General features: G+C 40.8%; 48 protein-coding genes and 1 other RNA gene. 23 read left to right on the top strand and 26 right to left on the bottom strand.

Translation table 11 applies throughout. The features are described 5' to 3' along the window. Window positions 1–185: 185 nt before the first annotated feature. The 5 genes from MB09_RS14045 to MB09_RS14025 form a co-directional block, all read right to left on the bottom strand. Window positions 186–368: a hypothetical protein gene (locus MB09_RS14045; protein WP_045081559.1), complete on the bottom strand. Its 183-nt coding sequence runs from the start codon at window positions 366–368 to the stop codon at window positions 186–188. A gap of 112 nt (window positions 369–480) precedes the next feature. Next, window positions 481–906, bottom strand: a complete 426-nt coding sequence (locus MB09_RS14040) for a putative toxin-antitoxin system toxin component, PIN family (protein WP_045081558.1) — start codon at window positions 904–906, stop codon at window positions 481–483. Then, window positions 887–1,117 carry a type II toxin-antitoxin system VapB15 family antitoxin gene (gene vap15 / locus MB09_RS14035; RefSeq protein ID WP_045081557.1) on the bottom strand — a complete coding sequence of 77 codons (231 nt, stop codon included), beginning with the start codon at window positions 1,115–1,117 and terminating at the stop codon, window positions 887–889. Before vap15 ends, MB09_RS14040 begins: the two co-directional genes overlap by 20 nt. A gap of 42 nt (window positions 1,118–1,159) precedes the next feature. After that, window positions 1,160–2,896 carry a TonB-dependent receptor gene (locus tag MB09_RS14030; protein ID WP_045081556.1) on the bottom strand — a complete coding sequence of 579 codons (1,737 nt, stop codon included), beginning with the start codon at window positions 2,894–2,896 and terminating at the stop codon, window positions 1,160–1,162. Between the two features lie 31 nt (window positions 2,897–2,927). Then, the gene (locus MB09_RS14025; RefSeq protein WP_045081555.1) at window positions 2,928–5,945 is read right to left on the bottom strand and encodes a tetratricopeptide repeat protein; all 3,018 of its coding nucleotides are present in this window, start codon (window positions 5,943–5,945) and stop codon (window positions 2,928–2,930) included. A gap of 219 nt (window positions 5,946–6,164) precedes the next feature. Here MB09_RS14025 and MB09_RS14020 point away from each other — a divergent pair, with 219 nt between their 5' ends. From MB09_RS14020 to MB09_RS14010, 3 genes are all read left to right on the top strand, one after another. Next, window positions 6,165–6,695: a transposase gene (locus MB09_RS14020; RefSeq protein WP_045081554.1), complete on the top strand. Its 531-nt coding sequence runs from the start codon at window positions 6,165–6,167 to the stop codon at window positions 6,693–6,695. 144 nt (window positions 6,696–6,839) lie between these two features. Further along, complete coding sequence (locus MB09_RS14015) at window positions 6,840–7,310, top strand: tail fiber protein (RefSeq protein ID WP_052671410.1); 471 nt, start codon at window positions 6,840–6,842, stop codon at window positions 7,308–7,310. 78 nt (window positions 7,311–7,388) lie between these two features. Then, window positions 7,389–8,072 carry a cell division ATP-binding protein FtsE gene (locus tag MB09_RS14010; RefSeq protein WP_045081553.1) on the top strand — a complete coding sequence of 228 codons (684 nt, stop codon included), beginning with the start codon at window positions 7,389–7,391 and terminating at the stop codon, window positions 8,070–8,072. A 100-nt stretch (window positions 8,073–8,172) separates the two neighbouring features. On the opposite strand, the gene MB09_RS14005 is transcribed toward MB09_RS14010, so the two are convergent. Then, window positions 8,173–9,576 carry a S8 family peptidase gene (locus MB09_RS14005; RefSeq protein WP_165586716.1) on the bottom strand — a complete coding sequence of 468 codons (1,404 nt, stop codon included), beginning with the start codon at window positions 9,574–9,576 and terminating at the stop codon, window positions 8,173–8,175. A gap of 471 nt (window positions 9,577–10,047) precedes the next feature. On the opposite strand from MB09_RS14005, the gene MB09_RS14000 reads away from it, so the two are divergent. From MB09_RS14000 to MB09_RS13990, 3 genes are read left to right on the top strand one after another with little or no spacing between them, the layout of a single operon-like run. Next, the gene (locus MB09_RS14000) at window positions 10,048–10,653 is read left to right on the top strand and encodes a class I SAM-dependent methyltransferase (RefSeq protein ID WP_240484846.1); all 606 of its coding nucleotides are present in this window, start codon (window positions 10,048–10,050) and stop codon (window positions 10,651–10,653) included. Further along, window positions 10,650–11,528: a glycosyltransferase family 2 protein gene (locus MB09_RS13995; RefSeq protein ID WP_045081551.1), complete on the top strand. Its 879-nt coding sequence runs from the start codon at window positions 10,650–10,652 to the stop codon at window positions 11,526–11,528. The genes MB09_RS14000 and MB09_RS13995 overlap by 4 nt, the downstream gene beginning before the upstream one ends. A 12-nt stretch (window positions 11,529–11,540) precedes the next feature. After that, window positions 11,541–12,467 carry a glycosyltransferase family 2 protein gene (locus MB09_RS13990; protein ID WP_045081550.1) on the top strand — a complete coding sequence of 309 codons (927 nt, stop codon included), beginning with the start codon at window positions 11,541–11,543 and terminating at the stop codon, window positions 12,465–12,467. Here MB09_RS13990 and MB09_RS13985 read toward each other — a convergent pair. Together MB09_RS13985 and MB09_RS13980 are read right to left on the bottom strand one after the other, a co-directional pair. Next, on the bottom strand, window positions 12,450–12,863 hold the full coding sequence (locus tag MB09_RS13985) for a sugar 3,4-ketoisomerase (RefSeq protein WP_045081549.1): 414 nt from the start codon (window positions 12,861–12,863) through the stop codon (window positions 12,450–12,452). The genes MB09_RS13990 and MB09_RS13985 overlap by 18 nt on opposite strands. Next, window positions 12,850–13,959: a glycosyltransferase gene (locus tag MB09_RS13980; protein ID WP_045081548.1), complete on the bottom strand. Its 1,110-nt coding sequence runs from the start codon at window positions 13,957–13,959 to the stop codon at window positions 12,850–12,852. Before MB09_RS13980 ends, MB09_RS13985 begins: the two co-directional genes overlap by 14 nt. Before the next feature lie 178 nt (window positions 13,960–14,137). Between MB09_RS13980 and MB09_RS13975 the strand changes: the two genes are divergently transcribed. After that, window positions 14,138–15,277, top strand: coding sequence for a glycosyltransferase (locus tag MB09_RS13975; protein WP_045081592.1), 1,140 nt, complete (start codon window positions 14,138–14,140; stop codon window positions 15,275–15,277). Here MB09_RS13975 and MB09_RS13970 read toward each other — a convergent pair. After that, window positions 15,274–16,257 (bottom strand): hypothetical protein, encoded by a 984-nt coding sequence (locus MB09_RS13970; protein ID WP_045081547.1) that lies wholly within the window; start codon window positions 16,255–16,257, stop codon window positions 15,274–15,276. The genes MB09_RS13975 and MB09_RS13970 overlap by 4 nt on opposite strands. Window positions 16,258–16,509: 252 nt before the next feature. On the opposite strand from MB09_RS13970, the gene MB09_RS15640 reads away from it, so the two are divergent. Next, window positions 16,510–17,016 carry a DapH/DapD/GlmU-related protein gene (locus MB09_RS15640; RefSeq protein WP_052671409.1) on the top strand — a complete coding sequence of 169 codons (507 nt, stop codon included), beginning with the start codon at window positions 16,510–16,512 and terminating at the stop codon, window positions 17,014–17,016. Here MB09_RS15640 and MB09_RS13960 read toward each other — a convergent pair. The 5 genes from MB09_RS13960 to MB09_RS13940 all read right to left on the bottom strand — a co-directional run bounded on the left by MB09_RS13960 (window position 17,009) and on the right by MB09_RS13940 (window position 22,657). Beyond that, the gene (locus tag MB09_RS13960) at window positions 17,009–17,659 is read right to left on the bottom strand and encodes an acyltransferase (RefSeq protein ID WP_045081590.1); all 651 of its coding nucleotides are present in this window, start codon (window positions 17,657–17,659) and stop codon (window positions 17,009–17,011) included. The two genes, MB09_RS15640 and MB09_RS13960, sit on opposite strands and share 8 nt — an antisense overlap. A gap of 98 nt (window positions 17,660–17,757) precedes the next feature. Next, window positions 17,758–19,239, bottom strand: a complete 1,482-nt coding sequence (locus tag MB09_RS13955) for an oligosaccharide flippase family protein (RefSeq protein ID WP_045081546.1) — start codon at window positions 19,237–19,239, stop codon at window positions 17,758–17,760. Window positions 19,240–19,295: 56 nt separating this feature from the next. Beyond that, a complete protein-coding gene (locus MB09_RS13950) occupies window positions 19,296–20,576 on the bottom strand; it encodes an O-antigen translocase (protein ID WP_045081545.1) in 1,281 nt (426 codons plus the stop codon). After that, window positions 20,577–21,677, bottom strand: a complete 1,101-nt coding sequence (locus tag MB09_RS13945) for a DegT/DnrJ/EryC1/StrS family aminotransferase (protein WP_045081544.1) — start codon at window positions 21,675–21,677, stop codon at window positions 20,577–20,579. Further along, window positions 21,674–22,657 (bottom strand): GNAT family N-acetyltransferase, encoded by a 984-nt coding sequence (locus tag MB09_RS13940; protein WP_240484845.1) that lies wholly within the window; start codon window positions 22,655–22,657, stop codon window positions 21,674–21,676. Before MB09_RS13940 ends, MB09_RS13945 begins: the two co-directional genes overlap by 4 nt. Window positions 22,658–22,757: 100 nt before the next feature. Between MB09_RS13940 and MB09_RS13935 the strand changes: the two genes are divergently transcribed. The 3 genes from MB09_RS13935 to MB09_RS13925 are packed head-to-tail and all read left to right on the top strand — an operon-like array spanning window position 22,758 to window position 26,502. Continuing rightward, window positions 22,758–24,047, top strand: coding sequence for a hypothetical protein (locus MB09_RS13935; RefSeq protein ID WP_045081543.1), 1,290 nt, complete (start codon window positions 22,758–22,760; stop codon window positions 24,045–24,047). Continuing rightward, entirely contained in the window at window positions 24,044–25,189 is a 1,146-nt protein-coding gene (locus MB09_RS13930) for a glycosyltransferase family 2 protein (protein ID WP_045081542.1), read from the top strand. The genes MB09_RS13935 and MB09_RS13930 overlap by 4 nt, the downstream gene beginning before the upstream one ends. A gap of 2 nt (window positions 25,190–25,191) precedes the next feature. Beyond that, window positions 25,192–26,502, top strand: a complete 1,311-nt coding sequence (locus MB09_RS13925) for a hypothetical protein (protein ID WP_045081541.1) — start codon at window positions 25,192–25,194, stop codon at window positions 26,500–26,502. A gap of 698 nt (window positions 26,503–27,200) precedes the next feature. On the opposite strand, the gene typA is transcribed toward MB09_RS13925, so the two are convergent. Next, the gene (typA, locus tag MB09_RS13920) at window positions 27,201–28,994 is read right to left on the bottom strand and encodes a translational GTPase TypA (protein WP_045081540.1); all 1,794 of its coding nucleotides are present in this window, start codon (window positions 28,992–28,994) and stop codon (window positions 27,201–27,203) included. Window positions 28,995–29,172: 178 nt separating this feature from the next. Here typA and kdsA point away from each other — a divergent pair, with 178 nt between their 5' ends. From kdsA to MB09_RS13880, 8 genes are all read left to right on the top strand, one after another. Further along, window positions 29,173–29,991: a 3-deoxy-8-phosphooctulonate synthase gene (gene kdsA / locus MB09_RS13915; RefSeq protein WP_045081539.1), complete on the top strand. Its 819-nt coding sequence runs from the start codon at window positions 29,173–29,175 to the stop codon at window positions 29,989–29,991. 538 nt (window positions 29,992–30,529) lie between these two features. Further along, a complete protein-coding gene (locus tag MB09_RS13910; protein ID WP_045081538.1) occupies window positions 30,530–31,138 on the top strand; it encodes a hypothetical protein in 609 nt (202 codons plus the stop codon). A 2-nt stretch (window positions 31,139–31,140) separates the two neighbouring features. Then, window positions 31,141–31,440 carry a winged helix-turn-helix domain-containing protein gene (locus MB09_RS13905; RefSeq protein ID WP_045081537.1) on the top strand — a complete coding sequence of 100 codons (300 nt, stop codon included), beginning with the start codon at window positions 31,141–31,143 and terminating at the stop codon, window positions 31,438–31,440. A gap of 76 nt (window positions 31,441–31,516) precedes the next feature. After that, the gene (locus MB09_RS13900; RefSeq protein ID WP_045081536.1) at window positions 31,517–31,831 is read left to right on the top strand and encodes a hypothetical protein; all 315 of its coding nucleotides are present in this window, start codon (window positions 31,517–31,519) and stop codon (window positions 31,829–31,831) included. Window positions 31,832–31,865: 34 nt separating this feature from the next. Then, window positions 31,866–33,215 carry a cell envelope integrity protein CreD gene (gene creD / locus MB09_RS13895; protein ID WP_045081535.1) on the top strand — a complete coding sequence of 450 codons (1,350 nt, stop codon included), beginning with the start codon at window positions 31,866–31,868 and terminating at the stop codon, window positions 33,213–33,215. A 58-nt stretch (window positions 33,216–33,273) separates the two neighbouring features. Further along, window positions 33,274–33,666, top strand: a complete 393-nt coding sequence (locus MB09_RS13890) for a DUF2809 domain-containing protein (protein WP_045081534.1) — start codon at window positions 33,274–33,276, stop codon at window positions 33,664–33,666. Window positions 33,667–33,709: 43 nt separating this feature from the next. After that, on the top strand, window positions 33,710–35,683 hold the full coding sequence (locus tag MB09_RS13885) for a DUF3857 domain-containing protein (RefSeq protein ID WP_131459932.1): 1,974 nt from the start codon (window positions 33,710–33,712) through the stop codon (window positions 35,681–35,683). A 112-nt stretch (window positions 35,684–35,795) separates the two neighbouring features. Further along, on the top strand, window positions 35,796–37,652 hold the full coding sequence (locus MB09_RS13880) for a DUF3857 domain-containing protein (RefSeq protein WP_165586715.1): 1,857 nt from the start codon (window positions 35,796–35,798) through the stop codon (window positions 37,650–37,652). 4 nt (window positions 37,653–37,656) lie between these two features. On the opposite strand, the gene MB09_RS13875 is transcribed toward MB09_RS13880, so the two are convergent. Both MB09_RS13875 and MB09_RS13870 read right to left on the bottom strand, forming a co-directional pair. Further along, a complete protein-coding gene (locus MB09_RS13875) occupies window positions 37,657–38,463 on the bottom strand; it encodes an SDR family NAD(P)-dependent oxidoreductase (protein ID WP_045081531.1) in 807 nt (268 codons plus the stop codon). A 30-nt stretch (window positions 38,464–38,493) separates the two neighbouring features. Then, window positions 38,494–39,702: an NAD(P)-dependent oxidoreductase gene (locus MB09_RS13870; protein WP_045081588.1), complete on the bottom strand. Its 1,209-nt coding sequence runs from the start codon at window positions 39,700–39,702 to the stop codon at window positions 38,494–38,496. Window positions 39,703–39,849: 147 nt separating this feature from the next. Between MB09_RS13870 and ssrA the strand changes: the two genes are divergently transcribed. Continuing rightward, window positions 39,850–40,263: a transfer-messenger RNA gene (gene ssrA, locus MB09_RS15835) on the top strand. 85 nt (window positions 40,264–40,348) lie between these two features. Here the strand turns inward: ssrA and MB09_RS13865 are convergent. The 7 genes from MB09_RS13865 to MB09_RS13835 form a co-directional block, all read right to left on the bottom strand. Next, complete coding sequence (locus MB09_RS13865; RefSeq protein ID WP_045081530.1) at window positions 40,349–41,077, bottom strand: hypothetical protein; 729 nt, start codon at window positions 41,075–41,077, stop codon at window positions 40,349–40,351. A gap of 156 nt (window positions 41,078–41,233) precedes the next feature. Further along, window positions 41,234–41,695 (bottom strand): hypothetical protein, encoded by a 462-nt coding sequence (locus MB09_RS13860; protein ID WP_045081529.1) that lies wholly within the window; start codon window positions 41,693–41,695, stop codon window positions 41,234–41,236. 245 nt (window positions 41,696–41,940) lie between these two features. Beyond that, the gene (locus tag MB09_RS13855) at window positions 41,941–43,734 is read right to left on the bottom strand and encodes an efflux RND transporter periplasmic adaptor subunit (RefSeq protein ID WP_045081528.1); all 1,794 of its coding nucleotides are present in this window, start codon (window positions 43,732–43,734) and stop codon (window positions 41,941–41,943) included. 75 nt (window positions 43,735–43,809) lie between these two features. Continuing rightward, a complete protein-coding gene (locus MB09_RS13850; protein WP_045081527.1) occupies window positions 43,810–44,292 on the bottom strand; it encodes a DUF305 domain-containing protein in 483 nt (160 codons plus the stop codon). A 34-nt stretch (window positions 44,293–44,326) separates the two neighbouring features. Further along, window positions 44,327–45,562, bottom strand: a complete 1,236-nt coding sequence (locus MB09_RS13845; protein WP_045081526.1) for a TolC family protein — start codon at window positions 45,560–45,562, stop codon at window positions 44,327–44,329. Window positions 45,563–45,581: 19 nt separating this feature from the next. Next, window positions 45,582–49,403 (bottom strand): efflux RND transporter permease subunit, encoded by a 3,822-nt coding sequence (locus tag MB09_RS13840; RefSeq protein WP_045081525.1) that lies wholly within the window; start codon window positions 49,401–49,403, stop codon window positions 45,582–45,584. A 145-nt stretch (window positions 49,404–49,548) separates the two neighbouring features. Next, a complete protein-coding gene (locus MB09_RS13835; RefSeq protein WP_045081524.1) occupies window positions 49,549–49,968 on the bottom strand; it encodes an HYC_CC_PP family protein in 420 nt (139 codons plus the stop codon). Between the two features lie 254 nt (window positions 49,969–50,222). Between MB09_RS13835 and MB09_RS16065 the strand changes: the two genes are divergently transcribed. The 3 genes from MB09_RS16065 to MB09_RS13825 all read left to right on the top strand — a co-directional run bounded on the left by MB09_RS16065 (window position 50,223) and on the right by MB09_RS13825 (window position 53,362). Next, complete coding sequence (locus tag MB09_RS16065) at window positions 50,223–50,414, top strand: hypothetical protein (protein WP_131459930.1); 192 nt, start codon at window positions 50,223–50,225, stop codon at window positions 50,412–50,414. A gap of 75 nt (window positions 50,415–50,489) precedes the next feature. Continuing rightward, a complete protein-coding gene (locus MB09_RS13830; protein ID WP_045081523.1) occupies window positions 50,490–50,990 on the top strand; it encodes a GreA/GreB family elongation factor in 501 nt (166 codons plus the stop codon). Window positions 50,991–51,193: 203 nt separating this feature from the next. Next, entirely contained in the window at window positions 51,194–53,362 is a 2,169-nt protein-coding gene (locus MB09_RS13825; protein ID WP_045081522.1) for a S46 family peptidase, read from the top strand. Window positions 53,363–53,437: 75 nt separating this feature from the next. Here MB09_RS13825 and MB09_RS13820 read toward each other — a convergent pair whose 3' ends face one another. Both MB09_RS13820 and MB09_RS13815 read right to left on the bottom strand, forming a co-directional pair. After that, window positions 53,438–55,564: a M3 family metallopeptidase gene (locus tag MB09_RS13820; protein WP_045081521.1), complete on the bottom strand. Its 2,127-nt coding sequence runs from the start codon at window positions 55,562–55,564 to the stop codon at window positions 53,438–53,440. Between the two features lie 10 nt (window positions 55,565–55,574). Further along, window positions 55,575–57,671 (bottom strand): T9SS type A sorting domain-containing protein (locus MB09_RS13815; RefSeq protein WP_045081520.1); only part of this gene is annotated, 2,097 nt, incomplete at its 5' end.

The raw sequence follows: 57,671 nt of genomic DNA, 5'->3' as shown, positions 1-57,671 counted from the left end.
CCAAAGACGGATGTTTTAATATATTTTTCGCTTTGATAGATTGCGGGAAGAATGATGGACCGTCAGAATATCGATACGTTTTTTGGAAACTATCCTGTAAATAATTCTATAATTTCCTTTTACTGAATCCTTGGAAATATAATCAAGAATGTCCTTTAAATCATCCTTGGATTGTTTTGTCTAATTTATTTGAACCATTTTTCCAGTTCGATATCCAATTGCGCGTCCGAAATTACTTCGTCATTATTAGACTGTGAAATTCCTTTTTCAATTTTCTCAATAAGAATAAGTCTTTCCACTAAATCATCAATGGAAAATTCGTCAGGTAATTTAGATAAATGTGATTGTACTATCTTTTTGGTCAACATATTGCAAATATTTAAAACGAAGATACAACTGAAAAACTTACCGGTCAAACTTATAGGTAACCTCGCCAATCCTTGAATTCCCTGAATCGAATATTGCAGCCATTTTTAATAATTAATCAATTTCCGCAATTACTTTTTCAAATTCAGCTGGGGATAAAATTTTTGCAGTTTCGAACGGGTTATGTAGTATCAAATCCTTATCTCCCGTTACTAAATAATCCGCTTTGGAAAAGTTTATCAAATCCAGTAAAAAATTATCCTTTGGGTCGCGATTTATGAAATGGATAGGCCTTATTTGAACGTTTGTTCCAATTGCTTCAAGAAATTCAATTAATTCAGACACCTTCTCTTCGGGAAAATATTTTTGAAGTGCTGGCCTTTTGGTTACTCGTTCTATTTCTTCAATTAATTGTGCAGTATAAACAATCCGGATGTTGCCATTTACAATGAGACTCTTTATATTTCCAAGTCTTTTTCCTATTAAAAAACTTATCCAAACATTGGTGTCGAAAATAACCTTAACGTTTTTGTTCGTCATAGATATCTTGTCTAACTTTTTCCACCTCGGCATCTATAGTTTCAAGTGAAAGCTCATCGGTTTTAAAGGTTTCAAGCAATTTTGACAATTTTGAATCTATAATCTCCCTTTCCAATTCCTTTGAAAGTTTAATTCTTTCCTTTTTTGGCAAACTTTTTATCAAAGCAAGAATTTGCTCGAAGGTTATTTCTATTTGAAGTGCGGCTTTCATTTTCTGCTTTTTTTCAAAGTTACTGAAAATTTTGACAACTAATTACCAGTCAAACTTATAAGTAACTCCCGCCAATCCTTGGATTCCCTGCACGGGATAGTTAAGCCACTTTTCGTAATTATCGCCAAAAAGGTTGCTGCCCTTTACAAATGCTGAAAGCCTATCCGTGAATCTATACCCAAAGTGAAGATTGGCATCAACGTAGCCATCCAAAGTTACCTCTTGATTTATGGAATTCCCGAAAGGATCATTATTATAAACCAAATCCTTACGCTCGCCCACGTAAAACAAGGAAGCGCCACCGTATAATTTTTCGGTTATGTTGAAATCTGAAAACACCGAAGCCTTTAAATCGGTTAGATTCCACGCTTCACTTTGTAAATCTGTGCTGTAACTATTATAGGTTCCGTTAATTCCCAATGTGAATGTATTCGAAACCTCCACTTTTAGCTCCGCGAAAAAAGCAAGCGTATTCACGTCGTCATAAACTACATTGAAAGAGTTTCCAAATTCATAACCTTCAAAATTCGCGTTGTAAATCTTTAAAGGATTCATTTGAAAAAGCGCGCGATTTTCATCTTTTCCATAAGAAGCCCGAACATTATAAGCCACGGAATTAGAGATTTTCCCTTTAATTCCGCCGAAACCTTCGTAGAGTTTTTTAGTTGGAGCAATATTTAAGGTAGGCGAAACAAATGGGTTTTCTTCCTTAAAATTATAGTAGGAATTTTGCTGAAGCCCGCCTTCTGCCCCTCCGTAAACAATCACGGTTTCGTCCAATAAACGATACGAGGCATTCAATCTTGGGTATAACGAAAAGTCCGTGTCGCTGTTTTCGGAATCCAAACTCACATATGCTGCAACACCCAGCGAAACCGAAAGATCATCATTTACAAAAGTGATGGACGGTGCCAAGCCCGCGTTTAAATAACTGTATTTAATGACTGAAGTGTTTGTGTAATTTCTGTCGAAACTTCCACTTAAATAATCGATATCGCCGTCAATATTAAAAGTCAAATTTTCCAACGGAAATGAAAACTCAGGCTTCAAAGTAGCATTAAATTCCGAAGAAGAAAACGCATCGCCCAAATAGCGGATATTCAATGCCGCCTTTTCAAAAAACGAATCGTCCAACGCAATACTTCCGCCTGCGTAACCGCTGAAATACATTTGCAACGGATCAATATCAGCAATCACATTATCGGGATACGTTACGTAATCTTCGGGCAAACCGTACCAGTTGTATATTTGATGCTCCACGCCAGCATCGAGCCTATAGGTTGCATCTTTTTGTCTGCTTGTATAATTCGCATCAAGGCTGGTATCGTAATATTTATTGTCCAATTTCACATCCTTTATATCGCCCTGCGAAGAATTGTGCCGAAAGAAAAATCCAGCGTTATCGGTTCGGCTGATTTCAAAATTGCTGTAAAACTCACCCAAAATGGAAGTGTAATTTCCAAAGCCCAGCGTTGCGTAATTATCGTATAATTTTATGGGTTTTGCCTTTTCAACTGTAGTAGCCTTGCCTTTCGCAGGTGTAAAAGTGGAAGCCACCGGAACCGAGAAAATGCTGTATTTCACCTCCTTTTTTGTGGTTGAAATGGAATCGTTCAATTCAGGGGTTTCCTTTACTTTAAAGGCATCCGAAATTGTGGGTGTATATGGCTTTACAATATTTACAACCTCAGGATCGAGTTCTTTTTCCTGCGAAAACATCGAAAGATTGAACAATAATATTGTTGCGATTGAAAATAATACTATGCGTTTCTTTGACATATTTATAGTAATATCGTTTTAAAATAATTGCTTAGTTTCCGCCGGTTTCAACGGAAGAATTGGTTTTTGCCTCCGCATTTTTAATTACTGCGAGTTCTGTTTTTGCTTCTTCAACTACCTCTGGGAAATCTGTGAAATTTTTGGTCACACTTTCCAAAATATAGGTCGCTTGGTACGCATCCTTCAAAGCGTAAAAATTCTTCGCCATCAGCACCAAACCTTTAGCGCCGTAGAGTTTATAGCCCGAATAATCCTTCGCCAATTTCTGCACGGAAGCATTTGAGCCTTCAAAATTTCCTTCCTTATTTTTGAAATAAGCATCGAAATAAAGTGCTTCGGCAGCTAGCTGTCCGGTAGCGATTTTTTGGGCTTCTGCGTAAGCGGTTTTTGCTTTTGCTTCATTGTTGGTTTTCATCGCCGAACGAGCAATAATCACTTGCGCATCACTTTTTATGGAGTTGTCAATTTTTGAATTCTGAAGTACTTTTTCGGCATAATTTACTGCTTCGGAATATTGTTTCAATTCATACGAAGCCTTCATACTGTTGGTCTGCGCGAAAATGATGTTCTGCGGAAAATCGGCTTCGGTTTCCAAACGGGTTAAATATGTTAAAGCGTTTTGGTAATCCTTTTTACCCAAATACAATTCTGAAACCCGCGCCAAAGCCTGTTCGGTAAATTCGCTTCGCTCGCGGTTCACAACATATTCAAAATGCGGAATGGCTTGATCGCTTCTTCCGTCAGCGAAATAAATCTGTCCCAAATAGAAATGCGCATTTCGGGCGTGCAGACCATTGGGAAATTGCTGCAAATAATCCTCAAAACGGCTCTGCGCCTGACTCTGTTTGTTTTCCAAATATGGCTGTTCTGCCGCTGCATAAGCCGCGTCGTCAAGTTCGGTGTCGCCCACTTGTACGTAATCCAAGGTTTTTACCCAGCGGGCGTATTCGTCAACATTGCCCTGATCTATATAAATGAGTTTTGCCGAAGAAACCGCTTGCAACGCTTCGGGCGTGCTTGGGAAATCCTTTGTTACCCGTTTAAATATAGTCAGCGCTTCGTTGCTTTTTCCGGCATTTTCATAAATCAACGCCTTTTTCAACAGTGCTTTTGAAACAAAACCGCTGTTCGGAATATCGCGGACCAATTGGTCGTAAGCCGAAATCGCTTCGTTGGTCCTGTTTTGCGCCACGTAGGTATTTCCCAATTCATACAAGGCATCGTCGCGGTAAACGGATTTATGATATTTTTTTATGAAGGCAATCAGTTCCTCGATTTTCTTTTCGCTTCGGTCCACAAAACCATAGCTGATGGCTTTTTGAAACTGCGCATAATCGTTATCGCCGCCCAAATCGATTGCGGCGTTGTAATTTTCCATTGCGGGCCAATATTGGCTTGTCACGAAATAGCTATCGCCCAATCGCAGTAATGCATCCTTTTTTCGGACGGTTTCAGCGGAAGAAGAACTGACGTAACTTTTGAAGTTTGAAATGGCTTCAGTATAATTTTTAAGTTTGAACTGGTTGTACGCCAAATTGTATTTCAAATTTTTATATTCCGAAGTGTTCTGTGCGCCCGGCATTTGCGCAAACTTTTTATAGCCCGCCAACGATTTTTCAAAATTTGAGAGCTGGTAATCGCTCTCAGCTTTCCAATAGGTCGCGCGCGCATTAAAATCCTGGTTTTTGGGATATTTCAGGCTTTTGTCAAAAAACGAAATCGCTTCATAGTAATCGGCTTCATTGTACAATTCAATTCCACGGTAAAAAGCAACTTTTTGATAGGCCGCTTCATCAGCAAAGTTTTTGTTGTTTTCCAGCAAATCCAACGCCTCTTTGTAATTTTTTGAAGTGATGTAACTGTCGATCAACAATCGTTTCAACTCATCATTATTGACGTTGTTTGGGTATTTTTCAATAAAGGAAAGCAAAACCTGCGGCGTGCTTTTGTAGCTGTTCCCAATTTCGTAGCTCAGTTTTGCGTAATTCAAATAAGCATCTTCCTGAATTTCGGCACTGAAATCCATTTCCGAAGCATTTTTAAAAGCGTTCAGCGCTTCCTGCTTTTTGTCGAGTTCCAGATAACTTTCCGCCAAATGGTAATAGGCGTTTTGGGCCACGGCGTTTCTTCCGTCCACAATTTTGTTGAACTCGCCAATGGCACTTTCGTAATCGCCCTGTTTGTAATAGGCATAGCCCAATTGGTAGTAATCGGTATTGTTCCATTTGCCGCGAAAACCCTTGTATTCCTTTAAATAAGGTATGGCTTCGGCATATTGGCCAAGGTTAAAATAGCTCTCACCAATAATTTTTGAAAGTTGGCTTTTTTCCTGCGGGCTGGATTTATCAAATTGCTCCTTCCCCATTTCGATGGCCTTTTCGAAATTGCCGAGTTTGAAATTCATATCGGCTTGGTAATAACTAAGGTCTTCGGAATAGCGCTCCTCGCCTTTTACTTCCTCAAAATTTTTGTTGGCTTCCTCATAATCGTCGCCTTCGTAAGCGATAAAACCCAGATAATACTTCGCCTGCGAGCCATATTTCTGCGAAGTGGAAACCTTGTTGAAATAGTTTTTCGCCTCGTCATATCGCTTCGCCTTAAAATAGACGTATCCGTTATTGAAATTGAAACTTTCCTGCTCACTTCGACTTAAATTTGAAGTATCAACCTTATCGTACCACTTTTGGGCATGTGAATATTTTCCGTTTTCGAAATAATAGTTTGCGACATCTATAAATGCAGAATTTCGCTTCAAACTCGTGGGATATTTCTCCACAAATTCCTCCATCAACTGGTCGGCGTTTTGCTGGTTCAATCTCACCGCCGCATTGGCAATATAATAGGCACAATCGCTCTGCACGGTTTCGTCTTCGCTGCTGTTTTTTATTTTGTCAAAAAGACTTTGCGCGGCTAAAAACTGCCCGTTGTTATATAATTCCAGCGCTTGGTTGAAATCGGCAAGGTCATTTGTAAAGACCGCTGTTTGCTGTGAAAAGGACGAAAATGAAAGGAATAGGATAAGTGAAAAAACAAGAAAATTCTTTATCATTATTTACAGTTTTTGTGGCGTAAAGATATTTAACTTTAAATGTAGCTTTCGGCGATACTGTAAATTTTTAAGGTTTAATTAACGAATGGTTTTTTGGTGGATTTTCTTAGGAATATAACGCTACAAATGGCAATAAATTACATTTCAGATTTTTATGCAAATATTCTTTATTTTTAAGAATTAGAATTTCATTTCAAAGATTTGAATGTCAATTGAAAAGTGGCGAAATTTAGGGGAAAATATAGAATTGAATCCATCCGCGCCCAATGGTGGGACTACGGCTGGAACGGCGCCTATTTTATAACCATTTGCACCAAAAACAGGAATCATTATTTTGGGGAAATAACGAATGGGAAAATGGTTTTTTCATCGTTGGGGGTTATTGTTGATATTTTGTGGCATGAAATTCCAAATCATTCAAAATTCGTTTCGTTGGGCGAATTTGTGGTTATGCCCAATCATATTCACGGGATTTTATTGATTGATAAACCGGATAACCCGGTTAATACGGGGCAACCAATATCCCCGGGGAAAACACGGTTCCAAAATATCGGAAAAAACACCATTTCGTCCATCGTGGGTTCGTATAAATCGGCGGTTACGCGCCACGCCAACCGATTGGAAATAGAAAATGGTTGGCAGGCGGGGTTTCACGACCATATTATTCGCAACCACGCGGAATATAACCGAATTGAAAATTATATTATCAAAAATCCGCAGAATTGGCGGGGCGATAAATTCAATAATTAACGCATGGATTAATTGATTGATTGATAGAGACAAGGCATGCCTTGTCTCTATCTATTGTTATTGTTTGCGTTTGCGTTTGCGATGGTAAAAATCAAAAATGTTTGATTCAAAAAATAACCCCTATTTTTATAAAAATTATTCGTCATGAAAAAATTGTTACCCAAAATCGTAATTGCAATTGTTCTGCTGTTTTGTTTTTCAGCCACCGCCCAGCGCAACCCATTCAAAAACCTTTCGGAGAAAGATGGAAAGATTGGAATTGGCACCACAAATCCCGACGAACTGTTGACCGTAAAAGGAAAAATCCACACTCAGGAAGTTTTGGTAGATCTCGACGGTGCCGTTGCTCCGGATTATGTTTTTGAAAACTATTTCAACGGTATTTCAGAAATGATGCCGGAATACAGTTTGATTTCTTTGGAAGAATTGGAAGCATTTTTAAAAGAAAACAATCATCTGCCAAATGTGCCTTCTGCCGAAACGATGCGGACGGAGGGAATTTCACTAAAAGAAATGAACTTGATTTTGCTTCAAAAAATTGAGGAATTGACGCTTTACACCCTTCAGCAGCAAAAGGAGATTGATGCATTGAAAGAAAAAAATTCAGAAAAGTAAATATGTTGGCAGTAATCAGTTGCAGTTTGAAGTAATTCAAATTACTTTTGAAATCGAAATCGTAAATCTATAATTCCAATGGCCGATACCGTACTATTTTTAAAAGATGCTTCCATTTATCAAGGCGACAACCTAGTTCTTTCGGATGTTTCCGTTTCAGTGGAAAAAGGCGAATTTGTCTATTTAATCGGAAAAACGGGAACGGGAAAAAGTAGTTTTATGAAAACGCTTTACGGCGATCTTCCACTGCAGGAAGGCGAAGGCACTATTGTTGGATATGATTTGGCTACCTTAAAAGAAAAGGATATTCCTTTTTTACGCAGGAAATTGGGCGTGGTTTTTCAGGATTTTAAACTTTTGAACGATCGCACGGTGCGCGACAATCTAAATTTTGTTTTGACGGCCACCGGTTGGAAGGACAAAGCTGCGATGGAAAGCAAGATAAACGAGGTATTGGACAAGGTAGATATGAAAACCAAAGCCTTTAAATACCCTTACCAACTTTCGGGCGGGGAGCAGCAACGTGTTGCCATTGCACGTGCTCTTTTGAACGATCCTGAACTTATTCTCGCAGATGAGCCTACGGGAAACCTAGACCCACAAACGAGCGTGGAAGTAATGGAAGTTTTACGTGAGATAAATAAAAACGGCAACACCATCTTAATGGCAACACACGATTATGCCCTGTTGCTGAAGTATCCTTCCAAAACCTTAAAATGTGATGAAAACCAGATTTTTGAAGTAGTTCAGAAAACGGTTTGAAAATAAGTAGTTCAGTTTTCAGTCGCAGTTTTCAGTCGCAGTCGCAGTTTACAGAAACTCTGGTTCCAAAAGTCATTGTCCAAAACCTTCCAATTAACTTTCAATCATTCAAAATGCTCGGGTCGCGCAGCTGCAATTCGCATTCCTTTTTGAGCGTTGGGTCAATTTTAAGATGAATTTTCCCTTTCGCGTTCGGTCTTAGGTCGGTATTTTCAGAAATTACAATTCGCTTTTTTGAGGTAAGATTTAAAGTTGCTTCTTCAGTAAATTTCTGATTTTGCATAACTACTTCAGAAATAGAAGTCAGTTTAAAATCCCAGCGACTGAACCGCTGGTTTTCAATTTTCACGGGTTCCTTTTCAGCAAACATATCGAAAACCATTTTTACCGCCCGGCCTGTATTCAGCATTCCCGCACCGTACATTCCCGCATAGGGTTTGTTGGGCTCCACGTCGTCTATATTGGTAGAAGTGAATTTTAGGATGGTTTCAACCTCTTCCGCGGGAAGACAGGGATAAAGTGAAAACATGAGGCCGATAGTGCCGGATACCAAAGGTGCAACTATAGAGGTTTGATTAAATTCTGTCATCTCTAACTTGCCTTCCATTTTAAACTTTGAATATCGAAATATACCTGTGCCTGGCCCCACTATATCGATTGTTTTATTTAAATTGCTGATGCTTATAGGATAAAGTTTGGGAATTTGAGTCGTATCATTATCCTTAAATCCCCCAGTCTGGCCTACATAATAGCGAATATCCCTTATATAATATATTTTCTTCTCCTCTAAATACAGAATATTTTCAGTAAAATGCTCATATCTATGCGATGCGGAAGAAACTGCTATAACCTTGTCATATCCGGCAGGATAATAAACCCGTTTTCCGTGGGATGTAGAAAAAGGCTCATTGTGCCCAACGGCTACTACTACTGTTCCATTCTCCAGCATCTCATAAATAGCCTGTTGGGCAGTCTCATAATAACGGGTTAAGCCCCAGCTACAATTTATTACCTGAACACCCAACTGCGAAAGTTCAACCAATTGCTCTAATGTACTGAAGTGATTATAACTGGTACCGTAAATACTGCAATCGTAACATACCCCTGGTACGCCATAAGCATTATCTCCCTGGCCTGCGGCAATTTCCGCAACTCCCATTCCATGACCGTTTGATAAGCTCGATTTTCTGATAGACTTACTTTTTCCGGCAAATTCCTTGTCTTCCAAATCCAGTGACCCGTCAGATATTCCAATAATAACATCTCGCGAGCCAGTGGTGTAATACCACGCTTTAGGCACCTCCAAAAAATCTAAATAATCCAAATTTACCTGAGCGCCCAAATTTTCTCCAATCGTGCTGGTGAGCCCATAGTCATTGGGCTCAAATATCTTTTTATCCTCTTCGGCAATCAATTCACCAAATTCAAAAAGATGGGAAGCGTTCTGCAATAAATCGGTCATCAAAGCTGGATTATCTGCAACGACAAAAAAAGTTTTTTTCAAATTTTGTTTTTTAGCGTTTTTCCAGGTCTTTTTGAAAATTTTAATGTTATAATTTTTTAAAGCGGCTTTCAATAATTTATCATTTCCAGAGTAATATAAAAAATCTCCAGTTTTCTCAAAAGTGGGTACAAAGGCAGTATCGCGTGCACGCAGGTAAAACCAGGAGTCATTCTGGCAATAACCCGAAAATGAGAATAAAATACTTAGCATGATTATATAAAGGGAGCGCACTATTTGATAACTTTTTTCACAAGATACATCTTTTTGAAATTATTGAACAAGGAAGATTTTTACCTTAATGGAATTACAAATTTCCTTCTTCCCAAAAGATTGCTGTATTTTAGCAGCATGTACCAAACACTTAAAAAAGTAGCACTGTCCATAGTCCCAAAAAGAATACTTTTTGAACACGAGATTTTTTTCCGCTCTATTTTTGCATATCACTTACGGGGAAAAAATCATGAGTGTACTGTGTGTTCAAGGGGTATAAAAAAGTTCATAAAAATTCCCGATGGCGATCTGCTCTGCCCTTTTTGTGGAAGCCGCCCTCGCACACGAAGGCTCTATCATCTCTTAAATTCTGACAATTTACTCCAAGGCAAAGTGCTTCATTTTTCCCCTTCGCGAAGCATTTACAGATTGCTGAATAAAAATCAAAATATAGATTATTTCAGCACCGATTATGAAGATGAATTTATTGCTGAGTACCATTATGACATTACCCAAATTCCCTTGGAAGAAGATTTTTTCGATTTGATAATCTGTTACCATATTTTAGAACACATTGAAGACGATAAAAAAGCAATGGCCGAATTGCACCGCGTTTTAAAAAACAATGGAACTTGCCTTATCCAAACTCCTTTTAAGACGGGCCACATTTATGAAGATTTTTCAAAAAAGACCCCAAAAGAGCGTTTGGAAGCTTTTGGGCAGGAAGACCATGTGCGCACGTATTCAGTAGCTGGCTTGCAGCAGAGATTGTGCGAAAGCGGATTTCAAAAGGTTGAAGTCAGAACTTTTCAAGAAAACGAACGTTACGGATTTATGGCAGAAACCGTGTTAATTGCAAACAAATGATTTCAATCCTTATTCCCACTTATAATTACAATGTGTTTCCGCTAGTGGCATCCTTGCATAAACAGGCCGAAAAATTAGCCCTAACTTATGAAATAAATGTGTACGACGATTGTTCCCCAAATCCCGTAACTGCCAATGAGGCTATTAATGACTTAACAAATGCCTCCTATTCTATTTTAAAGAAAAACATAGGCAGAAGTGCCATCCGAAATCTCTTGGCTAAAAATGCCAGGTTTGACAATCTGCTTTTTCTGGATGCAGACACAAAAGTTATTAGGAATGATTTTTTGGAAAAGTACATAGCTTCCATAACAATTGATACTGAAATTATTTATGGCGGAATCATCTACCAAACAGACCCACCTCCGAAAGAAGAAATATTGCGGTGGCAATATGGCAAAAAGCGGGAGGCCCTTTCCGTTTCCGAAAGACAGAAACAGCCTCATCTACGCTTTTTAACATTAAACTTTTTGATAAAAAAAGCGGTATTTTCAAGATTGAGTTTTAACGAAGAAATACCAAATTTACGCCATGAGGACACACTTTTTGCCTTAGAAGCCAAGGCAAAAAATGTAGGGGTTATTCACATAGACAATCCAGTAGTCCACCTAGGTTTGGAGAATAGTAAAATATTTCTTCGCAAATCATTAGAATCTGTAGAAAGCCTACATAATTTTGTTAATCAAGGCTTAATAAAACCTGAAGAAACAGCATTGTCAAAAAAGGCCGAAAGCCTGAGAAAATACCATTTAAAACCAGCCGCGGCCAAATTTTATAAGATTTTCCGTCGGACGATGGAAAAAAACCTCTTGTCATCCCGCCCTTCCTTGGTTATCTTCGATCTCTATAGATTGGCATATTATCTCAGTTTATAAAACTTATAAAGAATGAAGTTTTCAATTGTAATAGCAGTCTTCAACAAAGAAAAATACATTGCCGAAACTTTAAAAAGCGTTTTGTCGCAGACCTTTACGGATTTTGAAGTAGTAATTCTGAATGATGGTTCTACGGACAATAGCGAGGCTGAAATCTTAAAATTCAAAGATCCACGAATACGTTATTTTTCAAAGGAAAATAGCGGTGCATCGGCTGCAAGGAATTTTACGATACGGCAAGCCACATCGGAATATATCGCGCTGATGGATGCTGACGACTACTGGTATCCCTTTTATTTGGAAGAGCAAAACCGATTGCTTTCAGAATTTCCTTCCGAATCGGTTTTTGCCACTGCCACCGAAATTAAGCGAAACGGCAAAGTCTTTAAAAACAGTTATTCCCTCCAAACCATTGGAACAGATGCCGTGGTGGTCGATTATTTTGAGGCCAGCCAACTGGATTCGGTTTTGTTGAGTATTTCCACCGTACTTAAAAAAAATGTTTTTGAAAAGGTAGGCTGGTATGACACGACAATTAAAAGCGGAGAGGATACGGATCTTTATGTTCGGATTGGCTTAAAATACAAGATAGTTTTCAGCCCCAAAGTATGCGCAACCTATATAGTTAGGCAAAACAGTTTATTTCAACGGGTGAAAAACTTAGATGAAAAAGCCAATTTTGAAGCTTACGAACCTTTCGAAAAAAACAATCCCGCGCTCAAGAAATTTCTGGATCTAAACCGATATTCACTATGTATCCTGGCCAAAATGGAGGGCAATAAAGCAGCTTTTCAAAAATATTATCAAAAAATAAACCCCGAAAACCTGAGCAAAAAGCAACAGTTTCTACTACGGCAAAATAAGACCATTTTAAAATATATGCTAAAAACAAAAAATGGACTGGAAAAGCTCGGCCTGCGGTTAGGCACCTTTAAATAGCTTAAAATCATCGTACTCGCGGATGTAATCGCTCTCCAGAAACCTGCCCGAGGAAAGCACCAAACAGACCGATCCGGAAGAAAAATTTTCAAGTTCACGCCAAATTCCCGTGGGTATCAGCAAACCTTGGTTGGGCTTATTCAAAATAACCGACTTTTTATTTTCGCCATCGTCCAAAAGTACCTCAAAACTACCACTGAGGGCTATTAAAAACTCCAATTGCTCCTTGTGCGCATGCCCGCCCCGATAGGCGCCGCTGGGCACATCGTATAAATAATACACGCGTTTTACCTCATAGGGCAAGAACCCCTCTTCCACAACTGACAAATTGCCGCGTGGATCCGTGATTTTCGGGATTTCAAATACATGTATGTCTTCAATTTTATTGTAAGGCATGGTTTAAAATTTGGTTCCATTTTTCAGAAATGGTCTGCATTGAAAATTTTTCAACGGAAGCTTTTGTGTTTGCTTTTAAGTTTTGATAGCCCGTTTCATCAAAACATACGCTTTGCAACGCTTCCGCAAATAAAGGTAAACTTCTTTCGGCAATCAGCAAACCATTTTTTTGGTGCTGTACGATTTCCGAAGGGCCCGAAACTATGTCCAATGAAACTACGGGCGTTCCCAAGGAGAGCGATTCCACAAGCACCATCGGGAAGCCTTCGTATTTGCTGGTGAGCGTCACGCAACGGGCATTTTTAATAATTTCAAAAGGATTATTGGTGAAGGGAAGAAATAGTATTTGCCGCGCCCCCTCCTTGGAAGCAGCCCGTTTTTGAAGCATTTCCCTATCCATGCCGTCACCCAAAATGACGAGATGCACATCTTTTTCCCAAACTTTGGATCGCGAAAAAGCTTCCATCAAAAACGAAAAATCCTTTATGGAATCGTCCAGCCTGCCGTAGGAAAGTATGTACTTTTTGTTTTGAAGTATTTGGGGAAACTCGCCATTTTGTTCAGCCCAAGCAGGATCAAAAGCGTTGTGGATGGTCACTGAATTAAAAATGCCTTCTTTCCTTAAAATTTCAGCTTCAATATATTCGGAAACCGCCACGTTCAACAGGTTTTTTTGACAGACTTTTGAAAATGCCGATGGATTTTCCGTGAGATACTCCGTCTTTTTGGAACTGTGCACTACATAAATTTTATTCAGCTCGCGATATATAAATTTGGAATAGAACAGCTCGCGCTCAAAATTGTTTTTTGGACGATGGTCGATAACTACATCAAAATTTTCCTTTTTTAAATAATTTCGAAATTTTCGAAAGCGCAGCAATCGCCTCACCATCGAATCATTTTCGGTTTTCAATTTTCCCAAATTCAGCATTTTACCGCTAAAAGGGTAATCCACATCATCATTCAAAATTACCAAATGCACCTCGTGACCCTGCGCCTCCAACATCTGCGAAAGCATAGCGCACGACCGCTCCAGGCCCCCTTTTGCAAGCGAAATGGAAACCAGGCATACTTTGAATTTCTTTTGGGAAGTCATCGGTTTTTATTGTGTATTTTTGAACGATCTTGGCAAAGATAACTTTATAAGAATACTATTATTTGCTGGATGTGTAAAATTTAACCACAACATTCACAAAGATTTTTCACAAAGTTACGGAGCATCCTTTGTGAACTTTTTGCCTTTGCTTGGTGTACTTTGTGGCAAAAAAGGAAATATGAAAATACTTTTGGTGGGCGAATACAGCAGGTTGCACAATTCCTTAAAAGAAGGATTGCAAGCACTTGGCCACGAGGTTACGCTGGTTTCTACGGGCGATGAATTTAAAAACTACCCGTCGGATATGCTGTTAAAACGGAAATACGATTCGGGAATTTCAAAAAAGGTGAAAGTGGGCCTTTTTAAAATTTTCGGTAAGGATATTTCTTCCATTTCCCTAAAAAGGCAGTTTTTTCAACAGAAAGAAAAATTTAAGAATTTTGACGTTGTGCAGTTGATAAACGAAAGCCCGCTGGGAATCCAACCGAAACACGAAAAGGAAATCATTTCATTTTTAAGCCATAACAACGCAAAACTCTTCCTGCTTTCCTGCGGCACGGATTATACGAGCGTGAAATACGCTTTTGAAAAAAAGTTCCGGTACTCCATTTTCACTCCGTTTTTTGAGGGGAAAATTTCAGAAAAAGAATATTTCCCGGCATTGAAATATTTAATGCCCGAATACAAAGAACTGCACGATTTTGTTTTTGAAAAAGTGGATGGTGTAATTGCTTCCGATTTGGATTATCACATTCCGCTCCTCGGAAATAAGAAATATTTGGGACTGATCGCAAACCCAATAAATACTGAAAAATTAAATTTTAATCCGTTTGCTTCCGAAGAAAAGGTGATTATTTTTCACGGTATAAATCGGGCGAATTATTTCAAAAAGGGAAATGATTATTTTGAAACTGCGCTAAAAAAACTTCAGCAGCAATATTCTTCAAAAATGGAAGTGATTACCGTGGAAAATGTGCCCTATTCCGAATATATTGAAAAGTACAATTCGGCACATATTCTTTTGGATCAAGTGTTTGCTTATGACCAAGGTTACAACGCCTTGGAAGCAATGGCAAAAGGAAAGGTAGTTTTTACCGGCGCCGAGAAAGAGTTTTTGGAACACTATAATTTAAAGGAAGATGAAGTGTGCATCAACGCCCTTCCCGATGTAGATTATTTAGTCCAAAAAATGGAAGACCTAATTTTGAATCCCGAAAAATTACAAACCATTTCAAAAAATGCACGGGCGTTTATTGAGCGGGAACACCATTATATTTCAATTGCCAAGAAATATTCGGAAGTTTGGAACTCTAATTAAAATGGCAAATCGATTGCTTCCGGCTTTATAAAATCCTTCGAATACGGATTTTCCAAAAAACTGAGCGGCGGCTTTTGAAATTGCAGGATATCCTCCCGCTCAATGCCGTAAACACTCCAATAGTTGGCGAGCAACTGGGCAAAAATATCCTCGTCCCAAAACCCGAAAATAGGTTTGCTTCCCTTTTTTTCAATAGGAATCGCTTCTATGGTAATTGCATTATCCTTCCTTTCAATTTTGTATTCCGGGTTATACTGTAGGATATAATCGGAGTAATGAAACCGGGCGTACAATTCCTCAAACTGGATAGGGTGCAAAACGGGGCCTTTCATTTTTTCGAGTAACTCTTTTTGCTTTTCGGCAATTATACCATTGTCCTGCAAGCAAGCAATAAAGCCAAAACCGTTCACCCCAAACGAAAACAGCAGGTTGATAGCATCATCGCGATAGCTGAAAATATCGGCCGAATATTTCAGGGGAAACACCACTATGCTCCACGGCTTTTTTCCAACGAAAGAAATCGGCTCAACAATAGATTGGAGCATCAAATGGAAATTCCCGAACCGCTGTTTCAACTGTGTGGAAAGGGCAAACTCCTCCCCTTGCCGCAGCAATCGGTCGCGTTCGTACCGCATTTCATAATAAAGCAGGCCGTACAGCATTCTGCCAGTCCATTGAAAGATGAGCAGTTCGTCCAGCGCGGCCATTCCCTCGTAGCCTTCTTTGTAGGCGGCCTGAATTTTTTCATCCAGTGCGTCAAAGGCATTTTTCACCTCTGGGGAACAGGGCAATTCCAAATCGGCATATACGTAGGTTTTCTGCTTGTCCATCATTTCGATGCGCTCGTCGCCAAACTTAAATTTGTCCATCAACCATTGTGGAAACACTGGCATTTTTTCGGTAGTGAGCGCTCCGGAAAGAAAGCAGAAATGTTCGTCAAAAATTAAATCGTCAAAGGGATTGTATAGGGAAAGTGGCATAGATATTCAGAAATGGGACGCTACGGATTTTTTGCAAAGATAGCCATAAACTTTCTTTAGGTATTTCAAAATTATAATTAGAAAGTATTCTATATAGAAAATGATACAGACCAAGATTAAACTTTACGTATTTCAACCTTATATCTTGGGTAATTACAGAAAACTACTCTCTCGGTTTAATATTTTAGTATTATGAGATATCTTATTTTTTTCCTATATCGCTTATTCCTAAATTTACATCAAAAATAACTTATGCCACTACAAAATATAATTTCGGAAAAGGCCAAGATTGGAAAAAATGTCCAAATTGGTTCTTTCTGTATAATAGATGACGATGTTGAGATTGGGGACAATACAATAATCAAGAATTATGTTGAATTGCGCAAAGCCACGATAATTGGAGAGAATTGTTACATAGATTCCAGAGTTTCCTCCTCGGGCAATTGTGTGATAGGAAATAATGTTACCATACGCTATGATAGCATTATAGCTCGCGGAATTAAAATTGGCGACAATTCCTATATATGTCCCAAGGTTATGACCAACAACCTAAATACAGACCACCAACAAATTGGAGGCGCACAAATCGGAAAAAATGTTTTTATCGGTACGGGCTGCGTCATCCAACACGGGATAACCATTGGCGATAACACTATTCTCGGTTCCATGTCATTTATAAACAAAGATATTCCCAGTGACGAGACTTGGTTCGGTAATCCTGCAAAATTTCAGAAAAGCAATTCCAAAAAGACTAAATAACCCTTTTATTTTTCTTGAGCATCTCTTTTTCACTTTCCCAATCACGAGCAAAATTATTTTTAATCAACTTGGCGGGTATGCCTCCAATTAAAATATTTTCGCCCAAAGATCGATAGTCTTTATTGCAAAGTGAATGTGAGGTTATAACGCAATTGTCGGGCGTTTTAGTCCCCGCCATTATTGACACTGTATTTGAAATTGCATTATAAGCTCCCAATTCTATGGGAGCAGACATTGGGTAAACCTCCCCTGTGATTGTATTTTTCATCGGATGGGAGTTTGTGTCAATCACTTGTGAATTATAACCTATTCCGCACCAATCTCCTATAATTATTTTTTTAGAACAAATAAGCTTGACATTCGATCCAAGACACCCCATGAATCCAAATTCACAATAGGCATCCCTAGCTATAAGAATTGTACAGTCCAGCCCGATATGGGCATTACTTTTAAACCGAAGCGTGCCCATTAAGGCGAGCTCTGCGGTTCCCTTGGAAGTAGTTGGAAACTCAAATTTTTGACCAAACCCTATCATCGCCCTTTTTACTGAACCATCGATAATTACTTTACCGCTTAAATTTGAAAATTTAATCTTTCCATAGAAAAAAACAGGCAGCTTCAGGGCTGTTTTTACGGGAAACATCCTGAAATTGAAATAAATGGTTTTTATCCAATTCACCGAGAAGTAAAACCTAAAACTCTCGCGGGTATTTCGATATGTTCTTTTTAACGAGCCGACCATTATTTTCTTCTAAAAATCTTTCGGAATAATTCCTTTATGTCCATTTTTCTATCCAATTGGATGTATGAAAATACAAAAGAAAAACCAGCCATAATTATTAACAAACCGTATTTAAGATAGGAATATTCTATATAGGTCAACAAAAATGAAATTCCACATATTAAAACACAAATGCCGAAGATGCCGTAAAAGCTTTTATTAAAATAGAAATCATATCGTGTTTTTGTAATCATCCGCAAGCCTATGAAATGAATGATATAATATAGTAAAAAACTAATCCCCAAGCCTTTCAAGCCGCCAAAATAATAGCCAGAAAGATTCATTATTAAGAGTAAAGCATTGAACCCAATGGCCGTTTTCATAAAAAGCCTTGAGTCACCTTTCGCTATTAAAATATATCCCATGGAAAAGGAAACGGCTTTGAATACCATTCCCAAAATACCCCAACGAACCATATCTATTATCGGCACAAATTCATTGGAATATAAAAGCACAATAATGAATGGCGCGGCCGCCAAAAAGATTACTATAATTGGCAGAATGAGAAGAATGGCGATAAAAGCTTGTTCAAGAACGGTTTGGCGTATGGCTTCGATCCTATCGGAAATTGCAGATAATCTCGGAAAATAATCCGTTTCCATAGCCGTAAAGACCAGCCCCACATATGCATTCAGAATAACAAACCCGGCGTTGTATAGACCCACTTCCGACAGTCCCCCCGTTTGGCTAATAAAGATTTGAATAATATACGCTACCAAAAGACCGATCATACTGCTAATGCTCAGCGTAAGACCCAATTGCACCATTGTTTTTCCTTCAACAAAAGCTTCCCTGTTGGTAAGTTTAACGGTAGCAACCTTTTCACTACGGGCGAAATAATAGGTAAAAATAAAAACGATAAAAGAAGAAATTATTATTGCAGGTACAATGGCGTCAATTCGGTAAAAATAATACAGGGGAAGCGTAATGAGCAGTGCCAAAAGATTTCCATACAGATTCGCCTTTGCAAGTTTTTTTAATTTTCGAAGGCCCTGCAATATTGCCAACTGACCATTGGAAAGCTGTTTAAACAACAGTGCCAAAGAAATCCAGACAAAGGATAAGGTATATTCCTTTGAGTCAAAGGCAATCTCACTCCACCACGGAGCGCCCGCAAGCATAATTACACTGCCCAAAATAGCGGTAAACCACACTAATCTCTTCACAATTTGTATGGTGCGTGCGGTACCTTCAGGTTGTGCGTTTGCATGACTGAAGGAAATATCCTTTACGGCACTTCTGTCCAACCCCAAATTGGTCATTCCGTTGATGAGGCCTATGGTCGTGTTCAAAAGCGTGGCGATACCAAAACCCGCAGGGCCTATCCACAAGGCGATAAATTTTGAGCGAACTATGGAAATCAAGATATTGAATACCTGGACCCCTCCAAAAAGCGAAGTGGCCTTAATTACCTGTCTGTAAGAGTTTTTAGAATCAAGCATGCAACAAAATTGGTTTCAAAGCTATCTAAACTTTACCTGATTTTTTCCTTTAAAATTTACTTTCTTTGTTTTTTAAAATATCTGAACACTAAAAATGAAACAACAAAAAAATAAAGCACATACCTGATAAAATGTGCGATTACAATTCCCTCAACCCCATACGGAGCAACAAGCAATTGGGCCAGCACATAAAAAAGCGCCAATGAAAAAAGTTCCGAAAATATAAAACTGCGCACCAATTTTTTAGCCAAAAACTGGTTCAAAAGTACTAGGGAAGCCAGCCTAATAAAATCGCCCACCAATTGCCATTTAAAAAGTGGCGCCATTTCGGTCAATCCTGGATATAACAATTCAATTATAAGGTGTCTAAATAGATAAACCAGAATCATACCTGCGGCAAATAGCGGCAAAATGGTTTTATAAATATTGAAAACTTCTTTCTTAAAATTATTTGCGGAATAGATTCCCGCAAATTTGGGAAGCACATATAATGTAAAAAGGGAACCTGAAAAAACCATATAATTTTTCGAAATAAAAGTCATATTGGTCCATACCCCAGCATCCCGTCCTGACATTCGTTCTTCCAGCATGCTTCTTATATCTATTTCCACAAGAGGTAGTAAAATGGAACTCACAAAGGACATAACCGTAAAAGCAAAAAGGCTTTTTGCCATAGGGGATTTCAATTTTATATCCTTGAAAATTATGTAGTCACGCAGTACTCTGAAAAAAAAGAAAAGCAGGACCAATACCTGAATTATCGGCGTAATACTAATAGCTATCAGCACCCCGTCCAAATTGTACTGGAAAAGAAACAACAGAGTTAATGACACCGTAAGCAGGTAACTGACCAAATCGATTTTTGCAAACTTTTTGTATTCGGACAGTCCGTTTATAACTCCATTAAAAACGCGTTGCACCGCGATGAAGGGAATAATTACAGCGGTTAATTTAATTATATACGAAAATTCATTTGAGGCAAAAAGATAATCGCTGATGCGGTCTGAAAACACAAGCAGCGTGATACAGCTACCTAAAACACCAAATATGGTAAAAACTAACGTAGTGCTAAATAGCTTTTGAAGCTGGGCCTTGTCTGACCTGTATTCTGCAACATATTTTACCAGGCCGCTGAAAGTACCGAGCGAAGAGATTGACATCAATAACTGCGACAAACTTCTTAACTGACCTATTTTATAGAGTCCCACCGCTCCAACGTAATCATAGAGCAGACGCTGCACAACGGCAGAAATCAAGAGCCTGATACTTACCACCACAGCATTTAGCGATGTCATCTTCAAAAGTAAATTACCGCGTATAAAGGATGGTATCTTCACCTAATATGTATTTAATACTGAAATAATGGTATCCACCTCAGCTTCGGAAAGCAGGGGACTTATAGGAATACTGATAATGGTGTTATGGATTTTTTCGGTAACGGGAAATTTCAAATTCTTATATTCCGAAAGCGCCTCTTGTTTGTGCGGCGCAATAGGGTAATGAATCAAATGCCCAATGCCGTTTCTATCCAAATAATCTATAAATTCATTTCTATTATCCACACGGACCACAAAGAGGTGGAAAACATGGTCCTCATTTCCGTCGTAGGTCGGAAGGATGATTTTATCGTTTTTTATTTCTGAAATATACTTTTTTGCAATTGTTCGTCGCAGGGAATTGTCGGAATCCAAAGTGGGCAATTTCACATTTAAAAAAGCCGTCTGCAGTTCGTCCAGTCTTGAGTTGAAACCCAAAAGCTCGTTTACATATTTTGTGGACGTACCGTAATTGCGAAGTTTTGCGATTGCATCGGCCAGTTCAGCATCGTTGGTGGTAACCGCTCCGCCATCGCCCAGCGCACCCAAATTTTTAGTGGGATAAAAACTGAATCCCGCGGCATCGCCAAGATTTCCGGCGCGTTTCCCATCATTCGTTTTTGCGCCATGTGCTTGGGCCGCATCCTCTATTACGAGCAAATTGTATTCTTTTGAAATTTCCAAAATCTCCTCCATCGGCGCCAATTGCCCATACAGATGGACCGGCATAATAGCCTTCGTGTTTTGGGAAATTGGATTTCGCAACGACTGAATGTTGAAATTATAAGTTTCAAAATCTGCATCTACCAAAACGGGTTTTAGGCCGGCCTGTTTTATTGCCAAAATGGTAGCGATATAGGTGTTTGAAGCCACCAAAACCTCATCGTTTTCTTTCAGTTTTCCGAGTATTTTATAGCCTTCCAATATCAGTCGAAGGGCATCAAGGCCATTGCCTACGCCAATGCAATAGGTTGTGCCGCAATACTTTGCGAAATTTGCCTCAAACAATTTTACTTGATTTCCCAAAACATAATATCCCGAATCCAAAAATTGCCTAAAGCCTTCTTGAAATTGTTTTTCAAAACGTTTATTTATGGCGTGTAAGTCTAAAAATGGAATCATATAAAAACGGTTGCTAGTTTTTTATAGTTCGCGGTCTTTACTTCATAAAAAGACTGGACGATACTTCTGGCGCCAAAACATTCCTTCCAATAAAGTAAGCCTTCATTTATATTTTTTCCATGGTTTTCGTTGGAAGTCCCAAAATCGAAATATCTTTTATTTCTGAAACGCTCGGTTATTAAATACTCAAATAAAAAATCCAATGTTCCCAATTGTTGTTTGTCCTCATTGGCAGAAATATATTGCACGTGCGCCACGGCTTCGGTTTCAAAAATAGTTGCGCCACCTACAATTTCATTGTCTTTATACACGTTGAACTGTACTATATTTATTGGAAACTTACTAGCCAGATCTGTTATCTCGCCCAAGGAATGCACTGGCAAGGCTTGGTGTCGGAGCGCTAAATTTGGGGTTAATATTTTTTCCCAAAAACCTTTAAAGTCATTTTCCTCCACAATTCTCAATCCTTGTTTCTGGGCCTTTTTTACGCCTTCCAGTCGGTTTGTTGCAATTCTCAGTGGGTTTTTATTATCTATAACGCTTAGAACGTCGGCCCGCACCCGTTCTGCCGCAGCTATAAAAAGCAGGTAGTCCAATTCGTCTGCCGGAAGCCGGTTGTAGATTTTCGGCAACATTTTTATTTGCAGTGTTTCAATACCCTTTTCATTTAAAAATTGAAGTACACTGCTAAATATAGCGGCCACCTCCTTTAATTTGACTTTTTTATGAAGTATCAAACCGCCGTAGGTAAGACCTTGGTGGGAATACAAAGTGTTATCTGCAATATTTGCTGGCAGTAACGCCACAGGCTTTCCCTTTTTCAATACCAACAGCGAATGATCCGTAAATCTATCAGCGTGGTATTCCATAAAATCCCTTTGGAACAAAAAAGTGGCATTTTTGGAAGTCTCCATAAATTGCTGCCACAAAAATTTATCTTTCGCGGTGTATCTTTTTACTGAAAATGTACTGTTTTCCAATGGATTTTCTTTTTAAAAAAAGGCTTTCGATATAAGAATGTAAAGCTAAAATTTATTTTTAGTTTTACAGTCCCACAAATAATTAATTAAAACCATCAAATTGTTCAAATATTCTACACGAGGCTTAAAATTTTCAGCGTTTGATGGCTTACAGCTGTTGGTCTATTTCGGTGTGTTTCTATATTTGATATTGCAACCCGCCATTTATTCCCCAGATACGTACACTTATTTTAAGGTACATTTTTACAGATTTCCTGGTTATGGACTTTTCTTGAGAAGTTTTGACCTACTCTTCGGCGATTTTTTTGAAACTACGGTAGTCGCTTTTCAATTAATATTTGGTTTTTTGGCGATTTCAAAACTTCTGAGTTCAGGAAAACACCTACTAAAATTAAAGGCCTGGGTATATATTCTTCTCTTTATAGTGTTGATTTTTCCCTATTTCCCACCACTTTGGGTAGGAAACAATTTGACTTCAGAAGGAATTTCCTATCCCCTTTACTTGTTTCTGGTGGCTTTCAGTATTGATTTCCTATTCAGAAATCAAACTGCCAAATTTATCCACCTTTCAATAGCCTTTATACTCTTGTGCCTTACCCGAGGCCAATTCATTATTGTGGCCCCGGTCATTTTGGTTTTGTATGTTTTAAAGGAACGGAGAAACATCTTTGGAAGAACGAAATTATTTTATGTTTTGCTTCTTTTAATATTGCCTTTTTTAGTACAAACATTAGACAAAACATATCACAAAGTGGTACATGGCTTTTTCGTAACCACACCCTTTAGTTATGCAAACGCACTTACATTACCGCTTTACGTATCTAATAAGGAAGATGCTGCGTTGCTGAAAATTGAAGATAATAGAACGATTTATCTGAATACCTTTAAACGCATTGATAGCTTGGGTCTTCTGAGTTCAAATGTTTCTGGAAATGCGTCGGATAAGTATATGGTTTTTCATAATAACTTTCCTGTAATTTGCAACCGGAATTTCCACATTCCGGGGATGGCATATTTTGAAAATAAAACTGAAAAACCTGGCGAAAACGTTATTATGATAGAAGAAACAGCGAAAGAAATGCTGCCTATTTTGATAAAAAATAATTTTAAGGAATATATTTCTATCTATTGGGAAGGTGTCTTTCACGGTTTTGGAGGGATTATGATCGCGGGTTTGACACTATTACTTTTTTTATATAGTGTATTCATCGCTCTTCGGAAATGGTCAGTCTATAATGGATTGTTGCTTTTCGCACTTACTTTGATCATCTCCAACGCAATGATAGTGGCTTTTGCCTCCCACTCCATAATGCGCTATTTATTTTATAATTACTTTTTTGCCGTTTTGGTTGGCATTATTCTATTCAGAAAAATAATTTCAAAAACATGAATATAGAACTATCCGTCGTAATGCCCTGTCTTAATGAAGCCGAAACATTGGCTATCTGTATTGAAAAAGCCCAAGGTTTTTTTGAACGAGAAAAAATCTCCGGCGAGGTAATAATCGCCGATAATGGAAGTACCGACGGATCGCAACAAATCGCCAAGAGCCTAAATGCCACCGTGGTAAACGTACCGCAAAAGGGCTACGGTAGCGCGCTGAGAGGCGGAATTGAAGCGGCAAACGGAAAGTATGTAATTATGGGCGATGCCGATGACAGTTACGATTTCAGTAATTTGATGCCCTATTTATTAAAACTTCGGGAAGGGTATGACTTGGTAATGGGCAACCGCTTCAAGGGTGGAATAAAACCAGGCGCCATGCCTTTTCTGCACAAATATTTGGGCAACCCGGTTCTTTCGTTTATTGGAAGATTGTTCTATAAAAGTAATATCGGCGATTTTCATTGCGGTTTGCGGGGGTTTAGCAAGAAGGCCTTCTATACGATGGAACTGAAAACCACGGGAATGGAATTTGCCAGTGAGATGATCGTTAAAGCCAGTCTTAAAAATCTTCAAATTACCGAAGTACCCACCATCCTCTCCCCAGACGGACGCACGCGACCTCCGCATTTGAATACTTGGCGCGACGGCTGGCGGCACTTGCGATTTTTGGTGCTTTACAGTCCGAATTGGCTATTTTTAATCCCTGGCCTGATTTTAATGGTTTTCGGATTGATTACTTCCGCTGTTTTAATCAGCGGTCCTATTTCCATCGGCAGTGTAAATTTTGATGTCCATACGCTTCTCTTCACATCTGTCCTTGCTTTGATAGGGTTCCAGTTTATATTGTTTTATGGTCTAACCAAGGTTTATACTGTAGAAAATGATTTGCTTCCCAAATCTAAGAAATACGACCGTTTATTTAAATTTATAAATCTTGAAAAAGGATTGATTATTGGATTTATATTGGTTATTGTAGGAATTGCTTTAAGCTTTTCTGCATATACAGATTGGCAAGCAATAAGTTTTGGCAATATTGAAAATAATTCTGTTTTCAGGAGGGTTATTCCCGCTGTTACCTTAATGCTTTTAGGGGTTCAGATTATACTTTTCAGTCTGTTCTTTAGTATTTTAGGGCTTAAGAAATAAGAATGGATAGAAAGATTATTTATTTAAGTGAAAAGTATTTTAAATACCTATTGGGTATTATATTTATTGGCACTACGCTATATATCGCCACAAAAGGTGCTATACTTCATAACGATTCTGATGGATATTTAAACATGTCAATAATCAGACTGCCGGTTTACTCACTATTTGTACAGCTATTTTATTTTAAAGAATTTGAAATTCTTTTAATAGTTTCCCAAATGTCATTTATATGCGCATCAATATACATCTTGGTTATGAACCTAAAAGAGAACCTAGGTATTCAAGCATTCTGGTGCCTTCTTCTGAGTATTGTATTATTATATCCAAGCATTTTTGGAATCAAAATAGGCAATAGTGTACTTTCCGAAGCCATAGCTTATCCACTTTATCTTTTGCTATTCCATTTTTTGAGTTTAGCAATTTTCACCGAGAACCAAAAATATATTGGCAAGTCATTGTTAATTCTTTTCGCACTATTATTGACCCGAGGGCAATTTCTCTATTTTGTTCCAATAGTTATTCTACTACTGATTTGGATATGTGTTAGAAAAAGGGACTATAAGAAAGGTATTCCTCTCTTACTCTTCTCTTGCATCTTACCATTTGCAGTGTCGATAACCGACCATATTTATCACAAAGTAGCCAACGGCTATTTTGAGGCTACGCCGTGGACCGGACTCCATCTCCTTACTCCCGCAATGTATGTTGCGAATGTCACTGATGTTGAAATATATAAAACCGAAAAAGAGAGATATTTCTTTGAAAAGATTCAAAAAAAACTGTGGGAACGTAATCTTAGCATTTATCAAAGGGAGGCTGATGGCATAGATGCCACTGAATTTTATAGGGCAAATTATACGCGTATAGCCAACTGGACAATATATGATTATGGCAAGGAACTACTAGCTCCTTCCCTTACTCCTGAAGAAAAATTTATTGAATTGGAAAAAATCACTACCAAGTTGGCAGGACCGCTCATCATTAAAAATTTTGGAGCTTGGTCAAAGCTCAGCTTTAAGAATTTTGTAAAAGGCTTTAAAAGTAACCTTCTGGTATTGTTTTATTTTATAATCTTAGGATATAGCGGGACGGCTTTATTAAAACGAAAAGTCACTAATACTTCTAAAGTTCTATTTTTGGGCGCTCTCTTAACAATTTCAAACACGGCAACGGTCGCTGTTGGAATGCATACCATAGAGCGGTTCACCTTTTATAATGATTGGTTTTTCTTTTTAGCTATTTTTTTAATGCTATTCAATCTTAAAAAATTAGAAGGCAATAAACCGAGAATAGAGCCTCAGTTAACATAGTAAAAATGATTAAAAAATAGGAGGATCAGTTTTTTAATAAAATCACAATAACTATTCGGCAATATTGAGGTGATTATTAAATTGGACGGGATATGAACTATAAAAGCATTCTGATGAACGGTTTAGGGCCTCCTTCAAGATTAAGCCCATAACTGGAATGCTTCTCTAAATGATTCAAATAGGAAGCATCTTCACTTAAAAAACTGAATAAGATCCTGAATACATTTATGGGAGATTTAAACTTTTCTTCCTACGATGGAGGCGAATTCTCGGGCCAATGAATGGACAGTATGCTACTGAACATCGAATATATCTTATCACTATCCTCGGTATTTTCCTTCTTTGCTGAAAGCTTTCCATACCTACATACCCGCCGTGATCGGCCATAATCAATTTGAGCGCGTTCGGATCTCTTTAAGAATGGCACCAATTAAATCGGTAAGTGAATTATCGATTTTTTAAAGCTCTCCAAATATTGGGTTCGCTTTTTCACGACAAGGTTTTTCCTACCGAGCAACGGTCAATATATGTGGAATTAAAATTTCTATTAAAGGAATTTGGATTGCTTCTCCCCCGGCTGTTCATCAACACGGGCTCTTGAAAAAAGCAAAATGCCAGCAGCTGCGTTTGCCTTCCGGCGACAACAAATTAACTAAAAATCGCCGAGTTTATTGAGTTGCTCAGCGATTTTCTTTTTTCTACAATTTATTTCTTTTACGGTCCACTTCCTTCAAATATATTTTTCGAAGTCGTAAGTGGTTTGGCGTAACCTCAACATATTCGTCCTTTTGGATGTATTCCAAGGCTTCTTCCAACGAAAACTTTATGGCCGGAATAATACGTGCCTTATCGTCAGCGCCCGAAGAACGTACGTTTGAAAGTTTTTTGGTCTTTGTGATATTCACTGCCATATCATCTTGACGTGTATTTTCGCCAATAACCTGACCTTCATAAATATCCTCATTTGGATTTACGAAGAAACGCCCGCGATCCTGCAATTTATCAATGGAATATGGAATGGCTTGGCCGGTTTCCATAGAAACCAAACTTCCGTTCTGTCTTTCCGGAATGCCACCTTTAAGCGGTTGGTATTCCAAGAAACGATGTGTCATAATGGCCTCTCCGGCAGTTGCGGTAAGCAGTTGGTTACGCAGCCCAATAATTCCGCGGGATGGAATTATGAATTTACACACCATACGCTCACCCTTTCCTTCCATACTTATCATTTCTCCTTTACGGATGGTAACCATATTAATCGCGGTTCCGCTTACATCTTCTGGCAAATCAATTGTCATTTCTTCAACTGGTTCACATTTTACGCCGTCAATTTCTTTGATGATAACCTGTGGTTGTCCAATTTGAAGCTCATAACCTTCACGGCGCATGGTTTCAATTAAAACCGAAAGGTGCAAAACCCCGCGGCCGAAGACCATAAATTTATCGGCACTGTCCGTTGGTTGCATGCGCAATGCAAGGTTTTTTTCAAGTTCCTTTTCCAGGCGCTCCTTAATATGGCGCGAAGTAACAAATTTCCCGTCTTTTCCAAAGAAAGGTGAATCGTTAATTGTGAAAAGCATACTCATGGTAGGCTCATCAATTGCGATGGTTTTAAGAGCTTCAGGGTTTTCAATATCGGCCACGGTGTCGCCAATCTCAAAACCTTCCAAGCCAACCAACGCACAAATATCTCCTGCTTGTACTTCAGCAACTTTTTTACGGCCCAAACCTTCAAAAGTGTGAAGTTCCTTTATTTTCGATTTCACTTTAGTGCCATCACGCTTCACCAAAGTAATCTGCATTCCTTCCTTTAAGGTCCCTCTTTGTAAACGACCAATGGCGATTCGACCCGTAAAGGAAGAAAAGTCCAAGGAGGTAATCAACATCTGTACGGTACCTTCTTCAATTTTTGGTTCGGGAATATGCTCCAAAACCATATCGAGCAAAGGCTCAATATTCTCAGTTTGGTTTTTCCAATCGTCGCTCATCCAGTTGTGCTTAGCAGAGCCGTAAACGGTGGGAAAATCGAGCTGCCATTCTTCGGCGCCCAACTCAAACATTAGATCAAATACAGATTCGTGTACATCGTCCGGCGTACAGTTTTCCTTGTCCACCTTATTGATAACAACGCAAGGTTTCAATCCAAGATTGATTGCTTTTTGAAGTACGAAACGGGTTTGTGGCATCGGTCCCTCAAAAGCATCGACCAAAAGCAAAACTCCGTCTGCCATGTTCAGTACGCGCTCTACTTCGCCACCAAAATCGGCGTGACCAGGCGTATCGATGATGTTTATTTTTGTGTCTTTATAGATAACCGAAACGTTTTTTGAAGTAATTGTAATACCGCGCTCGCGTTCCAAGTCGTTATTATCCAGGATAAGTTCCCCGGTATTCTCATTTTCACGGAAAATACTACAGTGGTGCATAATTTTATCAACCAGCGTGGTCTTTCCGTGGTCAACGTGGGCAATAATAGCGATGTTTTTGACTTTCATAAACTTGCTCCTTTTTTTTGGAGGGTGCAAAAGTAGTGTTTCTAAGTGGATTAGAAGCAAATTATGGGTGTATTATTTTATCAATAATATGAAGTGAAAAAATCTTAAGTAAGTGAAAATGCTGAAATATCACCTCAGAATAGTAAAATACCTATCTTTACACTATTAAAACTACAGCATGAAACTTGATTTAATTCCAAAGATAAAACACACTACTTCCAACAATTTTTTCCTACTCGCAGGGCCTTGCGCCATTGAAGGCGAGGAAATGGCGATGCAAATTGCTGAAAAGATTGTGAAAATTACCGACGACCTAAAGATTCCATACATCTTCAAAGGAAGTTTCAAAAAAGCAAACCGAAGCCGAATAGATAGTTTCACTGGCATTGGCGATGAAAAGGCATTGAAAATCCTCCGAAAAGTTTCCGAAACTTTTGATGTTCCCACTGTTACCGATATTCACGAGGTAAGCGATGCCACAATGGCCGCGGAATATGTAGATGTGCTGCAAATCCCGGCATTCTTGGTGCGCCAAACCGATTTGGTAGTAGCGGCCGCTGAAACGGGAAAGGTGGTAAACCTGAAAAAAGGCCAATTTATGAGCCCCGAAAGCATGAAGCATGCCGTGACCAAGGTAACCGATTGCAACAACGAACAAGTGCTGATTACCGATCGTGGAACTATGTTCGGTTATCAAGATATGATTGTAGATTTTCGGGGAATTCCAACAATGAAACAGTACGCCCCCGTGGTTTTGGACGTAACCCACAGTTTGCAACAGCCCAACCAAAGCGCTGGCGTTACGGGCGGCCGTCCTGAAATGATTTCAACAATTGCGAGAGCCGGAATTGCGACAGGTACGGATGGAATTTTTATTGAAACACACTTCGACCCAGCAAATGCAAAGAGCGATGGCGCCAATATGCTGAACTTAAACCTGCTGGAAAAACTGTTGGCAGACCTTGTGGCAATTCGTAAAACAATCAACCAACTATAGTCTGCCCTATACTTTGAAAAAAAAAAGCGCCCTGCCATCTCTGGATGGCAGGGCGCTTTGGCTAATAACAAAACTCTATAAAATAAGCATCGTTAATTTTTAAAAAAGGACTGTGACCATTGGGGGCACAGTCCTTAACCTCATACTTATAAAACTCCCCAATTAAATAAGTATCCAAATATCGCACATAATCTCTTGTAAATCAATAGGGATTTCCCCCTTTTTTTACAGGATTTTTCCTGTTTTCACAATTTGACATTAAACTTAAAAAAGGAAAAGCTGCTTCTAAAAAGAAACAGCTTATAACCTCTTGTCAAAAATTAACTCCCCAATTAATTTGATAGTGTAAAGATGCGAAGAAGGACAATGCCAGTCAAGAGGAAAAACCCTGAATTTATAGGGGGATTTCCCCCTTTTTTCCTGTGTGTAATTTCCTACTTTTTTGAAACCCAGAAATTTTGGAACTAAATATTTTCTTTGGAAATAATTTGGCGGATAAAACTTTTTACATTTACTTTGTTTTTCAAAGTACTTTATTATGAGTAAAAAGGATTATCTAAAAGACATCAGCGAAATCAAAAACTTGATGGACCGCTCGTCGCGTTTTATTTCACTGAGCGGCCTTTCCGGAATTTTTGCAGGTATCTACGCCATCATAGGAGCAGCGATTGCTTATGCATATCTCTTTCCAGAGCCCGGGGAGTTTTTGAAGCTACACAGTTGGAATTTTAAATTGTTGCTCGCTCTCTTAGCCTCCGTGCTCGTGCTGAGCGTGGTAACGGCTTACCTACTCACCACCCGCAGGGCAAAAAACAACAACGAGAAAATTTGGGACGCCACCACCAAACGTTTATTGGTCAACTTTTTAATTCCGTTAGTAACCGGAGGAATTTACATAATCATAAAATTAAACAGCCAGCATTATGGCCTCACGGCTTCGCTGATGCTCATTTTTTATGGATTGGCACTTGTGAACGCTTCAAAATACACAATCGGCAACGTAAAATATTTGGGCTATGCGCAAATAATCATAGGGCTTATCTGTGCAGCGCTACCCGGTTATGGTTTTTGGTTTTGGCTCTTGGGCTTCGGCTTTTTCCATATAATTTACGGAAGCCTGATGTATCTTAATGAAAGAAAGGGCTGAGTGTGGGCATCATAGACAACATAAACAAACTTTTTGACCATCGTATCCGGCTGGGCATTATGAGCATCCTCGTGGTAAACGAGGATGCGGATTTCAACCGGCTTAAGGAATTATTGGATGTTACCGATGGCAATCTGGCAAGCCACATCAAGGCGTTGGAACAGGCTGAATATATTTTGGTGGAAAAAAGTTTCATAGGAAGGAAACCAAATACCAGTTACAGCGCCACAAAGCTGGGTCGCACAGAATTCAAAAAACATATCGAAGCCCTGGAAAAATTGATTCAAAAACCAAGAACATAACATTATATTTTTTTATTTCTTCACTTTGAAAATCAAAGTACTTTATAATAATCGATAACAACTAAAAAATTAAACTATGTCTCCGAAAAGAAACCATTTCAAATTAACAAAAAAAACAAGGCTCTTCCTGATTCTGCTGTTCGCAACGGTATTATTGCTTATTCCACTGATAGCTGAACAATTAACCGACGAAGTTAATTGGGACCTTTCGGACTTTGCCGTCATGGGAATTTTATTGTACGGTGTAGGTATTTCTTGTGAATTAGTCCTGAGAAAGATAAAAAAAACCAGCCATCGCCTTCTTCTTTGCGTCTTTCTGCTCGCAGTGTTTCTCTTAATTTGGGCCGAACTTGCCGTGGGCATCTTTGGATCTCCCTTCTCGGGATCTTAAAAAAACATTTATTAATAACAACTTTTAATATACTATGGAACAGAAAAAAAGTAGATTCAGCAATTGGATGCGCAACTCAATCACAGCAAGGATGCTCGTTGTCGGGTTTTTATTATTGGTTTTATTGATCCCTTTGGAATTTGTAAAATCACTAATCAACGAAAGAGCGTACAGACAAGAGGAAGTGGTTCGGGAAATAAATGAAAAGTGGGGAAATGAAGTCCTGCTCTCCGGCCCTATCGTAAAAATTCCGTATAAGGTTATTTCCGAAGAAAAAATCTTTAATGAAAAGAGCAATTCCTATTATACCAAAACAAAGGAAAGTATTGAAACCGCTTACTTCTTTCCTGACAAACTCAACATTATATCGCAGGTTGACACAAAACCCCTAAACCGAAGTACTTACGAATCGGTGGTCTATTCTGCGGCAATTGACGTAACAGGAAATTTTCCCATAATTGACTTTTCAGACACCGATGTTGCCGACGAAAACATCCTTTGGGAAAAGGCAACCGTTCTTCTAAAAACCTCAAACTTGAAAGGAATAAAAACCACGCCGGTCGTACATTTAGCTTCGGAAGCCCTTTCCATGACGCCACAGTATTCCACGGAATATCTGAACACCATCCAAAGCAATTACATTGCCAATGCCAAGGAAATATTTGCGGCACCGCTTCCGTTTTCCTTCGACTTAAAAATAAACGGCAGCGAAAGCCTGAAGTTTCTGCCCATAGGTAAAGAAACCGATGCCACAATGCAGTCGAACTGGCACTCTCCCAGTTTTGATGGCAACTTCCTGCCCGAGGACACCAATAAGGAAATCAGTAAAGATGGTTTTACCGCTAGTTGGCGAATTTTGCAAATAAACCGACAGTTCGAGCAATCGTTTTTTGGGCACCTGCCAGACCTTTCCACTTCGGCATTTGGCACCAAGCTAATCATTCCCGTGGACGAATACCAAAAAAGCGAACGGACCGCCAAATACGGGTTTATGGTCATTGGGCTAACGCTATTGGTGTTTCTCTTGATACAGTTGGTGAGCAAAATCTATATCCATCCGTTTCAATATGTAATGATCGGCTTGGCCTTGGTTATGTTTTATACATTGCTCATCTCCATTTCCGAACACAGCAATTTTTTCAACGCGTACGCGATTGCGGCAATTTCGGTACTCGCGCTGATAACGGTCTATTCCCGCGCCATTTTGAAAGGTTTCAAGTTTCCGTTGCTTATCTGCGCTTCGTTGGCTTCGCTTTACGGTTTTATTTATGTAATCATCCAGTTGGAAAATTACGCGTTATTGGTTGGCAGCATCGGGCTGTTCCTGATTTTGGCGATTATTATGTTCGCATCGCGACGGATTGATTGGAACAATGAGAGCTAGTTATAAACTTAATAAACCTCACAGGTTTTTGAAACCTGTGAGGTTTTAACCGTAAGTTATGGAACATTTAAAATGGTGCTATTTCAGTGCATTCCTAATCCTTCTTTTAATGGAATTTACCATTGCCTATTTCCACTTCAATCCTTTTATAAGAGGATTTTTGGGCGATGTGCTGGTCATCTTACTATTGTATTCGTTTCTGAAAATTTTCATTAAAAACAATGTGTTCCCTATTGCAATTTCGGTTTTGGGTTTTGCTTTTTTGGTTGAATTGCTTCAGCTTCTAAAGCTTTCCGAAATCCTGAAAATCAAATCAAAAATACTATTGACCGTTCTCGGTTCGGTGTTTGATGTTTGGGATCTTGTGGCATACGTCATCGGATTTCTGCTTATTTTATTGATTGAAAGAATTTTTCATAAAAATACTACTCCGTATTTTTTTAAATTTTGATATTTATTCTATTTTGCGGCAGATAAAGTCTCAGTTCCAAAATATGCTTTCCAAAAACCTCGCATTCCTATTTTTAATATTTTCATTCTTGTTATCCCATTCGCAATCTGGGCGGATTGATGAATTTGGCAAGCCCACACAAGAGGAATTAGCACTGGAAATTTATGAAGCAGAACCAGAGGCCGCTGGAGTTGTTTTATATGAAACGGGTAATTATTATGCTGTTTCTATCGTTAAAAGAACCGCCTTTAGAATGGTTTTGGAAATACACCGAAAAATTAAAGTTTTTGACGTTAAGAAATTCGGAAATTCTACCATAGAAATCCCGTATTACGTAGGAAACAAATTCTACCCAGAAGAAGTAATAGACTATAAGGCCATAACCCATAATGGAATCTTACAGGATGCCGTCCCTAAGGAATCTTTTTACAAAATCGAGAAATCGAAAGGAAGAGAGGCCTTGAAGTTTACATTCCCAAACGTGCAGAACGGAAGTATTTTAGAATATAAATACACCTTCGTTACCCCCTATCTTTTTGACATAAAGGGCTGGGAGTTTCAGAATAACCTACCCACAATGTATAGCTTCTTCCAAACGGTATTGCCCGTGAATATGAAATTCAATCGGGTCCTGTATGGTCCCAAAAAACTGGACCAACACAGCAACTACATTAAGAAGGATGACTTCTTGATACCTTCAAACAATGCGCATCTAGATTCTGAAGTGAATATTTATGTTATGAAGAATATTCCATCCTTTGAAGAGGAAAAGTTTATGTTATCGCGAAGCAATTATGTGTCCAGAATAGCGTATGAACCCATATCATATAAACCCTTTCACGGGGAAGAAAAAGTGTACTCCCGTTCTTGGAAGGATGTAGACCACCGCTTTGAGAGCCGCAGCGATTTTGGGGACCAATTGAACAAAAACAGTTATTTCAGAAGAAAATTACCGAAAGAAATCCTCAATATAGAGGACGATATGGAGCGTGCAAAGGCGGTGTACGGATTCATTCAAAACAATTATACCTGGAATGGAAGTTATTTCAACTATGGAAATGAAATAAAAGACTCATTTAAGGAAAAATTGGGTAGTGTGTCAGACATTAATCTTTCGCTGGTAAATGCCTTAGAGGCGGCAAACCTACACTCAAAGTCGGTTATTCTTTCTACCCGCGATAATGGTTTGCCCACAGAGCTCTATCCGGTGCTGTCCCATTTTAATTACGTATTGGCGGTTTTAATGATAAACAACGAAAGAATATTACTGGATGCCACAGACAAACAAGCTCCTTTCGGCATCATTCCATTCAGAGCGCTTAATGTGCAAGGCCGGGTTATGAATTTTAAAAACGGAAGTTACTGGATGCCCATTGAGCCTTTTGAACAAAATATACATTACGCAAATGCACAAATAACAGCCGCCGCCGATGGAGTTTTTTCCGGGAAAGTCAGTCAGGCAAGTTATGGCTATATCGGGTTGGGAAAGAGAAATAGCATTGAGGAGGAAACCCTGAAGGAATACATAAAAACACAAGAGAAGGACGATGCAGGCATTGAGATTGAGGCATACCAAATAGAAGACCTCAAGGCTATTGAGAAACCCCTCAAAGAAAATTACAGCGTGACCATTGAACCAGAAATTGTTGGCGACAAGGTGATTCTACATCCGTTTTTTAACAAAACATATATCTCCGAAAACCCCTTTAAAATGAAAGAGCGTAGCTACCCGATGGATTTTGGCTACCCTTTCACAAACACCTATTTAGTATCCATAGACCTAGGCAATACCTACCAAGTGGAGCAGCTGCCATCCAGCCGAAGTATAAAATTGCCCAATGATGACGGAGAATGCTCCGTAACCTATGTGGCAGACGGCGGCAAGATAAACATCCGCTTCAATATGAAATTGAATGCCTACCGTTTCCCCTCAGATGCATACCAATCGCTTAAAGAATTTTTCGGCACTATGATAACCATGCTGAAGGAAGAATCAATCGTTTTAAAGAAAGTATAGAATGTCCATTCAATCAATCCTCCTCTCCTGTTTTTTACTATTTATTACATTTTGTCAGGCTCAGCAACAACCGCCTCACGATTTTGGCAAGCCTTTGCCAAAAGAATATTCCATGACGAGCTATCCCCTCGACCCGGAGGCAAATGGGGTAATTTTATATGAAAGAGGAAACTATACGGTAGATGCGGCTGACGGTTATATTCGGCTAATCAAGGAGGTTCATAGAAAAATTAAAGTTTTCAACGCAAAAAAATTTCAGCTCGATTATGTAGAAATACCCTATTATCGTGAAAATAATGTACAGGAAAATATAAAAAACCTAAAAGCCCTCACCCACAACGGCCAATCGCAAGTATATGTAAGCGACCAGGCTATTTTTGATACAAATGAAAGTCAATACTGGTCCTCAAAAAAGTTCACCTTTCCAAATGTACAGGACGGCAGTATCCTGGAATATTCATACCGCATAGAAACTCCTTGGATGCACCACTTGGGCGGTTGGAATTTTATGAATGCCCTACCAACGCTTTATTCTGAGCTGCACACGGAAATACCCGGCAATTACACCTACAACAGAACACTTTACGGCGATAGAAAACTGGATGTGGACCACGCCGAAATTCTGGTTGATTGTTTCCATTTGCCCGGCTTTAAAGTACCGGGCGACTGTGAGTCGGCTACCTATGTTATGAAAAATGTTCCCGCCTTTGTGGAAGAAAAATATATGCTCGCAAAAAGCAATTATATACCCGCAATTAAATTTGAACTGCGCAACATTGTCAATTTGGATGAATCCAAGGTTTCCTTTTCCAAATCTTGGGACGACGTGGACCGAAAATTTAAATATGACAGGGATTTGGGACGCCAATTAAAATACAGTTCCTTTTTTAAGGAACAGCTTCCCTCTTCCATTATTTCAATTTCTGATGATTTGGAACGTGCAAAAGCAGTTTATTATTTTATCCAGGAAAAGATGGCCTGGAATAACCAAAACAGAATATTGAGCGATATTCGCATAAAGGATGCCTTTGAAAAAGGAAATGGCAACAGCTCCGAGATAAATCTTGCACTCATAAATGCCTTGGAGGCCGCAGGTATTGACGCCAAGATAATGCTGATAGCAACCCGCGACCAGGCAATGCCAACGAAACAATATCCCGTGCTTACAGATTTTAACTACGCTGTGGTATTCTGCACTATTGCCGATAACAAGTATATTCTTGATGCTACGGATAAACATACTCCCTTTGGTATCTTGCCCCAGCGCGATTTGAACATAGAAGGACGGGTAATGGATTTCAAAAACGGAAGCTATTGGGAACCAATTGTTCCAATGGCCAAAAATATGCACTATGTGAACCTGCAATTGGCCCCGGATGAAAAAGGCGTGTTCTCTGGTAAGGTGAACGAAGTTTCAACAGGCTACATAGCGGTTCCCAAACGAAAGGAAAACAACAACAGAAATAAAGAAGAGATTATAAAAAGGAAACAAAGCAGCAATGAAGCTTTAAATATTACCAACTTACAAATTGAAAACGAAAAGGATTTAGAACAGCCCTATAAGGAGATTTACGAAATCGCAATACACGAACAGCCCGTGGGGGATAGGCTTTTTGTCTATCCATTTTTGATGGAAACTTACTTTTCTGAGAATCCATTTTTAAAGGAAACCCGAAATTATCCGATAGATTTTGGTTTTCCGGTAATTAACAATTATTTGGTTTCCATAGATGGTAAGGACAAATATGAAGTAACAAAAGTACCCGAAAATAAATTTTTGAAACTTCCGAATAATGATGGGGAGCTCTCGGTGGTTTATGACGTTGTGGAAAACAAAATAAATATTAGGCTAAGCGTAAAATTGAACACAACCAGATTTCCCACGGAAGCCTATCCGGCATTGCGCCAATTCTTTGAAACCTTGCTAAAAATCCAATCGGAAGAGCCAATCGAACTGCGGAAAATATAATTGCTTAAACCGCTCGGTTTTTTTCCTGAATCCGACGGATAACGGCCGTGGCGGTTCGGCGAGGCACTAATCGAGGCAATTTGGAAAGTAGCTTGTTGATGTTACCCGGAATAGCTACTATTTTGCCCTTCTTCATTGCCTCATAGCCATATGCGGCTACCTGTTTAGGGCAAGCAATATTGAATTTTATTTTGTTATCTGAGGCGCTACAGCCATTCGAAACCACCTCCTGAAAGCAAGTCTTGGTCTGGCCGGGACAAAGGCAGGTTACCGTAACGCCAGTTCCCTTAAGCTCATTGGCGATGGCCTCGCTAAAAGAAAGAATATAGGCTTTTGAAGCATAATACAGAGACATTAACGGCCCCGGCTGAAATGCAGCCAAAGATGACATATTCAGGATTTTTCCCTTTCCCCTGGCAACCATCTTCTTTAAAATCAACTTTGTTAGATGGGTTGTCGTGATTACATGTAAGTGTAGCATCGCCGCTTGACGCTCCCAGTCAGTTTCATGAAAGCTTCCATAAATACCAAATCCCGCATTGTTTACCAGGACATCTATAGCTCGGTCTTCAATAGACTGGACTATCGATTCGGCAACTTTCGGTTTGCTCAGATCTTTGTGCAGAAGTTGCACCTGGGTTGCGTACCGCGCCTCGATTTTCTCTTTCGCCTGTTGCAATTTTTCAGAATTGACATCTATCAGAATCAACTCATAACCATCTCTGGCCAAAAGTAAGGCCAGTTCAAAACCAAGTCCTGATGCGGCCCCCGTTACAATGGCCAATGGTATTTTATTATAGTTTTGATTCAACTGCCCGACTGTTAACGAAAAGTTAATTTGTCAATCGGCAATTTCCACATAATCCTTTAAATATGCAAATCTGGGAGTCAATTTTCCATCGGAAGTGGTAATTTGGGCACGTTCCAAAATTCCTTCTCTATCCCCGTTAAAGAAAGCAGGCATTACGTTTTCAAAGAACATTTCACCAAAACCTTCGCTGGCATCCTTTGGCAACTCGCACGGCAAATTATCGACCGCCATTACGGTTATGGCCCCGGCAGCATCATATTCCGTTTCACTTTCGGTCTGTGGATCATACCCATAAAAAGGATCGGCAATCGTAGAAGCCTTAATTGTGCAGGCCACGGGGCCATCAATATCACAGGAGATGTCCGCCACCAAATTTATTTTGAAATCGGGATTTTTGGCGTCCTCGCGCGTAAAAAGGTACGGTGCGCCATTTCCAAAGAAATGACCCGTTATAAACATATCGCTCGCCTTGGCATATTTCATAAAATCACTTTCATATTCGGAAGGATCGCTATAAAATTCCTGCTTATCAAACGCACCGTCATCCTTGCGTTTGTTGTATTCCGAAACATCTATCAAACAGTACACCGGCTCGTTAAATTCTTTGGAAAGATATTCCGCATCTGTTACTTCGCGTATTTTAAGATGATCCAAAATTTCCTTTGCGCCCCTTGCTACCTTCCCGGTACCCGAAAGGATTATCCGTATTTTCGGAAGTGTAATTTTGTCCAATTCTGCTTTTACTGCTTCCAAGTCGGGTAAGTTTTCCACCTTTGGCAGGACAAAAAGTTTGTCCCTCAGGCCGAGCGCCCTAAACCCATTGTAAGCACCCACCAATCCCGCATAATAACCAAAACCAATCAGACGATGGTTATCGGCAGTCACGATAGTCTCGTGGTCAAACATTTCAATATTTTTTTGCAGCATTGCCTTCAGCAGTTTGCGATTGTAAGGCTGTTTTTTGATGGTGTGGCTGAAATAAAAGTATTTCTTGTTCGGAATTAGGGCATCTATCGGAACTTCCTTTACGCCCAACATAACATCAGCCTCGGAAATATCTTTCCGCACTTCAACTCCCGCTTTTTGGTAGGCCTCATCCGGAAAGATGCGCACTTCAGAAGCCTCGACGATAATCCTGGCGTCGGGAAATTTCTTTATGACATCTTGGCATTTTTCCGGTGAAAAAACTACCCGACGGTCTGGCGGGTTTTTGCGCTCTTTGATGATGGCGAAAGTTATAGGCATTTTTGGTATGTTTATTGAATAAATTAAAGCGGTCGCAAAGATAAGGTTTTTCATGTATCTTTGCCCTCTTTTAGTTGATGAGACTTTATGACAATTGACGCCATACTGCCAACTGTTACTGTACACTTAACACTAAAAAAAGGGGCCGACTGGTTTTGACAGCGGGTCTAATTGTATTGTAAGCATGCCGAGCGCTGGGATACAGCTCGTAAATCTCATATTTCACACTTTTTAAACGGCGAGAATAACTACGCCCTAGCTGCATAACCCGAATTACAGTACGGTATGCCTCGGCCCACAAGGTGGGCAAGCAGGAAGTCGCTCGAAGGCCTTGGTTTACGGCGTTCGATATAGCGGCTTCGTAAAAGTAAACCTAGCGGTGCTAGTGCTTTGATGGCATCGTGAATGCCGATACCTATCGGCGCAAGTAAAGATAAGGAGTGCGTTGGTAGTTTTCGACCGGCAATCTCTCGAAAACCTAAATGAAAACTAAGCATGTAGAAAGCAGTATAATTGCGCGTTTGGACGAGGGTTCGAATCCCTCCGGCTCCACCAAACCGAATAAGCCACACCGAAAATGTGTGGCTTTTTATTTGCAGGCTTTATCGTGGGGAACGATTAGCTAGGAATACATGCTATATTATTTCTTTTCTTCGGGCGCGGACTGCTCCTTCTCTTTCTTTTTGTTTTGTGGCTCTGCTAAATCTTCCATCATTTTAAAGAATTTCCCTGTATTGGCTACGTAACTTTCGCTTAAGGAATTATAATTCTGCAGAACTTCTGGCGTGAACATTTTTAAATTGGCCAAACAACCATCATTATTAATGGTTTCCTTAAACCAAGCTAAAGTAAGCCCGGTTAGTTGCACATAATTACTTCTGCTCTCCTGAAGTCGGGCGGGAGGGTCTGCAATAAAATGTGCCACAATATCTACCATCCCGAAAGTTCCGAAGGCAATGGCCAAAATAGGCCTATCCATCACGGCAAAAACCACAGCCGAAACTATCAGCGCCAATCCTAGGCAAAAGGAAATAATGTACATCCACTTTGTTATGCCTTGAGATGTTTTACTTTCTTTAAGCGTATCCTGCAGACTTACTTTTAGCTTACTTATTACAATAAAGGTTTCTTTTAACGAATTTACCATTTCATCCATTTGCTGCAACTGTATTTGCATTTGTTTGTCGGATAATGGACCGTTCAGCCTATTAAGTTCCATGGCTTGTTCTGTTACCACATCGTTTATCTGTTTTATTTTTAAAAAACTATCTTCCGAAATATTATATCGTTTAAAATATTGCAAGTCGGGCGCCTGCATTGGGTTCATTGTTACAGCGTGAAGTTCATTTATTAAAGCGTCATTTTCCATAATTAAAAATTTTCGGTTATAACCATATATCGTAAAAACCCAAAATTGTGAGCAAAAAAAAATCGTAGCGCCACGGCTACGATTTTGATTGCTTGAATTTACCAGTAACAGTAAAATCGATATAGATAATTCTTCTGAAATATCGAAATCTACACTTTAATTCCCGGACCGGGCATTTTCCCTGGCCCATTTTTGATATTTTTCAAATTGGCGATCGTCCAGAATATCCCTAAAAATTCTATCCTGAAGTTCAGTTCTCTCATAATTGTTCATTTCCTTTTGTCGGTTACTTCTTTTCCAAGCGGTTTCGGCACTTTTCCACTCGCTTTCAAAGCGCGATATTTGACCGTCATCCAAATCGAGGTCTGAATACATTCTTTGCATCCGCGCCTGTTCTTCAGCAGCTCTTTCTGAAGCCATGGCAGCGGCAGCCTCATTTTGTCTTGCTGATTGGCGGGAACCCGTAGTGGAGTTAGTGGTGGCGCTAATTTCGCTGTTGGACCTGCCTCTATTATTCGTGGTTGTCTGCTTTTCGTCGGTAGTGGTAGATTGTGTTCCTCCACAAGCAGTTAATAGAGTGAGAGAACTGGCCACTAGTAATACACTTATATTTTTCATAATTTCTTGTTTTCTCACTAAATTACAACTCTGTGTTTTATGCTCTTACAATTTTAAGAAAAGATTGTAATTCTTTAAAGATAAATAGGAAGTTCAAAATCTCTAAATTTAATAGCAAAACCGAATGTTTGCTGCGGTCAAGTAAAGTTGGCGAAATTCCAAAACAGGCATTTCTTTTACCAAGGCAGAGCGCAGCTCGCTAACAAAAATCATTATGAGGGAAAACAACAGAACAATTGTATCTTTTAAAAAATTTCTTCCATAACACTGCCGCAATTCAGCATTTCCTTTCCAAAATACGGGTTGCGGATTTCTTCGTCCTCGCTCAGCCAATAGGCACCCACGTCATTGTTGGCCATGGGGCAAAACTCCACGAACACCTTTTGGTCAATACCGAAGGTTCTAACCGCATTTATAAAATGTGCTGAAAGAGGTACAAAATGCTCTCTTTGCTTTTTAATACCGTCAGTTTCGGAAATTGGGGTGGCCGCCTCCTTTAGCTCCTTCTCCAATCGCATCCAATGGTTATGGGCCTCCTTTTCCTTCAAGAGTTTCATATCAACTTCGGAAATATTCTTCAGTAATTTTTCCGCGCTATTCTTGGCAGCTTCGGCATTGTCCTTAACCAAGGCATCTTTAAGTTCGATATACTTGTCGAAAACACCTTTTAATTGTGATTTGAATTTTGAAGAAACTTCCAATCTAGTGTTATGGGAGGCTTTAGCAGAATGTTCGTTGCTAATAGTACTTCCCATGCCAGTATGTCCTTCATGACCGGTTGTTGTTTTGCCACCTTGAGTATTCATCATACTTTTTTTGTCTTGCAACTGGGCTGCGGCATCAACTGTAAATGTTCCGTTTGTAACTACTTCCTCGCCATTTTTTAGGCCGTCAACAATGGTGTAAACGTCGCCATTTTTAGTACCCAAGGTTACTTCCCGCATTTCGAAAATAGGCTCGTTTGGATTTGTTTTCACATACACCAAAGACCTTTCTCCCGTCCACAGCACGGCCGTAGCGGGAACGGTTATTGGCGATTGTGTCGCATTTTCCTTGGATGTTTCTACCTTTGCGGTTACGAACATGCCCGGCTTCAAAATATCTTCCTTATTATTCAAGGTTGCCCTTACTGAAACGGTTCTGGATTTGGTATTCAATATAGGGTCAATAAATGATACCGTGGCTTCAAATTCCTTATTGGGGTAGGCATTGGTGGTTACGGTTATCTTTTGGCCCTCTTTTAATTGCGAAATTTGATTTTCATAAGCATCAAACATGGCCCAAACGGTACTGAGATTGCTCACTTTCAATATAGGTTGCCCCTGTTTTACATAATCCCCCTCCTCTGCCATCTTTTGGGAAACCGTACCGGAAACCGTGGCGTAAATAGGAAAATTTTCACGCACCTTCCCAGAACTTTCTATTTGATTGATTTGGCTTTCTGAAAGTTTCCAAAGTTTTAATTTATTGCGGACCGCTTGGTACAGTGCGGGTTGCGACTCCTTCATGGACGCCGCAGTAAGCAGTTCCTGTTGTGCGGCAACAAGACTGGGTGCATAAATGGTAGCCAATAATTGGCCTTTTCGTACTTCCTCGCCGGTAAAGTTGACGTTCAATTTTTCAATTCGACCTTCAAAATAACTTGCCTGTACCGCGTTTGCCTCTTCATTGGGCATTATTTTTCCCGAAAGCGTCATTGCGTTTCCATCCGCAGCCGAAGCATTGCCAACTATCGTGGTTTGAATGTTTGCCAGCGCCATGGCGTTTTCCGTCATTTTTATTTCGTTCATTGCGAGTCCATCGGCGCCTGTTTCCGCAGGAATCAAATCCATTCCGCAGATGGGGCAGTCGCCGGGTTCGGGCTGCATAATCTGTGGATGCATGGAGCAGGTCCACATTTGGCTCTGTTCTCTGTCACTGTCGGACATATCGGAAACATCTTTGGTGCTTAATGATCCTTCAGCAGGTCCGCCGAAAAAGACGTAGCCCAAAACTAAGCCAATGGCTAAAATGGCAATGTAGATGATGTATTTTTTCATAAAGTTATAATTAAATAGATCTCGACCACTCGACTGTACTCGTTACAGACAAGCTGGGCCGGACTAAAGGTGTTATTATTTTTCAGCTTCCAAACGCTGGATATATCTTTTCATTTCGGCAATTTCCTTTTCCTGTGCTTTAATGATTTCATCGGCCAGTTTGCGAACCTCGGGATCCTTTATATCGGCTCTTTTACTCGTCAAAATTGCAATGGAATGGTGTGGAATCATTGCCCGCATGTACAAAACATCGCCTATAATGGGGCGCTGTGCCCGTACCAGTCCAAGTGCGCTGACGAAAAGTATCAAGCTACCTAAAAGAATGGCAATATTCTTTTTTTTGTTTTGGTACATTTTCCGCATAAAAAACCACATAATTACCGCCATACAGGCTATTCCTAAACAGCTCATATAGAATCTTGTCAGGCTGAAATACACGTGGTCAATTTCATACGTGTTCAAATACATTGTGATGTACATTGCCACAAAGGATGCGGCAAGCATCAAAATGAATTTTGTGTAATTGTTGTTTTTTGAGTGTTGGTTTGAATTTTTCATAATAATTCTATTTAAATTAATACATCTTGGTTTGCTATTCTATCAAATAATTTATCACGGCAGCTTGTGCATAATATTGTTTTACTGCTTCAATCTGGCTCATCTGAAATTTTAATTGCAGTTCCTGTATGTCCAGCACATCGTTAAAATCTATGGTTCCGGTCTCATAATTTTTGATGAGAATTTCCTCAGCATCTTCGGCCTGTTTCAGGTTTTTTGCCTGTGTCTCATACATTATACGCGCCTGCTTGCTTAGGGAAATGGCCTTTGCCAATTCCGCTTTTAAAACATTTAAGCGTTCCTCTTTTTGCGATTGGATTTCTAGCTTGCGCAGTTCGTTCTGCCTGGTCTGCGATTTATATTTATTGTTGAAAATAGGAATCGACAAAGAGACCATCGGCATCACCATATCCTTAAAATCACTCGTTATCATAGGGCTATTTTCTTGGTTGATATATTCCACACCAAATCCCACCATTGGCCCGCTTTCTTTTTGGTTCAACAATTCTGAGCGCTCCACGGATTCGTAAAGCTTATCATATTTTAGCAACTCCGGGTTTACCGACAAGCGCTCGTAACTATAAAAATTGTCGTTTTCGGGTATTTCCAAGGAAGAAATCGCCGCAATCTCCCTGTCGTGTTCCCTATTCATCACACTGTTCAAAGCAGCTTGTATTCCCTTGTTCTGCTGCGTTAAAACGTTTATAGATTGCTGCAGTTCGTTCTGCCGAATCTGTAAACGCAAAACGTCCACGGCAGAAGCCTTTCCCACTTCCACCGAAGTGAGCGCCAAACGTTCGTAGGTCCTTAGGAGCGCAATGTTTTTTTCGAGCACTTCCTGTTTGGCCCTGATTTCATAAAGCTGATAGTAAAACTGCGCAACCGATAGCGCCAGTTTTCGCTTGGCAATGGTTACCTCCACATATTGGGCATCGGCCATGGAAGAGGCGTAATTTTCCCGTGCCGAAATAGTTCCAAACCACGGCAACATTTGCATTGCAGAGGCCCTGAACCGCTCCATCGGCATCTCCATTTCAGGAGCGATGGCCATAACCCCGAAGTTAAATTCGGTGTTTGGCAGGCTGTTTACTTCCTGCACTTTTTCAGAAGCTATTTTATACTGAAAATCGACCTTTTGGATTTCGGGACTGTTGGCCATGGCTTCGTCTATAAATGTCTGTAAATCCTGTGCGTAGCCGTTGAGAGCCAAGAGCCAAAAGCCAAGAAACAGGATGGCTTTTTGTTTGATAATTATTTTTAATTGTTTCATTTTCGTTTAATCTTGGTTCTTATTTTTTGATTCTCTGCTGTTGCAATTCCTTGCGCCAACTAAACAATACGGGTACCACAAACAAGGTGATTAACGCAATGAGCATCCCCCCAAAACTGGGGATGGCCATGGGAATCATAATGTCGCTCCCCCGACCGGTGGAGGTTAAAATTGGCAAAAGCGCCAATATGGTCGTGGCGGTGGTCATTAAACACGGTCTGATTCGTTTTTCCCCGGCTTCTACTATAGATGCCCTTATCTCTTTTCTGCTTTCCGGTTGGTTTCTTTCAAAAGTCTGGGTCAGGTAAGTTGCCATTACCACACCGTCATCTGTCGCAATCCCGAATAGGGCGATAAAGCCTACCCACACGGCAACGCTCAGATTAATTGTGTGCATTTGAAACAGATCCCGCAGATTTTCGCCAAAGAAATTGAAGTTCAAAAACCATCCTTGCCCGTAGAACCAAATCATTAGGAAGCCACCCGCAAATGCTACCGCAATGCCCGTAAAAACCATAAGAGAGGTAGCCACGGAGCGGAACTGGAAGTACAGAATCAAAAAGATAATGGCCAAGGCCAAGGGTACCACCACCGATAACGTTTTCTCTGCGCGCAACTGGTTTTCATAGGTTCCCGTAAATTGATAACTGATGCCTTTTGGCAGTATCAATTCGCCCGAGTCAATCTTGTCCTGAATCAACGCTTGGGCATTCTCAACCACATTTACCTCGGCAAAGCCCTCCAGCTTGTCGAAAAGCACGTAGCCCACCAAAAAAGTGTCTTCACTTTTTATTACCTGTGGCCCTTGCTCGTATTTGATAGTGGCCAGTTCACTTAACGGTACAGGACTGCCTTTTTCCACGGGTACATAAATACCCTCCAAATCTGATGGGTCGCCACGCAGTTCACGCGGATAGCGAACCCTAACGCCATAGCGCTCCCTGCCTTCCACGGTTTGGGTCAAGACCATTCCGCCTACGGCTACCTTCAGGACATCCTGAACGCTTTCGATAGTAACTCCGTATCGGGCCAGTTTTGTTCTATCCATATCTACCAACAAATAGGGTTTGCCCACGATGCGGTCTGCAAAAACGGCTTCCTGTTTCACGCCTTCGGCCTGTTTAAGGATGGTTTCCAACTCGATGCCGAAAGCTTCTATTTGTCTTAAATCCTGGCCTTTCACTTTGATGCCCATCGGCGCGCGCATTCCTGTTTGGAGCATTACCAAACGGGTTTCAATAGGTTGTAATTTAGGGGCAGAAGTAACTCCCGGTAGTTTTGTGACCCTTACTATTTCGTTCCAAATATCATCGGGGGAATGAATTTCTGGCCGCCAGTTTCTGAAAAATTCACCATCCTCATCTGCTATAAGTTTATCACTAGATTCATCAACGGTAATTAAAACATTCTTGCCACTTTTTCGAGCGTTCTCCACGGCACTATTATGTTCAGCAGAACTGACGTCCATATTTGGGTTGGCGACCAAGCTGTTATCTTTCCGAATAAAAAGGCCGTCATCGTTCACTTTAAACCGTTGGCGCTCCCCGGTTTGGTTCAACATATATTCGGGCTTGTATTGAATGATGTTCTCGTACATGGACAAGGGCGCTGGGTCCAGAGCCGATTCGGTTCTACCTGCTTTTCCCACCACGGTTTCTATTTCGGGAATGCTGGCAACGGCCATATCCAGTTGTTGCAATACCCTTTTGTTCTCTTCCACGCCCGCGTGCGGCATAGAAGTCGGCATCAATAGGAAGGAGCCTTCATTTAGCGACGGCATGAATTCCTTTCCCGTATTCTTCATAATTAAAAATCCGGCAATTACGATAGCCGTTGGAACAGAGAGGAACAGCAGCTTATTATCCAAACACCATCTTAAAATAGGAGTATAATATTTGATGAACAAAGTGAAGATGCCCAACAATCCAAAACAGATAATACTTACAAAAATAAGATTCCAAAAAATGCTTTTATCCACCCCTAACGGCCGCCAGTATTCGGCCAAAAGGAATACTATTGCAATTACGGAAATACTGATATTGATGAGATTTGCCTGTTTGTCATCAACTTTTTTCTGAAGTTTCAGAAGGCCTGTAACGCCATAGGCAATCAAAATTAAGGCTAACCAATATCCGAAGATTACGGCTGTAATTCCTACTATAATCAACACCGCATTTATGGCGTAGCTGAAATTCTTTTTGATGCTTTTTCTTCTGAATAGAAAAGCTGCGAAAGGCGGAATTAAAAATAAGGCTACAATTATGGAAGCCGTTAATGCAAAGGTTTTTGTAAAAGCCAATGGCCTAAACAATTTCCCTTCTGCACCTATCATTGTAAATACGGGAATGAAACTGATAATTGTAGTCATCACAGCCGTCACGATAGCGCCCGAGACCTCGGCAGTTGCGTTATATACTATTGTATTGATGGATTTTGTTGCAGGCGGTTTTAAGCCAGGAGTGCTTCTTTCTAAATCTTGGCTGACTCCAGCCAACTTTTCTTTTTCCTCTTCCAAATGCCGGATGATGTTTTCGGAAAGTATAACGCCCACATCCACCATTGTTCCAATAGCAATGGCTATACCCGAAAGTGCTACAATGTTAGCATCCACATTGAAGAATTTCATGGCAATAAACACCATTAGGACCGCCACCGGCAGCAATCCTGAAATCAATGCGGATGCCCGAAGATTGAACACCATTATGATAATGACCAAAATAGTAATCAATATCTCCAGTGTCAGGGCTTCGTTGAGCGTGCCCAAGGTTTCCTGTATAAGCTCGGTACGGTCGTAAAAAGGAACTATGGTTACCTGCGAGGTCCTGCCATCACTCAAAACTTTGGTGGGCAGACCTGCACTTAATTCGTTAATTTTATCCTTCACATTATTAATGACCTCCAATGGATTGGCACCATATCGGGCAACCACCACCGCGCCCACAACCTCAGCGCCTTCCTTGTCCAAGATGCCACGCCTTGCTGCGGGTCCAAGTGTTACCTTGGCGATATCGCTAATCTTAATGGAGGTATAATTTTCTGAAGTAACCACCGCGTTTTCAATATCCGAAACCGATTTTACGTAGCCCAATCCGCGGACCAAATATTCTGCCTGATTGATTTCCAAGGTTTGTGCGCCGATGTCCCTATTGCTTTCCTTTACCGCTTTCACAACTTGGCTTAAGCTGATGTTATACTGGCGCATCAGCTCGGGGTTTACGTCTATTTGATATTCCTTTACATAACCGCCAATGGATGCGACTTCTGAGACTCCGCTGGCAGAGGCCAAGGCATATTTCACATAATAATCCTGAATGCTGCGAAGCTCCTGCAAATCCCAACCGCCCGTTACATTGCCATCCTTATCGCGACCTTCGAGGGTGTACCAAAAAATTTGTCCCAATCCAGTAGCGTCAGGCCCTAAAGCAGGGCTTACCCCTTCGGGCAAAAGTCCACTCGGCAGGGAATTGAGTTTTTCAAGAATACGGCTGCGGCTCCAATAAAATTCAACATCCTCTTCAAAAATGATATAGATACTTGAGAAGCCAAACATGGAAGAACTCCGAATGGTTTTAACGCCAGGAATACCCAACAAAGTGGTAGTCAGTGGATAGGTAATTTGGTCCTCAATATCTTGGGGCGAACGCCCATCCCACTTTGTGAAAACAATCTGCTGGTTTTCCCCTATATCCGGGATGGCATCCACTGCCACAGGGTCTGATGGCAAAAAGCCGGTATTCCAATTGAAAGGGGCGTAAACCGTTCCGAAGCCCACAAAAGCGACGAGTATTAAAACCGCAACGAGTTTATTTTCTATGAGAAATTTGATGCTCTTATTTAGCATAAATCTTGATAATTAAACAGTTAATTAAAATAATTGGTTTTGTTGCGAGGAAACATCAACCTACGGGTAGGAACGCAACAAAACGAGCCCTAAACGGAAGAGCCGCAGGGCAAAATCCCGAAAGCATCGGGATACTGTTTAAAAATCAAATTAAGAATGTCTGGTGCAGCACTTGCAAATCCCGTTCAATAAAGGGAGGCGGATAGGCTACAAAAGGAACCGCTGTAGATTGGGTTGCCTCAAACAGACTGATATAAGAATAGGTAAAGGATGCAACAAAAATTTGTTGCCCCAGAGAAAGCTTGTCCACGGAAAGTTTTAGGTCTTCCTGGCCTTGTTTCAAAAATTGCTGGTCCTTACAACAAGTCTTTTCGCTGAGGGTGGGACTTTCACAAGTGGAACCTTCTGAAATATCTTCCATCCCACAAGTATCAACTTTCTGAAAAAAGGAATAGTCAACCAAGGTTTCACCACAAAAATGGACATCGACTGCGAAGGACATCGTAGTAAAAAGAACTACGCCCGCCATAAAAACAGCTAATGACTTGTGGATTATCGCTTTCATTGTTTGCGAAGTTAGAAAAAAATAGCGGCTAACACACATGTTAGAACTGATTATAATAAATATTTAACAATGACAAACCAATCGGTAACTTTATCAACAGTACTATTCAGATTTCAAATCATAACATTTTATGATACAAGTTATTAAAAGATGGAAATAAGTTAAAATATTGGTGCATATTTTTTAACTTTAACATCCCCAATTGCCCTTTGTAAATTAATTAGCACTAACCTACGCTATCAATAAGAGAATTTATGCGAAAGGGCACTGCTATATCCTACATTTTAGACGCACATCTTTTTAAATATATAATTGTTGTTATTATGGGAATGGCATTTCTGCTGGCCATCCTGTCTATAATTTTCTATTCAACAGTTCTCATAAAGGGAAAATCTACCGAAAGCAGTCAAACCACCCATATTACCGAAAATCATATTCAAAGTTAGTCCTACTTAAAGTACTACGGCTCATAGTAAAAAACAATCCTTAAAAATAAGTACCTTTAAATCCAAAAGAACCTTATGAGCAGAGGATTTGTAAAGGAAGGAGACCAGGAGGAAACTCCCATTATACCGCCGCGGGCAGCATTGCCCAACGGAGTTACTAATTATGTAACGCCCAGGGGTATGCAACTGTTATTAAACGAACGAACCCAGTTAGAGCAAGAGCGCGCCACCCTACCCACCACGCACGAGCAGCAGCGCCGTATAGAATTGGCAGTGCTAAACGGCAAATTGGATCTGCTAAACGAGCGCATTGCTTCCGCAAGGATTCTAGATTCGGCAACTCAGCCAAAGGAGGAAGTGCGATTCGGCGCCACGGTTACCTACAAAATCGCTACATCCCCCACTCCCCAAACCTTTCAGATTGTGGGTGTGGACGAAGCCGATATTGCCAAACGAAAAATAGGTTTCGTCGCCCCGATTGCTGTAGCCCTCACAGGCCATAAAGTGGGCGAAGTGGTTAAATTCAAATTGGGCGGGGAAATAAAAAAGATAGAAATTTTGAAAATCAGCTATTAATAACAACCGATAAAATCCTATCCATAAAAATTAATCCATTATTTGAAGTCACCTTCATAGAATTCCTTTTCTTTAGAAACCGAAAATAGTTCCATAAAATTCACGAGTAAGAACTGAACGATACTATAAGTTTCACCCTTCAATTTGGTTTTACCATCTCAACAGCTATTAGTATATTGCAGGCTATTCTAAAATTCAATTTGATGAAATTACTACGCTTACTTTTTATCTTTTTATCGTTGCCGCTGTTCGCCCAGCAGGGCGGCATGTGGATTCCTTCGCTTTTGGAAGGAATAAACGAATCTGAAATGAAAAACCTCGGCATGAAAATGACCGCCAAGGATATTTACGACGTTAACAATGCCAGCCTAAAAGATGCCGTTCCGCATTTTAACGGCGGCTGCACTTCCGAAGTTATAAGCAACCAAGGACTTCTGCTTACCAATCACCACTGCGGGTATTCGCAGATCCAGAGCCATTCCTCTTTGGAAAATGATTATCTGGAAAATGGATTTTGGGCAATGAGCCTGAAGGATGAACTTCCCAATCCCGGCGTAACGGCCAGCTTTATGGTTCGTATTGAAGACGTAACCGAACAAGTGCTTGAAGGTATTAACGAAGCAATGAGCGAGGCAGATAAGCAAAAAAAGATAGAAGAGAATATCGCTCTCGTGGTCCAGACTTCGCCCAAGGAAGCCTGGCAGGAAAACCGTGTACGTACTTTTTATGAGGGCAACCAGTATATGCTTTTTGTAGTTGAAACTTTTAAGGATGTGCGTTTGGTGGGTGCTCCACCCTCTTCCATTGGAAAGTTTGGCAGCGATACCGATAACTGGATATGGCCAAGGCATACCGGCGATTTTTCGCTTTTCAGAATCTACGCCGATAAAAATAACCGACCCGCAGAATATTCCGAAGACAATGTACCTTACACGCCAAAACACTTCCTGCCCATCTCGCTCGATGGTGTAGCCGAAAACGATTTCACGCTGGTTTTTGGCTATCCCGGCACTACGGACGAGTATTTGCCTTCCGTTGCAATTGAACAGGTTATTAATACGGTAAATCCCGCGCGTATTGCTATTCGCGATGCTGCCTTGGCCATTCAGGATAAGTATATGCGTGCCGATCCGCAGATTAAAATTCAATATGCCTCAAAGTTTGCCCGCATTGCCAATTACTGGAAAAAGTGGAAAGGCGAAACTCTTGGCTTGACAAAATCAAACGCCGTAGGGATTAAAAAGCAACAGGAAAGAGCGCTGACCGAACAGATAAACAAAAAAGGAAAACAACAGGAGTACGGACAACTTTTGCCAAAATTTGAGCAGTATTATACCGAAATAGAGCCTTACGCCTTAGCGAGGGAGTATTTTCTTGAAACCGTAGTGCGCAATGTGGAACTGCTGCGCTTGGCATTCCAAACGTATCAATTGAAACAAGTGTACGAAAATCGTGGCGCCCAATCTTTTATGGACAGAAAGAACAATCTTATAGAAAGTGCCGAAAGCCATTATAAAGATTATAACAAACAAGTGGACAAAGAGGTCTTTGAAGCTTTGATCGCGCTTTATACTGAAAATGTTCCTCCGCAGTTTTTGCCCGCTTCCTTTCTGAATATAAACGCCACACAACTTGCAAATGCTGTCTATAGCAATTCCGCCTTCGTTGATTATGATTCCCTAAAAATTTTGTTGGAAGGCGATGCCGAAACGATCATTGAAAAGTTAAACAACGACCCTGGATTCAAGGTTGCACAGGAAATGGCCGATACTTATTTTGATAAAGTTGCTCCAAAATACGAAGTGCTGGAACTAAACATTTCCGGACATCAACGCGATTATATGAAAGCACTGCTGGAATTGAGCCCCAAGGAAGCGCGTATTTTTCCCAATGCAAACAGAACCCTACGGGTAACCTACGGAAAAGTAGCTGGCTACTCCCCCGCGGATGCTATTTATTATGAGCCAGTAACCCACCTTGAAGGCGTTATGCAGAAATACATTCCGGGCGATTATGAATTTGATGTACCCCAAAAATTGATTGACCTTTACAAAGCAAAGGATTATGGCCCCTATGGCGAAAACGGCAAAATGCCAGTTAACTTCATAGGCACCAATCACACCACTGGCGGCAATAGCGGAAGCCCTGCCATTGATGCCCACGGAAATTTAATCGGCTTAAACTTTGACCGCGTTTGGGAAGGAACTATGAGTGATTACTACTACGACCCTGCGCTGTCCCGTAATATAATGGTCGATATTCGGTATGTGCTTTTTATAATGGATAAATATGCTGGCGCAACCAACTTGATTGATGAACTGAAGTTAGTGCATCCCAAGAAGGATAAGAAAAGCTCTAAAAAGAAAAAGTAACAAAAAGCTTGTAGTGTTAAATACAAATGCACGAATAATTACATAGAATTATTCGTGCATTCTTTTTTTAATTTATCACTTTAATCCTCTTGCCTTCAGCATTGGCCCGATTTTCGGATCGCTGCCGCGCCAATCTTTATACATTTCCTCAAGATTCATGGTATTTCCTTTCGACAAGACCATATCGCGGAAACGCTGGCCATTTTCACGGGTCAGGCCTCCGTGGGTCTCAAACCAATTGAAGGCGTCGTGATGGAGCATCTCCGTCCACGAATAGGAATAATAGCCCGCAGCATAGCCTCCCGCAAAAATATGTGAGAAATAGGTGGAGCGATATCTGGGCGGCACCGCGTGTACCACATCGAGTTTGGTGTTGTGCAAGGCCTCTTTTTCAAAAGCGTTTACATCGTCTATTTTTTTATCGGAAGAAATGGTATGCCACTGCATATCCAGATTTGATGCAGCCAAGTTTTCGGTCAAGCTATAGCCTTGATTAAAAGTTCCCGAATTTTTGATCTTATCGATCAAAGCTTGTGGAATGGGCTCTCCCGTTTTATAATGAAGTGCGTAGTTCTTAAGAATTTCGGGATAAAGCGCCCAGTTTTCATTGAACTGGGAAGGAAACTCCACAAAATCGCGCGCCACCGAAGTACCCGAAAGCGAGGGATACTGCTGGTCTGCAAAAAACCCATGCAGCGCATGCCCGAACTCGTGGAACATGGTTTCAACTTCATCATAGGTCAACAAGGCAGGTTCCCCATTTGCAGGTTTTGGGTAGTTACAAACATTGTAGATTACCGGTTTTTTGTTGTATAGCTTAGATTGGGTTACAAAATTGTCCATCCAAGCCCCGCCACTCTTGCTTGGGCGCGAAAAATAATCTGTATAAAAAAGTCCCAATGGTTCGCCGTCTTCTTCAAAAAGCTCATAAACCTTTACATCTTCATGATATGTGGGTATATCGGTTCTGGGTTTATAGGTAATTCCGTACAACTTTTGGGCCGCATAAAAAACACCTTTTTCCAAAACGTTGTTAAGCTCAAAATAGGGCTTTATCTGGTCCTCGTCCAAATCGTATTTCTTTTTGCGGACCATTTCGGCATAATAGTTCCAATCCCAAGGTTCTAAGGTGAAATCCTCTCCTTTGGAATTTATCATCTCTTGAATTTCATCAGCTTCCATCTGCGCTTTAGCCGTTGCGGCGGGAATAAGCTTGCCGAAAAATGCATTTACATTTTCAGGGGTCTTGGCCATCGTTTTTTGAAGGCTCCATTCGGCATAATTGTTAAATCCGAGTAGTTTTGCCTTTTGGGCACGCACTTCCACCAATTGTTTTATTAAGTCGCGTGTATCGTTTGCGCCATGGTCTGCCCTGTGCCAAGCCGCTTTAAACAATTTTTCACGGCTTGCTCTATTTTGCATAGATTGCAACAACGGTTGTTGGGTGGTATTTTGCAGTGGAATTTTCCATCCTGGGCCGTCTTTATTTTCCTTTGATTTCAGAAAATCTTCATCCACCCCTGCCAAATCCTCCTTATTGGTAAACGTAACCGCCCCGGCATTGTTGGCATCCAATAGGGTTTTTCCAAATTTGGTGGTCAGCGTGGCTATGGTTTCATTGTACTGCTTCAGTTTTTCCTTGTCTTCTGAAGAAAGATTGGCGCCAGCAATTTCAAAGTCCTCGTAATATTCTTCCAAAAGCTTCAAAGATTCCGGATCGAGGTTTAGCGATTCTTTTTTATCGTGAAGTGTTTTAAACCGCTTGAAAAGTTTATCGTTCAAATAAATCATATCCTTTTGGGCAGCAAACTTTGGAGCCATCTCCTCCTCTACCGTCTGCAAGGTTTCATTTGTATTTGCACCTGCAAGGGCATAAAATACTTGCGATGTTCGGTTCAATAATTCTCCACTCTTTTCCAAAGCGAGAACCGTATTTTCAAAAGTGGGTTCTTCCTCTGAATTGGCAATGGCCTCAACGGCCTTCTTTTGCTGTTCTATTCCTTCGAGCATTGCCGGCTTAAAGTGCTCATCCTTTATTTTTGAAAAATCCGGTGCCCCGTATGGCAGGGTACTTTCGGAAAGTAACGGGTTCTCGGTCTGGTCCATTTGGTCTTCAGTTTGTTTCGTGTTTTCTTTTTCTTTTGAATTGTTGCAGGCCATGACCATTAGGGCCAGGGCCAACAAAGGGATTACTTTTTTCATTTTGTTGATTTTAATAAGAAAGGTAACGCTTTACAGTGCTTGCATTTTCACCAATAATCTGTACCATATAGACACCTGCCGCAAGGGACGAAACGTCCACGGCCTTTTCGCCCTGCATGGTGCGAAGGTCCGTCTGGTTCACCAGTTTGCCGTTTATGTCGTAGACCATCATTTTCTCGAGCGAGATGTTGGTCCTGTTCACAAGGTTCACCACGTTGCTGGCCGGGTTCGGATATAGCGCCACGCCGGACTCCAGGCTGTTCTGGTTCAGGCCAAGCACGGACTCAACCGTAAGCTCGAAATCACAGGTCGAGGAGTTGCCGTACTCATCGGTGGCCGTCAGGGTAACGGTATATACCCCATCGGAAAGAGCGGTGCCCGGTGCGGGATCCTGTGCCGTTACCGTCACGGGATCGGTACAGTTGTCGGCTGCGGTTGCCTCCCCGTTGGCGAAGTAATCCGGAACTATATAGAACAGGTTGCCGGCGCCCGGATCGACCGTCTGGTCTGCCGGACAGGTAATGACGGGGCCAAGTCTGTCCACGACGCTCACCTCTGCAATACAGGAGGCTATGTTGCCGCTGGTATCGCTAACGAACACGGTGATCATAAACGTGCCGCCTATGTCCGCGCAACTTACCGTGGGCACGTCCACCGCGATGGTAGCGATGCCGCAGGCCTCATCGATATTGGAAACGAGACTGTAGGGATCCACGTCGGTAGTGCCGTCGGGCCCGAGCTCGATCTCCACCACGCTGCTGGTGGGAACCATGGTATAGCTGAGCTCGAAATTGTCCACCCCGGCGCCCCAGGCCCAGCCGCCCTCGTCGTCATATGTAAAGCGAACCTGGAAGTCGGCGCTCATATAGGCCGTCATATCGATGGCCCCGGTATTGATCGGGTTGGTGTCCACATCGACAAAGAGGATCTGCTGCCATGCCGCTCCGTCATAGACCTCAACGGTAAGGGTACCGTCACCGGCAAACTCCTGCATTGCATAGTCGAAGGAAAGCGAGGCGGTCGTGGCGCCGCTTATGTCATAGACCGGTGAAAGAAGCGTAACATTGTTCACCTGGCCGCTACCCGCCGCGTCATCGTTGAAGATGGCCGCGTTGGTCGGGAAATCGTCCCCGATGGGCATATCGCCCGAGCCGAAGGCCCAATCGTCCGAGCCCGCGTTTATCTGGGTGCTCCATCCCGAGGGTACCGAGGCGCCCTCGAAATCCTCCGTCTGGGTCTCGGCGACAACGGGAGGCCCGCAGGTAATGACCGGGGCCACGTTGTCTATCACGTTCACAACGGCCATACAGGTCGAGCTGTTGCCGCTGTTGTCGGTAACGGTGACCTCGATGATGTTCTCGCCCAGATCGGCGCAGGTAAAGTCCAGGCCGGAGCCTCCACCAGTGGTGTAATGGATATTGCCGTTGAACACGCGCGGCTCAAATCCACCCGTAAATGGGTAGCTCATACCGCGGCCTTCGTAGAACTCCAAATTCGCATCGGAGGCAAAAAGGTTGCCCGTAGTGGTTCCATTGGTATAGTTCATACCACCGTTTATCGTGGTTACGTAAAACGCAACCCTTTCGCCCGGGGCCACTGCCACGCCCAAATCAAGGTTCAGCGGAGTGGGCAGGCCATCACCGGCAGAGGTCACGTTGGCGGTCGCCAATAAGGTCCAGGCGCTTGGATCGGTATTCGACCCCACCCAGGTACCGGTCTTGAAATAGACCTCTATATCATCGGTAATGCCCGTATCAAGGTTTACGTCAAAGGAATCTATGGTAAGGTCATTGACCGCGACCACATCAAACATGGCGCCGTCAAGGCCGTTCCCGCCGGCAAAGGTGGTGGTAAGCGTTTCCATAGAGCCGCCGCCCGTTCCGGCAGCGGAAATAGTATATCCGCAAGCTTCGTTAACACCGGTCACAAGATCGTTGGGGCTGATTGAGGCCATACCGTTCGCGTCAAGGAAAACGTCAAGGCCACCGCCCGCGGCCGCTTCGTAGGTCAACAGGAAGTTGTCCACGCCAGCGCCCCAGCCCCATCCGCCAAGGTCGTCAAAGGTATAGCGTACCTGGAAGGATGCGTTAACATAAGCGGAAACATC

The sequence above is a fragment of the Aequorivita vladivostokensis genome, from assembly GCF_000952855.1.
Taxonomy (GTDB): Bacteria; Bacteroidota; Bacteroidia; order Flavobacteriales; family Flavobacteriaceae; genus Aequorivita; species Aequorivita vladivostokensis.
Note: the sequence above shows the minus strand (reverse complement) of the source record. Positions and strands in the feature narration are given on the sequence as shown.

Excerpts from the sequence above, each read along its gene's own strand:
- MB09_RS14045 (WP_045081559.1), bottom strand. The coding sequence starts at position 368 with ATGTTGACCAAAAAGATAGTACAATCACATTTATCTAAATTACCTGAC.
- MB09_RS14040 (WP_045081558.1), bottom strand. The coding sequence starts at position 906 with ATGACGAACAAAAACGTTAAGGTTATTTTCGACACCAATGTTTGGATA.
- vap15 (WP_045081557.1), bottom strand. The coding sequence starts at position 1,117 with ATGAAAGCCGCACTTCAAATAGAAATAACCTTCGAGCAAATTCTTGCT.
- MB09_RS14030 (WP_045081556.1), bottom strand. The coding sequence starts at position 2,896 with ATGTCAAAGAAACGCATAGTATTATTTTCAATCGCAACAATATTATTG.
- MB09_RS14025 (WP_045081555.1), bottom strand. The coding sequence starts at position 5,945 with ATGATAAAGAATTTTCTTGTTTTTTCACTTATCCTATTCCTTTCATTT.
- MB09_RS14015 (WP_052671410.1), top strand. The coding sequence starts at position 6,840 with ATGAAAAAATTGTTACCCAAAATCGTAATTGCAATTGTTCTGCTGTTT.
- MB09_RS14010 (WP_045081553.1), top strand. The coding sequence starts at position 7,389 with ATGGCCGATACCGTACTATTTTTAAAAGATGCTTCCATTTATCAAGGC.
- MB09_RS13995 (WP_045081551.1), top strand. The coding sequence starts at position 10,650 with ATGATTTCAATCCTTATTCCCACTTATAATTACAATGTGTTTCCGCTA.
- MB09_RS13990 (WP_045081550.1), top strand. The coding sequence starts at position 11,541 with ATGAAGTTTTCAATTGTAATAGCAGTCTTCAACAAAGAAAAATACATT.
- MB09_RS13985 (WP_045081549.1), bottom strand. The coding sequence starts at position 12,863 with ATGCCTTACAATAAAATTGAAGACATACATGTATTTGAAATCCCGAAA.
- MB09_RS13980 (WP_045081548.1), bottom strand. The coding sequence starts at position 13,959 with ATGACTTCCCAAAAGAAATTCAAAGTATGCCTGGTTTCCATTTCGCTT.
- MB09_RS13975 (WP_045081592.1), top strand. The coding sequence starts at position 14,138 with ATGAAAATACTTTTGGTGGGCGAATACAGCAGGTTGCACAATTCCTTA.
- MB09_RS13970 (WP_045081547.1), bottom strand. The coding sequence starts at position 16,257 with ATGCCACTTTCCCTATACAATCCCTTTGACGATTTAATTTTTGACGAA.
- MB09_RS15640 (WP_052671409.1), top strand. The coding sequence starts at position 16,510 with ATGCCACTACAAAATATAATTTCGGAAAAGGCCAAGATTGGAAAAAAT.
- MB09_RS13960 (WP_045081590.1), bottom strand. The coding sequence starts at position 17,659 with ATGTTTCCCGTAAAAACAGCCCTGAAGCTGCCTGTTTTTTTCTATGGA.
- MB09_RS13955 (WP_045081546.1), bottom strand. The coding sequence starts at position 19,239 with ATGCTTGATTCTAAAAACTCTTACAGACAGGTAATTAAGGCCACTTCG.
- MB09_RS13945 (WP_045081544.1), bottom strand. The coding sequence starts at position 21,677 with ATGATTCCATTTTTAGACTTACACGCCATAAATAAACGTTTTGAAAAA.
- MB09_RS13930 (WP_045081542.1), top strand. The coding sequence starts at position 24,044 with ATGAATATAGAACTATCCGTCGTAATGCCCTGTCTTAATGAAGCCGAA.
- MB09_RS13925 (WP_045081541.1), top strand. The coding sequence starts at position 25,192 with ATGGATAGAAAGATTATTTATTTAAGTGAAAAGTATTTTAAATACCTA.
- typA (WP_045081540.1), bottom strand. The coding sequence starts at position 28,994 with ATGAAAGTCAAAAACATCGCTATTATTGCCCACGTTGACCACGGAAAG.
- kdsA (WP_045081539.1), top strand. The coding sequence starts at position 29,173 with ATGAAACTTGATTTAATTCCAAAGATAAAACACACTACTTCCAACAAT.
- MB09_RS13910 (WP_045081538.1), top strand. The coding sequence starts at position 30,530 with ATGAGTAAAAAGGATTATCTAAAAGACATCAGCGAAATCAAAAACTTG.
- MB09_RS13900 (WP_045081536.1), top strand. The coding sequence starts at position 31,517 with ATGTCTCCGAAAAGAAACCATTTCAAATTAACAAAAAAAACAAGGCTC.
- creD (WP_045081535.1), top strand. The coding sequence starts at position 31,866 with ATGGAACAGAAAAAAAGTAGATTCAGCAATTGGATGCGCAACTCAATC.
- MB09_RS13890 (WP_045081534.1), top strand. The coding sequence starts at position 33,274 with ATGGAACATTTAAAATGGTGCTATTTCAGTGCATTCCTAATCCTTCTT.
- MB09_RS13885 (WP_131459932.1), top strand. The coding sequence starts at position 33,710 with ATGCTTTCCAAAAACCTCGCATTCCTATTTTTAATATTTTCATTCTTG.
- MB09_RS13880 (WP_165586715.1), top strand. The coding sequence starts at position 35,796 with ATGACGAGCTATCCCCTCGACCCGGAGGCAAATGGGGTAATTTTATAT.
- MB09_RS13865 (WP_045081530.1), bottom strand. The coding sequence starts at position 41,077 with ATGGAAAATGACGCTTTAATAAATGAACTTCACGCTGTAACAATGAAC.
- MB09_RS13860 (WP_045081529.1), bottom strand. The coding sequence starts at position 41,695 with ATGAAAAATATAAGTGTATTACTAGTGGCCAGTTCTCTCACTCTATTA.
- MB09_RS13855 (WP_045081528.1), bottom strand. The coding sequence starts at position 43,734 with ATGAAAAAATACATCATCTACATTGCCATTTTAGCCATTGGCTTAGTT.
- MB09_RS13850 (WP_045081527.1), bottom strand. The coding sequence starts at position 44,292 with ATGAAAAATTCAAACCAACACTCAAAAAACAACAATTACACAAAATTC.
- MB09_RS13845 (WP_045081526.1), bottom strand. The coding sequence starts at position 45,562 with ATGAAACAATTAAAAATAATTATCAAACAAAAAGCCATCCTGTTTCTT.
- MB09_RS13840 (WP_045081525.1), bottom strand. The coding sequence starts at position 49,403 with ATGCTAAATAAGAGCATCAAATTTCTCATAGAAAATAAACTCGTTGCG.
- MB09_RS13835 (WP_045081524.1), bottom strand. The coding sequence starts at position 49,968 with ATGAAAGCGATAATCCACAAGTCATTAGCTGTTTTTATGGCGGGCGTA.
- MB09_RS16065 (WP_131459930.1), top strand. The coding sequence starts at position 50,223 with ATGCGAAAGGGCACTGCTATATCCTACATTTTAGACGCACATCTTTTT.
- MB09_RS13830 (WP_045081523.1), top strand. The coding sequence starts at position 50,490 with ATGAGCAGAGGATTTGTAAAGGAAGGAGACCAGGAGGAAACTCCCATT.
- MB09_RS13825 (WP_045081522.1), top strand. The coding sequence starts at position 51,194 with ATGAAATTACTACGCTTACTTTTTATCTTTTTATCGTTGCCGCTGTTC.
- MB09_RS13820 (WP_045081521.1), bottom strand. The coding sequence starts at position 55,564 with ATGAAAAAAGTAATCCCTTTGTTGGCCCTGGCCCTAATGGTCATGGCC.